Annotated in this window: 55 protein-coding genes and 2 pseudogenes; 18 read left to right on the top strand and 39 right to left on the bottom strand. The window is 70.6% G+C overall.

Going from position 1 to position 55716, the window contains the following annotated elements; translation table 11 throughout:
• Positions 1 to 14 precede the first annotated feature (14 nt).
• The 5 genes from P3G67_RS21110 to P3G67_RS21090 are packed head-to-tail and all read right to left on the bottom strand — an operon-like array spanning position 15 to position 4573.
• The gene (locus P3G67_RS21110; protein WP_276094848.1) at positions 15 to 671 is read right to left on the bottom strand and encodes an HAD family hydrolase; all 657 of its coding nucleotides are present in this window, start codon (positions 669 to 671) and stop codon (positions 15 to 17) included.
• Positions 668 to 1705 carry an ABC transporter ATP-binding protein gene (locus tag P3G67_RS21105; RefSeq protein WP_269857170.1) on the bottom strand — a complete coding sequence of 346 codons (1038 nt, stop codon included), beginning with the start codon at positions 1703 to 1705 and terminating at the stop codon, positions 668 to 670. The genes P3G67_RS21110 and P3G67_RS21105 overlap by 4 nt, the downstream gene beginning before the upstream one ends.
• On the bottom strand, positions 1702 to 2580 hold the full coding sequence (locus P3G67_RS21100) for an ABC transporter permease (protein WP_276094847.1): 879 nt from the start codon (positions 2578 to 2580) through the stop codon (positions 1702 to 1704). The genes P3G67_RS21105 and P3G67_RS21100 overlap by 4 nt, the downstream gene beginning before the upstream one ends.
• Positions 2568 to 3425 carry an ABC transporter permease gene (locus P3G67_RS21095; RefSeq protein WP_269857172.1) on the bottom strand — a complete coding sequence of 286 codons (858 nt, stop codon included), beginning with the start codon at positions 3423 to 3425 and terminating at the stop codon, positions 2568 to 2570. The genes P3G67_RS21100 and P3G67_RS21095 overlap by 13 nt, the downstream gene beginning before the upstream one ends.
• Complete coding sequence (locus tag P3G67_RS21090; protein ID WP_269857173.1) at positions 3425 to 4573, bottom strand: ABC transporter substrate-binding protein; 1149 nt, start codon at positions 4571 to 4573, stop codon at positions 3425 to 3427. The genes P3G67_RS21095 and P3G67_RS21090 overlap by 1 nt, the downstream gene beginning before the upstream one ends.
• Before the next feature lie 212 nt (positions 4574 to 4785).
• Here P3G67_RS21090 and P3G67_RS21085 point away from each other — a divergent pair, with 212 nt between their 5' ends.
• Positions 4786 to 5541 (top strand): GntR family transcriptional regulator, encoded by a 756-nt coding sequence (locus P3G67_RS21085; RefSeq protein ID WP_269857174.1) that lies wholly within the window; start codon positions 4786 to 4788, stop codon positions 5539 to 5541.
• Here P3G67_RS21085 and P3G67_RS21080 read toward each other — a convergent pair.
• Complete coding sequence (locus P3G67_RS21080) at positions 5463 to 6371, bottom strand: hypothetical protein (RefSeq protein WP_276094846.1); 909 nt, start codon at positions 6369 to 6371, stop codon at positions 5463 to 5465. The two genes, P3G67_RS21085 and P3G67_RS21080, sit on opposite strands and share 79 nt — an antisense overlap.
• Before the next feature lie 184 nt (positions 6372 to 6555).
• Here P3G67_RS21080 and P3G67_RS21075 point away from each other — a divergent pair, with 184 nt between their 5' ends.
• The 4 genes from P3G67_RS21075 (at position 6556) to P3G67_RS21060 (ending at position 10305) form a co-directional block, all read left to right on the top strand.
• A complete protein-coding gene (locus P3G67_RS21075) occupies positions 6556 to 7752 on the top strand; it encodes a thiolase family protein (RefSeq protein WP_269857176.1) in 1197 nt (398 codons plus the stop codon).
• Between the two features lie 25 nt (positions 7753 to 7777).
• Positions 7778 to 8431, top strand: coding sequence for a protocatechuate 3,4-dioxygenase subunit beta (pcaH, locus tag P3G67_RS21070; protein ID WP_276094845.1), 654 nt, complete (start codon positions 7778 to 7780; stop codon positions 8429 to 8431).
• Positions 8428 to 8988, top strand: coding sequence for a protocatechuate 3,4-dioxygenase subunit alpha (gene pcaG / locus P3G67_RS21065; RefSeq protein ID WP_276094844.1), 561 nt, complete (start codon positions 8428 to 8430; stop codon positions 8986 to 8988). Before pcaH ends, pcaG begins: the two co-directional genes overlap by 4 nt.
• 249 nt (positions 8989 to 9237) lie before the next feature.
• Positions 9238 to 10305 carry a chitinase gene (locus P3G67_RS21060; protein WP_276094843.1) on the top strand — a complete coding sequence of 356 codons (1068 nt, stop codon included), beginning with the start codon at positions 9238 to 9240 and terminating at the stop codon, positions 10303 to 10305.
• Between the two features lie 65 nt (positions 10306 to 10370).
• Here the strand turns inward: P3G67_RS21060 and P3G67_RS21055 are convergent, their stop codons facing one another.
• The 6 genes from P3G67_RS21055 to P3G67_RS21030 form a co-directional block, all read right to left on the bottom strand.
• Positions 10371 to 11156 (bottom strand): VOC family protein, encoded by a 786-nt coding sequence (locus P3G67_RS21055; RefSeq protein WP_276094842.1) that lies wholly within the window; start codon positions 11154 to 11156, stop codon positions 10371 to 10373.
• A gap of 104 nt (positions 11157 to 11260) precedes the next feature.
• Positions 11261 to 11791 carry a universal stress protein gene (locus tag P3G67_RS21050; RefSeq protein ID WP_276094841.1) on the bottom strand — a complete coding sequence of 177 codons (531 nt, stop codon included), beginning with the start codon at positions 11789 to 11791 and terminating at the stop codon, positions 11261 to 11263.
• Between the two features lie 169 nt (positions 11792 to 11960).
• Complete coding sequence (locus tag P3G67_RS21045; RefSeq protein ID WP_276094840.1) at positions 11961 to 13376, bottom strand: M1 family metallopeptidase; 1416 nt, start codon at positions 13374 to 13376, stop codon at positions 11961 to 11963.
• 78 nt (positions 13377 to 13454) lie between these two features.
• On the bottom strand, positions 13455 to 17384 hold the full coding sequence (locus P3G67_RS21040) for a Pls/PosA family non-ribosomal peptide synthetase (RefSeq protein ID WP_391858308.1): 3930 nt from the start codon (positions 17382 to 17384) through the stop codon (positions 13455 to 13457).
• Positions 17385 to 17882: 498 nt separating this feature from the next.
• A complete protein-coding gene (locus P3G67_RS21035) occupies positions 17883 to 18596 on the bottom strand; it encodes an HAD family hydrolase (RefSeq protein ID WP_276094839.1) in 714 nt (237 codons plus the stop codon).
• Entirely contained in the window at positions 18574 to 19860 is a 1287-nt protein-coding gene (locus P3G67_RS21030; RefSeq protein ID WP_276094838.1) for an MFS transporter, read from the bottom strand. Before P3G67_RS21030 ends, P3G67_RS21035 begins: the two co-directional genes overlap by 23 nt.
• A gap of 68 nt (positions 19861 to 19928) precedes the next feature.
• Here P3G67_RS21030 and P3G67_RS21025 point away from each other — a divergent pair, with 68 nt between their 5' ends.
• Positions 19929 to 20843, top strand: a complete 915-nt coding sequence (locus tag P3G67_RS21025) for a carbohydrate kinase family protein (RefSeq protein ID WP_276094837.1) — start codon at positions 19929 to 19931, stop codon at positions 20841 to 20843.
• Between the two features lie 6 nt (positions 20844 to 20849).
• Here the strand turns inward: P3G67_RS21025 and P3G67_RS21020 are convergent, their stop codons facing one another.
• From P3G67_RS21020 to P3G67_RS20975, 10 genes are all read right to left on the bottom strand, one after another.
• Positions 20850 to 21362, bottom strand: a complete 513-nt coding sequence (locus tag P3G67_RS21020; RefSeq protein ID WP_276094836.1) for an NUDIX domain-containing protein — start codon at positions 21360 to 21362, stop codon at positions 20850 to 20852.
• 40 nt (positions 21363 to 21402) lie between these two features.
• Positions 21403 to 22635 carry a UbiD family decarboxylase gene (locus P3G67_RS21015; protein WP_276094835.1) on the bottom strand — a complete coding sequence of 411 codons (1233 nt, stop codon included), beginning with the start codon at positions 22633 to 22635 and terminating at the stop codon, positions 21403 to 21405.
• Positions 22632 to 23156 (bottom strand): phosphoribosyltransferase, encoded by a 525-nt coding sequence (locus P3G67_RS21010; protein WP_276094834.1) that lies wholly within the window; start codon positions 23154 to 23156, stop codon positions 22632 to 22634. The genes P3G67_RS21015 and P3G67_RS21010 overlap by 4 nt, the downstream gene beginning before the upstream one ends.
• A gap of 53 nt (positions 23157 to 23209) precedes the next feature.
• Positions 23210 to 24367, bottom strand: coding sequence for an IMP dehydrogenase (guaB, locus tag P3G67_RS21005; protein WP_276094833.1), 1158 nt, complete (start codon positions 24365 to 24367; stop codon positions 23210 to 23212).
• A 52-nt stretch (positions 24368 to 24419) separates the two neighbouring features.
• Entirely contained in the window at positions 24420 to 25043 is a 624-nt protein-coding gene (folE, locus tag P3G67_RS21000; RefSeq protein WP_276094832.1) for a GTP cyclohydrolase I, read from the bottom strand.
• Positions 25043 to 25666, bottom strand: coding sequence for a 7-carboxy-7-deazaguanine synthase QueE (locus tag P3G67_RS20995; protein WP_276094885.1), 624 nt, complete (start codon positions 25664 to 25666; stop codon positions 25043 to 25045). Before P3G67_RS20995 ends, folE begins: the two co-directional genes overlap by 1 nt.
• A 143-nt stretch (positions 25667 to 25809) precedes the next feature.
• A complete protein-coding gene (locus P3G67_RS20990; RefSeq protein ID WP_276094831.1) occupies positions 25810 to 26187 on the bottom strand; it encodes a 6-pyruvoyl trahydropterin synthase family protein in 378 nt (125 codons plus the stop codon).
• 39 nt (positions 26188 to 26226) lie between these two features.
• Complete coding sequence (locus tag P3G67_RS20985; RefSeq protein ID WP_276094830.1) at positions 26227 to 27444, bottom strand: MFS transporter; 1218 nt, start codon at positions 27442 to 27444, stop codon at positions 26227 to 26229.
• 91 nt (positions 27445 to 27535) lie between these two features.
• Entirely contained in the window at positions 27536 to 28447 is a 912-nt protein-coding gene (locus P3G67_RS20980) for a formyltransferase family protein (RefSeq protein WP_276094829.1), read from the bottom strand.
• Between the two features lie 30 nt (positions 28448 to 28477).
• Positions 28478 to 30034, bottom strand: a complete 1557-nt coding sequence (locus P3G67_RS20975; protein ID WP_276094828.1) for an FAD/NAD(P)-binding protein — start codon at positions 30032 to 30034, stop codon at positions 28478 to 28480.
• 182 nt (positions 30035 to 30216) lie between these two features.
• Here P3G67_RS20975 and P3G67_RS20970 point away from each other — a divergent pair, with 182 nt between their 5' ends.
• Genes P3G67_RS20970 through P3G67_RS20955 form a run of 4 tightly spaced genes read left to right on the top strand, consistent with a single transcriptional unit; the run spans position 30217 to position 33401 of the window.
• Positions 30217 to 30729, top strand: coding sequence for a hypothetical protein (locus P3G67_RS20970; protein ID WP_276094827.1), 513 nt, complete (start codon positions 30217 to 30219; stop codon positions 30727 to 30729).
• A gap of 32 nt (positions 30730 to 30761) precedes the next feature.
• Positions 30762 to 31346 (top strand): hypothetical protein, encoded by a 585-nt coding sequence (locus P3G67_RS20965; protein WP_276094826.1) that lies wholly within the window; start codon positions 30762 to 30764, stop codon positions 31344 to 31346.
• A gap of 8 nt (positions 31347 to 31354) precedes the next feature.
• Entirely contained in the window at positions 31355 to 32578 is a 1224-nt protein-coding gene (locus tag P3G67_RS20960) for an MAB_1171c family putative transporter (RefSeq protein WP_276094825.1), read from the top strand.
• Positions 32568 to 33401 (top strand): isocitrate lyase/phosphoenolpyruvate mutase family protein, encoded by an 834-nt coding sequence (locus tag P3G67_RS20955; protein ID WP_276094824.1) that lies wholly within the window; start codon positions 32568 to 32570, stop codon positions 33399 to 33401. The genes P3G67_RS20960 and P3G67_RS20955 overlap by 11 nt, the downstream gene beginning before the upstream one ends.
• A gap of 10 nt (positions 33402 to 33411) precedes the next feature.
• Here P3G67_RS20955 and P3G67_RS20950 read toward each other — a convergent pair whose 3' ends face one another.
• The 4 genes from P3G67_RS20950 to P3G67_RS20935 all read right to left on the bottom strand — a co-directional run bounded on the left by P3G67_RS20950 (position 33412) and on the right by P3G67_RS20935 (position 36983).
• Positions 33412 to 34209, bottom strand: a complete 798-nt coding sequence (locus P3G67_RS20950; RefSeq protein WP_276094823.1) for a class I SAM-dependent methyltransferase — start codon at positions 34207 to 34209, stop codon at positions 33412 to 33414.
• Positions 34206 to 35459 carry an MAB_1171c family putative transporter gene (locus P3G67_RS20945; RefSeq protein ID WP_276094822.1) on the bottom strand — a complete coding sequence of 418 codons (1254 nt, stop codon included), beginning with the start codon at positions 35457 to 35459 and terminating at the stop codon, positions 34206 to 34208. The genes P3G67_RS20950 and P3G67_RS20945 overlap by 4 nt, the downstream gene beginning before the upstream one ends.
• A gap of 5 nt (positions 35460 to 35464) precedes the next feature.
• On the bottom strand, positions 35465 to 35965 hold the full coding sequence (locus P3G67_RS20940; protein WP_269857200.1) for a hypothetical protein: 501 nt from the start codon (positions 35963 to 35965) through the stop codon (positions 35465 to 35467).
• Between the two features lie 229 nt (positions 35966 to 36194).
• Complete coding sequence (locus P3G67_RS20935) at positions 36195 to 36983, bottom strand: methyltransferase domain-containing protein (protein ID WP_276094821.1); 789 nt, start codon at positions 36981 to 36983, stop codon at positions 36195 to 36197.
• Positions 36984 to 37088: 105 nt separating this feature from the next.
• On the opposite strand from P3G67_RS20935, the pseudogene P3G67_RS20930 reads away from it, so the two are divergent.
• Positions 37089 to 37586 (top strand): annotated as a pseudogene (locus P3G67_RS20930) (PAS domain-containing protein); the annotation flags it as partial.
• A gap of 192 nt (positions 37587 to 37778) precedes the next feature.
• Here the strand turns inward: P3G67_RS20930 and P3G67_RS20925 are convergent.
• A complete protein-coding gene (locus P3G67_RS20925; protein WP_269857203.1) occupies positions 37779 to 38345 on the bottom strand; it encodes a TetR/AcrR family transcriptional regulator in 567 nt (188 codons plus the stop codon).
• Between the two features lie 5 nt (positions 38346 to 38350).
• Positions 38351 to 39775, bottom strand: coding sequence for an amidase (locus P3G67_RS20920; RefSeq protein ID WP_276094820.1), 1425 nt, complete (start codon positions 39773 to 39775; stop codon positions 38351 to 38353).
• Positions 39776 to 39832: 57 nt separating this feature from the next.
• On the opposite strand from P3G67_RS20920, the gene P3G67_RS20915 reads away from it, so the two are divergent.
• Entirely contained in the window at positions 39833 to 40624 is a 792-nt protein-coding gene (locus P3G67_RS20915) for an SDR family NAD(P)-dependent oxidoreductase (RefSeq protein WP_276094819.1), read from the top strand.
• Positions 40625 to 40885: 261 nt separating this feature from the next.
• On the opposite strand, the gene P3G67_RS20910 is transcribed toward P3G67_RS20915, so the two are convergent.
• The 3 genes from P3G67_RS20910 to P3G67_RS20900 form a co-directional block, all read right to left on the bottom strand.
• Positions 40886 to 41869, bottom strand: a complete 984-nt coding sequence (locus P3G67_RS20910; protein ID WP_276094818.1) for an NAD-dependent epimerase/dehydratase family protein — start codon at positions 41867 to 41869, stop codon at positions 40886 to 40888.
• A 490-nt stretch (positions 41870 to 42359) separates the two neighbouring features.
• Positions 42360 to 42593 (bottom strand): hypothetical protein, encoded by a 234-nt coding sequence (locus tag P3G67_RS20905; RefSeq protein ID WP_276094817.1) that lies wholly within the window; start codon positions 42591 to 42593, stop codon positions 42360 to 42362.
• A 299-nt stretch (positions 42594 to 42892) separates the two neighbouring features.
• The gene (locus tag P3G67_RS20900) at positions 42893 to 43420 is read right to left on the bottom strand and encodes a TIGR00725 family protein (RefSeq protein ID WP_276094816.1); all 528 of its coding nucleotides are present in this window, start codon (positions 43418 to 43420) and stop codon (positions 42893 to 42895) included.
• Between the two features lie 302 nt (positions 43421 to 43722).
• Here P3G67_RS20900 and P3G67_RS20895 point away from each other — a divergent pair, with 302 nt between their 5' ends.
• On the top strand, positions 43723 to 45909 hold the full coding sequence (locus P3G67_RS20895) for a beta-glucosidase (protein WP_276094815.1): 2187 nt from the start codon (positions 43723 to 43725) through the stop codon (positions 45907 to 45909).
• Positions 45910 to 45943: 34 nt separating this feature from the next.
• Here P3G67_RS20895 and P3G67_RS20890 read toward each other — a convergent pair whose 3' ends face one another.
• Together P3G67_RS20890 and P3G67_RS20885 are read right to left on the bottom strand one after the other, a co-directional pair.
• Positions 45944 to 46717 (bottom strand): 2Fe-2S iron-sulfur cluster-binding protein, encoded by a 774-nt coding sequence (locus tag P3G67_RS20890; protein WP_276094814.1) that lies wholly within the window; start codon positions 46715 to 46717, stop codon positions 45944 to 45946.
• 26 nt (positions 46718 to 46743) lie between these two features.
• On the bottom strand, positions 46744 to 46887 hold the full coding sequence (locus P3G67_RS20885) for a hypothetical protein (protein ID WP_276094813.1): 144 nt from the start codon (positions 46885 to 46887) through the stop codon (positions 46744 to 46746).
• Between the two features lie 194 nt (positions 46888 to 47081).
• Between P3G67_RS20885 and P3G67_RS36345 the strand changes: the two genes are divergently transcribed.
• Positions 47082 to 47489, top strand: coding sequence for a hypothetical protein (locus P3G67_RS36345; RefSeq protein ID WP_449343256.1), 408 nt, complete (start codon positions 47082 to 47084; stop codon positions 47487 to 47489).
• Here the strand turns inward: P3G67_RS36345 and P3G67_RS20880 are convergent.
• On the bottom strand, positions 47385 to 48398 hold the full coding sequence (locus tag P3G67_RS20880) for a sialidase family protein (protein WP_276094812.1): 1014 nt from the start codon (positions 48396 to 48398) through the stop codon (positions 47385 to 47387). The two genes, P3G67_RS36345 and P3G67_RS20880, sit on opposite strands and share 105 nt — an antisense overlap.
• A 105-nt stretch (positions 48399 to 48503) precedes the next feature.
• Between P3G67_RS20880 and P3G67_RS20875 the strand changes: the two genes are divergently transcribed.
• The 3 genes from P3G67_RS20875 to P3G67_RS20865 all read left to right on the top strand — a co-directional run bounded on the left by P3G67_RS20875 (position 48504) and on the right by P3G67_RS20865 (position 50310).
• Positions 48504 to 48896 (top strand): hypothetical protein, encoded by a 393-nt coding sequence (locus P3G67_RS20875; RefSeq protein WP_276094811.1) that lies wholly within the window; start codon positions 48504 to 48506, stop codon positions 48894 to 48896.
• A gap of 183 nt (positions 48897 to 49079) precedes the next feature.
• A complete protein-coding gene (locus tag P3G67_RS20870) occupies positions 49080 to 49355 on the top strand; it encodes an isoamylase early set domain-containing protein (protein ID WP_269857215.1) in 276 nt (91 codons plus the stop codon).
• A 205-nt stretch (positions 49356 to 49560) separates the two neighbouring features.
• Positions 49561 to 50310, top strand: a complete 750-nt coding sequence (locus P3G67_RS20865; protein WP_276094810.1) for a PrsW family glutamic-type intramembrane protease — start codon at positions 49561 to 49563, stop codon at positions 50308 to 50310.
• Here P3G67_RS20865 and P3G67_RS20860 read toward each other — a convergent pair.
• The 5 genes from P3G67_RS20860 to P3G67_RS20840 all read right to left on the bottom strand — a co-directional run bounded on the left by P3G67_RS20860 (position 50229) and on the right by P3G67_RS20840 (position 54641).
• A complete protein-coding gene (locus P3G67_RS20860) occupies positions 50229 to 50588 on the bottom strand; it encodes a hypothetical protein (protein WP_276094809.1) in 360 nt (119 codons plus the stop codon). The two genes, P3G67_RS20865 and P3G67_RS20860, sit on opposite strands and share 82 nt — an antisense overlap.
• Positions 50589 to 50676: 88 nt before the next feature.
• On the bottom strand, positions 50677 to 51234 hold the full coding sequence (locus tag P3G67_RS20855) for a hypothetical protein (protein WP_276094808.1): 558 nt from the start codon (positions 51232 to 51234) through the stop codon (positions 50677 to 50679).
• A gap of 16 nt (positions 51235 to 51250) precedes the next feature.
• Positions 51251 to 52306: an RICIN domain-containing protein gene (locus tag P3G67_RS20850; RefSeq protein WP_276094807.1), complete on the bottom strand. Its 1056-nt coding sequence runs from the start codon at positions 52304 to 52306 to the stop codon at positions 51251 to 51253.
• A gap of 372 nt (positions 52307 to 52678) precedes the next feature.
• Positions 52679 to 53062, bottom strand: a complete 384-nt coding sequence (locus P3G67_RS20845; RefSeq protein ID WP_276094806.1) for an ArsR/SmtB family transcription factor — start codon at positions 53060 to 53062, stop codon at positions 52679 to 52681.
• A gap of 91 nt (positions 53063 to 53153) precedes the next feature.
• A complete protein-coding gene (locus P3G67_RS20840) occupies positions 53154 to 54641 on the bottom strand; it encodes an LCP family protein (protein WP_449343255.1) in 1488 nt (495 codons plus the stop codon).
• 596 nt (positions 54642 to 55237) lie between these two features.
• Here P3G67_RS20840 and P3G67_RS20835 point away from each other — a divergent pair.
• Positions 55238 to 55646: pseudogene (locus P3G67_RS20835) on the top strand (ATP-binding cassette domain-containing protein); the annotation flags it as partial.
• Between the last annotated feature and the right edge of the window lie 70 nt (positions 55647 to 55716).

Below are 55716 nucleotides of genomic sequence, written 5' to 3'. Positions count from 1 at the left end.
CGCCTCCTACGCCCTTACCGCGGGCTCGGGATGAGCGAACGCAGCAGCTCCGGCCCCGCCCCTTCCAGGGACGGCAACACCGTGCGGCCCGGCGCCTCCGGAATCGGTACCGCCGACGGTACGGCCAGTACCTGGCAGCCCGCTGCCTCCGCTGAGGCCACGCCGGTCGGCGTGTCCTCCACGGCCACGCAGTGCGCCGGGTCCACGCCGAGTTGTCGGGCCGCGGCCAGGTAGGGGTCGGGCGCGGGCTTGGTGCGCGGGGTGTCGTCCGCCGAGACCGTCACCGCGAACCGGTCACGGCCCAGTACCCGCAGCACCATGTCCACCACCCGGCGCGGCGAGGCCGACACCAGGGCGGTGGTCAGCCGCTGCGCCCGTAGCGCGTCCAGCAGCGCCAGCGCGCCGGGGCGCGGCCGGATGTCGCTGCCGACCAGCTCGGCGAACCGGCCGTCCAACTCCGCGGCCAGCGCGGCGCGTTCGCGGTCGGTGCCGGTGACGCGCAGCAGGTGGTCCGCGGTGTGTTCCACCGGGCGGCCCAGCACATCCGGCAGGTCCCGCCCGGACAGCCGGTAGCCGAGGTCGGACGCGGTGTCGGCGACCGCCTGCCACCACACGTCCTCGGTGTCCACCAGCGTGCCGTCCATGTCGAAGAGAACCGCTGCCAGGGTCATGCGGCGCGCGCCTCCACCAGTACCGGCCGCTCGGGCAGCGTCACGGTCGCCGAGGCGCCCGCCGCCAGGCCGGACGCGCGGTGGCTGGGGATGTCGGCCTTGACCGTGGTGCCGTCGGCCAGCGCCACCGTCAGCCGGGTGACCGCGCCGTGGAAGGCGGTGGCGGTAACCCGCGCGGAACCGTCCTCGTCGGCGGTGGCGTCCACCGCCTCGGGGCGTACCAGCACATCGACCGCGCCCGCCGTGCCCGCGTCGCCGCGCACCGGCAGCCGCTGGCCGAGCACCTCCACGCTGCCGTCGCCCGAGGCGCGCCCCGGCAGCCGGTTCATGGTGCCGACGAACTCCGCGACGAACGGCGTCGACGGGGTGTCGTACAACTCGGCAGGGCCGGCGCACTGTTCGAGGCGGCCGTCCCGCATCACCGCGACGCGGTCGGCGGTGGACAGCGCCTCCTCCTGGTCGTGGGTGACGAACACCGTGGTGATCGCCAGCTCCTGCTGCAACCGCCTGATCTCCTCGCGCAGTTGCACCCGGACCTTGGCGTCCAGCGCGGACAGCGGCTCGTCCAGCAGCAGCACCTTCGGGCGCAGCGCCAGCGCCCTGGCCAGCGCCACCCGCTGCTGCTGGCCGCCGGACATCTGGTGCGGATAGCGGTCGGCGTGCTGCGGCAGTCCGACCAGTTCCAGCAACTCGGCGGCCCTGGAGCGGCGTTCGGCCGCGCCGACCTTGCGCATCCGCAGCCCGAAGGCCACGTTGTCGGCGGCGGTCAGATGCGGGAAGAGGCTGTACGCCTGGAACACCATCCCGGCGTCGCGGCGGTGCGCCGGAACGTCGCTGATGTCCTCACCGTCCACCAGCACCTGCCCGGAGTCCGGCTTCTCGAAGCCCGCCAGCATCCGCAGCGCGGTGGTCTTGCCGCACCCGGACGGGCCGAGCAGCGCCAGCAACTCCCCCTGGTGGGCGGTGAGATCGAGCCCATCAAGGGCCTTGGTGGCACCGAACGACTTGTGCAGCGCCCGGAATTCGACGGTCATGATGCCGACTCCTGTGGAACGAGCGCCGGGGCGGCCTTGGTATGCGCCCGGCGGGGGATACGGGTACGGGGGCGGCCCGCGGCGGCGAACACCAGCAGCAGCGCCCAGGTCAGCAGCAGGCTCAACACCGAGACCGCGACCGACAGTTGGGCCTGGCTGCCGCCGATGCCCACGATCCACACCGCGAACGGCCGGAAGCCCAGCAGGGCGCCGACGGTGTACTCGCCGAGCACCAGCGCCAGGGTGAGGAAGCCGGCGTTCATCAGCGCACCGCGCAGATTCGGCAGTACCGCCTGGAACACCGCCCGCACCGGGCTCGCGCCACAGCTGCGGGCCGCCTCCATCAGCGTACGCACGTCCACCGCGCGCATCCCGGCGTCCAGCGCCCGATAGGCCAGCGGCAGCGACATCACGGTGTAGGCCAGCACCAGCACCACCGGGAAGTCGGCGTTCTGTACCGCAACGAAGGTCTGGAACAGCGGTGTGCGGGACAGGTACTGCGGACCCCAGCGCAGCACACCGCTGTATCCGGCGACCAGCGCCACCGAAGGCACCACCAGCGGCAGCGAGCAGACCACCTCCAGCAGCGGCCGCAGCCGGGGCGCGCCGAGTCGCGCCGCGAGCAGCGCCGGGACCAGCAGACCGAGCACGAGCACGATGGTCGCGGCGGCCAACTCCAGGGTGAGCAGCAGGCTGCCGGTGAAACCGCTGGCGCCGAGGATGCCGGTGTAGGCGCTCAGGGTGAAGCCCTGACCGGGCACGTCCACGGTGAACAGCACGGAACAGGCCAGCGGCACAAGGAAGTACAGCCCGGCGACGGCCGCGACCGCGCCGCGCCACCAGCGGATCCTTCGGCGGTTCGTCAGGCGAGCCATCGGGCACTCCTTCGCTGTAGGGGTACGTAGACCGCCATCACCGCGCCCGCGACCACCACCATGTCGATGCTGAGCGCGAGCGCCACATTGCCCTGGCCCACCAGGACGTTGCCGGACAGCGCGTCGGCGATCTGCGAGGTCAGCAGCGGCACCGAACTGCCCACCATCGCGGCAGCGGTGGCGTAGGCGGCGAAGGCGCTGCCGAACAGCAGCACATAGCCGCCGAGCAGCGACGGCGCGAGCACCGGCAGTGCCACGTGCCGCCAGTACTGCCAGGCGGTGGCTCCGTTGTTGCGGGCCGCCTCCCGCCAGCCGGCGCGCAGTCCCTCCAGCGCCGGGGCGATGGTCAGCACCATCAGCGGCAGCAGGAAGTACAGGTAGACCACCACCAGGCCCCAGAAGCTATAGAGGCTCCAGCCCTTGGCGGCCAGCCCCAGGTGCGTGGTGAGTACGCCCGCGTTGCCCAGGGTGGCGACGAACGCGAACGCCAGTGGCACACCACCGAAGTTGGCCAGCACACCGGAGGCCGACATCACGGCGTCGCGCAGCGCCCGGCTGCTGGAGGTCGTCACGGCCTGTGCCAGCGGCACTCCGAGCAGCGTCGCCAGCAGGGCGGACAGCGCGGAGAGCTTGACGCTGCCCCACAGCGCGGTCAGATACGCGCCGTGCACGGAGGTGGTCAGGTTGGACAGCGTCCAGTGCACCCCGCCGGGGGCGTCGGCGCTGGTGGTGAACGCCCCGGTGGCGATGGCGACGGCGGGCAGCCCGAAGGCTACGCCCATGAACAACAGCAGCGGGGCGACGGCGAGCCCGCCGCCCAGCCGCGACTTGACTGCGGAGATCATCAGGAGACCGCCGCAGCCCACTTCTCGGTGACGACCTGCTTCGCCTTGTCGGTCTGGTCCGGGGTCGGGAAGCTCGGGGTGCCGCTGACCGCGGCGAGCTTGGCGGCGGCCGCGGTGTCCAGCGTTCCGGCCTGCTTCATGGCGTCCATCAGGGCCGGGCGGGCGTACCCCTTGAGGAACAGGTTCTGGCCCTCGGCGCTGTACAGGTACTCCTCCCACAGCCGGGCCGCCGCCGGGTGCGGCGCGGAGGCGTTGACGGCCTGCGAGTAGTACTGCGAGTAGCGCCCGTCGGACGGGACGGTGACCTGCCAGTCCACTCCCTTGCCGCGGAACTCGTCCGCGTAACCGGAGTTGAGGTAGTCCCAGTCGACGCTGATCGGGGTCTCACCCTTCTCGATCGTCGCCGGGGTGGCCTGCACCGGGTCGAAGTTGCCAGCCTTCTTCAGCTTGCCGAAGAAGTCGATGCCGGGCTGGATGTTGTCGAACGAGCCGCCGTTGGCCAGTGCCGCCGCGTACACCGCGCCGAACGCGGCACCGGCCTTGGTCGGGTTGCCGTTGAGCGCCACCTGGCCCTTGTACTCGGGCTTGAGCAGGTCGGCGAAGGTCTTCGGGCACTCCTTGACACGCTTGGCGTCGCAGCCGATGGAGATGTAGCCGCCGTAGTCGTTGTACCAGCGGGCCTGGGCGTCCTTCTGCGCGCCGGGGATCTTGTCGAATCCGGCCACCTTGTAGGCGGCGAACAGGCCCTGCTGGGCGCCGCTGAGCGCGAACGACGAGCCGAGGTCCACCACGTCGGGGGCGCGGTCCTGGCCCTTGCGGGAGGTGATCGCGTTCAGCTCGTCCTGGCTGGCGCCCTCGGGGTTCTCGTCCTGGACCTTGATCCCGTACTTCTTGGTGAAGCCGTCGATGACCGCGCCGTAGTTGGCCCAGTCGCGGGGGAGCGCGATGGCGTTGAGCGTGCCCTCCTTCTTCGCGGCGGCGACCAGCGCGTCCATTCCGCCGAAGTCGGCGGCCGAGGTGGCGCTCGCGACGCTCTTGCCGCTCGCCGTGGTGCCGGTGGCGGGAGCGGCGCCGCAGGCGCTGAGGGTGAGTGCCGTCGCGGCCAGGACGCCCGCGGCGCCTATGGCTCGGGTTCTGGGCACGTTCACTTCGGTCTCCTTGCGAGGTTCTGAGAGGCGGCCAGGTTGGCTGTACAACTTGACGCGCCAAGTACGTACGAGCTGGATGGCCGGAAAGTGAACGAGTGGCCGAGATTCGACGAAGGCGACAGGAACGGCCCGGATGCGGCCACAGGTTGCGGTTAGGCTCCCGATCACATACGTGGCACACGCACGGATCGCGTGCAGGGATGTGGACGGGGATGATCGTGGCGGACGGGCGCCAGGCGATGTACCGGAAGGTCGCCGCCGAACTGCGGCAGGGCATATCCGATGGTGCCTACGGCTCCGGCGGCAGACTGCCCGCCGAGGCCGCGCTGGCGGAGGCCTACGGCGTCTCCCGCGGCACCATCCGGCAGGCCCTCGCCCTGCTGCGCGCCGACGGGCTGGTCACCTCCCGGCGCGGCACCCGCCGGGTGGTGCTGGGCACCGCCAGGGTGCAGACGTTCAGCGAGACCGTCAGCTTCACCCGCTGGGCGCGCTCGCTCGGCGAGGAGCCCGGCGGCCGGGTGGTGGACGTGGTACGGCGCCCCGCCGACCCGGTGGAGCGCGAGAAGCTGCGGTTGGCAGAGGGCGAGGAGGTGTGCCTGGTGCTGCGGGTGCGCACCCTGTCCGCCGTGCCGGTGATGGTCGAACGCTCGGTGTATCCACGGCACATCGGGGAGATCGTCGCCGGGCTCGATCCGGCCGCCGTCTCGCACACCGTGCCGCTGGAGGAGCACGGCGTGCGCTTCACCGATGTGCACCACACCATCGATGTGACCTATGCCGACGCGGACGACGCCGCACTGCTCGGCTGCCGCGCCGGTGCGGCGCTGCTGCGCGAACGACGGTGCAGCACCGATCCCACCGGATCTCCCGTGGAGTGGTCCGAGGACCGCTATCTGCCGGGGACGGTGGCGTTCACCGTGCACAACTCCTCGGCGGCCACGGCGCTTTCGCGTCGCACCACGACCTGACGCGACGTCAACCGTACGGTCGCAGCCATCCGCGAGCCACCTCGGCCAGCGCGTCCGCGATCCGGGCGCGGGCCGCCGGATCGTGCCGCACCGTGAAGCTGCTCTCCACGTGCACGAACGGCACCCCGTGCGCGGCCGCCCGCCTGGCCTGCACGTTCGTCGTGCCCTCCAGGCCGTCGCAGCGCTCCTTCCACACCCGGCACACCCGGAACCCCCTGGCCGTCCAGCAGCCGCGCCGCCTTGCGCACCGCGTCCCCCGGCGGTGCCGGGCCCGGTGAGACCACGACGTCATGCCCGGGAGCGCTGGCGTCGGCGAAGCCGTGCACCTGGATCGCGGGCAGCCCGCGCGCCACCAGGGCCTCGCACACCGCGTCGAAGGCCGAGTCCGCCCGGTGCGCCACATCGGCGCAGTCCCCCTCGCCCGCGGTACGTAGCGCACCGGCCAGCACCAGCACCCCGCCCGGCGCCCGGTCGAACACCTCGGCCGCCAGCCGCCCGGTGCGCAGATCCGAGCGCGGATGCGGGGCCTGCACGCTCCAGCGGGCGGGCCGGGTCACATCGACGTAGACCCGGCCCCAGCCCCGCCCGGTCCACGACGGTTCGCACAGCTCCGCCAGGTCCCCGCCGGCGCGACGCAGCGTGCGCACCGTGTAGCCGATCGTCGCGAGCCGCCCGCGCGCCGCGTCCGGCCGCCCGTCCAGCACCTCCAGCACCCCGGCCGCCAGTGCCTCGCGCTCCGCCCTGTCCGGGACCCGATAGCCGCCCGTCACCGGAAATCCCGTGATGAACGCCCCGATGCGCTGCGCCAGATCGACAGGCTGCGCCGACACGGACTTGCCCTCCTCGCCTCTGCCGCGACCGCCGGAAGACCAACGCCACCGCCACCGGACCGGTTACGCCCGTGGCGGGGAAGGAGGCGTTGACAGCGCCGACGGCCGGGCACAGACTCGGGCGCGAGCCGCCGCGATCTTCGGTTCGCCGGGTGGACAGGGCAGGGCGCAGGGAAGGACACCGATGAGTACTGGCGTGGCAGCCCGTGATGTGTACATCGCCGACGCGGTGCGCACCCCCATCGGCAAGTACGGCGGCGCTCTCGCCGGAGTACGGCCGGACGACCTCGCCGCGCATGTCGTACGGGCCCTGGTGGACCGCAGCCCCGAACTGGACCCGGCCAGGATCGACGACGTGGTGCTCGGCAACGCCAACGGCGCCGGCGAGGAGAACCGCGACGTGGCCAGGATGGCCGTGCTGCTCGCCGGGCTGCCGGTCACAGTGCCCGGCTCGACCGTCAACCGGCTGTGCGGATCCGGGCTTGAGGCGGTCATCCAGGCATACCGCGCGGTGGCGCTCGGTGACGCGTCGATCGCCGTCGCGGGCGGTGTGGAGTCGATGAGCCGCGCGCCGTGGGTGGTGCCCAAGCCGGAGCGGGCCTTCCCCACCGGGCACCAGGAGATGTACTCCACCACGCTCGGCTGGCGGATGACCAACCCGCGGATGCCCAAGGAGTGGACGGTCTCCCTCGGCGAGGGCGCCGAACTCGTCGCGGACCGCCACCACATCACCCGCGAGGCACAGGACGCCTTCGCCCTCGCCAGTCATGAGAAGGCCAGCCGGGCCTGGAAGGACGGACTGTACGCACCGGAGGTGGTACCGCTCGACGGCAGCGACCTGCTGCGCGACGAGACCATCCGCGACGCCACCTCGCTGGAGGCGCTGGCCAGGCTGAAGCCGGTGTTCCGTGAGCACGGCACGGTCACCGCGGGCAACGCCTCACCGCTCAACGACGGCGCCGCCGCGCTGCTCATCGTGGACGAGGCGGGGCTGAAGGCGACCGGCCGCGAACCGCTGGCCCGGATCAGCGCCACCGCCGTCACCGGTATCGAGCCGCACCTGTTCGGGCTGGGCCCGGTGGAGGCGGTCAACCGCGCCCTTGAGCGCTCCGGGCGCCGCTTCGCGGACCTGCGGACCTTCGAGCTGAACGAGGCGTTCGCCGCCCAGGCGTTGGGCTGTCTCGCCGAGTGGCCGGAGCTGGACCCGGCCGTGGTCAATCCGCGCGGCGGTGCCATCGCCATCGGCCACCCGCTCGGCGCCTCGGGCGCCCGGCTCGCCGGAGCCGTCGCCCACCAACTCGCCGCCGCGGGCTCGGGTACGGGCCTCGCCGCCCTGTGCATCGGGGTCGGCCAGGGCCTCGCCCTCGTTCTGGAACGCTAGGAGCCCGAACACCAGGAGGTCGCGCATGACAGCGACGGACGGACCAGAACCGTACACCGGCGCCTTATCCCGCCAACCTAGGAACGCCCTGGTCGTGGTGGACGACCCGGACGCCGTGGAGCTGACCGGACCGGTGTTCGGCACCGCCGACGTCACCGAATCCGATGCCGACCTCACCCGGCAGCACCCCGGCCAGCCGCTGGGCGAGCGCATCACCGTCACCGGCCGGGTACAGGACCGCGCCGGCCGCCCGGTGCGCGGCCAACTGGTCGAGATCTGGCAGGCCAACGCCGCTGGACGCTACGCGCACCGCCGTGACCAGCACGACGCCCCGCTGGATCCCAACTTCACCGGCGCCGGACGCTGCCTCACCGACGAGCAGGGCCGCTACCGGTTCACCACGATCCGGCCCGGCGCCTACCCCTGGGGCGGGAACTCCCGCTCCTGGCGGCCCGCGCACATCCACTTCTCCCTGTTCGGCACCGCCTTCACCCAGCGGCTGGTCACCCAGATGTACTTCCCCGGCGACCCACTGCTGCCGCTGGACCCCATCTGGCACGCCGTACGCGACGCGGCCGACCGCCAGCGGCTGGTCGCCGCCTACGACCCCGAACTGTCCGTACCCGGCCGGTCGTTGGGCTACCGCTGGGACGTCGTCCTGGACGCGGGCCCGCGATGACCGGGCGACGCACACCGCCCCAGACCATCGGCCCCTACTTCGGCTACGCGCTGCCGCGTCCGGACGGCGGCCGGATCGCGCCCACCGGGCACCCGGAGACCATCACCGTGCACGGCCGGGTGCTCGACGGCCAGGGCGAACCGGTGGACGACGCCCTGCTGGAGTTCTGGCAGCCGGCCCCCGACGGCTCGCGCACCGGAGCGCCCGGCTCGCTGCGCCGGGAGGCGGTGGGCGGTGCGGCCGTCGGCCGGGACGGTGTGGCCTTCACCGGGTTCGGCCGGGTCGCCACCGGCGCGGACGGCGGCTACGTACTGCGCACCCTGCGGCCCGGCGGGGTGCCGTATCTGTCGGTGTGCGTTCTCGCCCGGGGACTGCTGCAACACCTGTTCACCCGGGCGTACTTGACGCAGGCCGTCGATCCGCTGCTGTCCTCGCTGGACGCGGGGCGGCGCGCCACACTGATCGCGGTGCCGGAGCGCACCGGGGTCTACCGCTTCGACATACGGCTGCGCGGCGACGGGGGGTACGAGGAGACGGTCTTCCTCTCCTTCGGGTAACCGGCCGAAGGGACGGGGGCGTTGGCGATTTTCTCGGTGTCGGCGTCTTGACGCGGGATATTGGTCCAGGCCAATTTATTGAGCATGCGGTGACCGCGGAGTCCCACGGGGCACCCGCGCCGTATGCGCCCCCACGCACGCCAGGACGCCGCCCTCCCCATGGCCGCGGCGCCGCCATCACCCGCGCCGGGACGGTGTGCCCGACCACGCCGCCCGGCGCGGGCTCCACCCCCACATCCGGAGTCCGCCATGCCGCAACGCTCCTCCGCCCTGCCCATCAGGCCCCCAAGAGACAAGGGCAGGCGCCGCACCGCGGTGCTCGCCGCGGCCACCGCGCTCCTCGCGGGGTCCATGGCGCTCACCGCCAACACCGGCAGCGCCGCGGCGGCCACCACGCACCCGCGCCCGGCGGCCAGCGGTTTCGGCGGCTTCTCCCCGTACGCGGACCTGTCGCTCTACCCCCAGTACGACCTGGCGAACGGCGCCTCGACCGAGGGCACCAAGTACTTCAACCTCGCCTTCGTCACCGACGGCGGAAGCTGCGACCCCAAGTGGGGCGGCGTCACCGACCTGTCCGACCAGACCACCACCGCCAACATCGCCGCCCTGCGGTCCGCCGGAGGCGACGTACGGGTGTCCTTCGGCGGCGCCAACGGCACCGAGCTGGCGACCAGTTGTTCCTCGGCCACCGACCTGGCCGCCGCGTACCAGAAGGTCATCGACCAGTACTCGCTCACCGACATCGACTTCGACGTCGAGGGCGCCTCGGTGGCTGACGCCACGTCAGTGGACCGGCGCAACCAGGCGATCGCCATCCTGGAGCAGAACAACCCCGTCCTCCAGGTCTCCTACACCCTGCCGGTGCTGCCGAACGGACTGACCTCGGACGGTGTCAACATCCTCAACAGCGCCAAGAACAACGGCGCGGCCATCGCCGCGGTGAACGTGATGGCCATGGACTACGGCTCGTCGTTCCCGACGGACATGGGGCAGAACGCCATCGACGCGGCAACCGCGACCCAGGCGCAGATCAAGTCCGTCTGGCCGGACCTCAGCGACGACCAGGCGTGGAACAAGGTGGCGGTCACCCCGATGATCGGACTCAACGACCTCACCAGCGAGACGTTCACCCTCGACAACGCCGCCAGCCTGGTCTCGTTCGCCCAGAGCAAGCACCTGGCCTGGTTGTCGTTCTGGTCCGCCACCCGCGACCAGCCCTGCCCGGGTGGCTCCACCGGCTACGCCCAGCCGACCTGCTCCTCCGTCGACCAGAGCCCCGGCGCGTACGGCCAGGCCATGAGCGGCTACACCGGCTGACCGCCCGGCACCGGCGCGAGGGGGCCGCGGCCCCCTCGCGCCGTAGACCGTGAAGCCGTGCGGCGTCAGGCCGAGGGCGGCATGGCGATCACACCGAACACCCCGCCCTGCGGATCGCGCACCACGGCCATCCGGCCCGCGGGGATCTCGTAGGGCTTCTGCAGCACCGCTCCACCGGCTTTGGTCAGCTGCTCGACCGTGGCATCGGTGTCGTTCACCGAGAAGTACGAAAGCCAGTGCGAGGGCGTGCCTTCAGGGAACTGGTCAAGTCCCTGCGCCCCGGCGACGGTTCGTCCTCCGGCGTGCATCGTGAAGTAGCCGGGCATCTCCTTGTACGGGGTGAACCTGACGCCGAGCATCCGCGCGTAGAAGTCCGAAGCGGCCTGCGGATCCTGCGAGTTGAGTTCGTTCCAGCACAGTGTGTTCGGCTCGTTGACCAGTTGGGCACCGAAGAAGTCCAGGGGCTGCCACAACCCGAACACACCACCGGTCGGGTCGACGCCGACCGCCAGTCGGCCGATGTTCGGCGGCACGTCCATCGGCCCCATGAAGACCTGCCCGCCGTTGGCGCCGGCCGCCGCTGCCGCCGCGTCGATGTCGTCCACCGACAGGTACGTGGTCCAGGCGGTCGGCGGTGCGGGCTGACCCTCCATCGCCATCGCCTTGCCGATCCCCGCCACGGCCCTGCCGCGCAACGTACAGACCGTGTAGCCGCCCACCTCCTCCGGGCCGACCTCCCCTGACCAGCCGAAAAGCTCGCCGTAGAAGTCCAGCGCGGCCTGCTGGTCGCCCACCATCAGATCCACCCAGCACGGGCTCCCCACCGGGTACGGAGCTGTGACCTCGGACATGCCCTCGCCTCCACGTCTCGGCGGTCCGCCGTTCGGCACGGCGGACGATGTCCATCCCCTCGGCTCCACCCTTGCCGAGCCCCGCGTCGGCCGCCACTCGGGGGTCAACGCGCGGGGGTGGCCTGCCCGGCGCGGGCCAGCATGGTCATCGGGTCGCCGACGCGCAGCGCCCGCTCCAGGGTGTCGAGCAGTTCCGACGGCGGCACGGCCAGCACGGTGCACTTGGCGTGCGCCAGGCAGTAGCGGCTCACCGCACCGTGGAACAGCCGGCGCAGCCGACCGCGCCTACCGGTCCCCACCACCAGCAGGTCATCCGGCCGGTCGGCGAAGTGCACCAGTGCCTGACCGGCGTCGCCGCGCACCACCCGGCCGTGGATCCGCATCCCCTCCGGGTAGCCACCGAAGGCCTGCGCGAAGGCGGTGTCCAGCCGCTTGCACGCCGCGTTCTCCCACTCCCTCAGCAGCGGCGGGCAGGGGCTGCGGCGGTACGCGACCTCACCGCCCACCGGGGCCCAGGCGAGCACCGGCACCAGGAGGGCGTCCCTGCGGCGCGCCTCGTCCACCGCGCGGTGCAGCGCCGCCAGACTGCTCAGCGTTCCACTCACCCCGACGATGACCCGCATGCCCTCGGCCATGACCGTTCGCTTCCCTTTTCCCGCTCCGTCCCAGGGGTCCCTGCTGCCCCGGGCGATCCGCCCCTCCAGTGGACGTCCGGCGCAACTGCGGCAATGACCGCCTTGACGAGCTCCGTACGGCCGCCGCGCACTCCTTGACGAGCCCTTGACGTCATAGAACCTGACCTGGTCAGACGCGCTGCGGCAGGGGCGGCAGCCGCTTCTCGTACAGCCATGGCCGGAACAGGTCGTCCAGCTTCCGGTGACCGTGCCGCTCCGCCAGGGCGATGAACTCGCCGGTCGCGGCGTTGCCGTGGCGGTACTCGGCCGCCCAGGCCCGCAGTGTGGCGAAGAACGCCTCGTCGCCGATCGTGGTGCGCAGCGCGTGCAGGGTACAGGCGCCGCGGGAGTACACCCGGTCGTCGAAGATCCGGTCGGGCCCCGGGTCGCCGATCCGCAGCCGCTGGCCGTCGTCGGCGAGGTCGGCCCAGTTGCGCGCCGCGAGCCGGTCGGCGCTGGCGCCCCCCGAGTGCTCGGACCACAACCACTCGCAGTACGTGGCGAATCCCTCGTTGAGCCAGATGTGCCGCCACTCGGCGAGGCTGACGCTGTTGCCGAACCAGTGGTGGGCCAGCTCGTGCGCGACCAGGTGTTCACTGCCGCGCCTGCCGTCCACGTGGTTCACGCCGAACAGCGAGAACGTCTGGTTCTCCACCGGCTCGTCGAGTTCGGCGTCGACCACCACCGACCCGTACACCTCGAACGGATACGGCCCGAACAGCTCCTGGAACAGCCGCATCATCTGCGGCTGCCGCCCGAAGTCATGGTCGAAGGCGGCGGCCAGCCGCATGGGGTACGCGTTGCGGATCGGTACCGGGCCGCCCTCCTGCGTGGTGAAGACGAAGCGGCCGATGTTGAGCGTGGCCAGGTAGCTGGCCATCGGCCCGGCGTGCTGGTACGTCCAGGTCGTCCCGGCCCCCGGCACCGCCGTACGGTCGGTCAACACCCCGTTGGCGACGACCTGGTAGCCCTCGGGCACCGTCACCGCGATGCGGTACGCGGCCTTGTCGCCCGGCTGGTCGTTGCACGGGAACCACGAGGGCGCGCCCAGCGGCTGGCTGGCCACCAGCACACCGGTGGGCGAGCCGGTGGTGTAGTCCCAGCCGATCTCACCGAACGGGGTGCGCAGCGGCTTGGGCCTGCCCGAGTAGCGCACCTCGCAGACGAAGCGCCGCCCCGCGGACAGCGCGCTGACCGGAGTGACGCGCAACTTGCCGCGGCGGTGCCGGAACTGGGCGGTGGCCCCGTCCACGCTCACCGCGGACACGGTGAGCGTGGACGACAGGTCGAGGCCGAAACCCTCGCCCGCCGCGTCCGCGGTCGCGGTCACCCGTGCGACGCCGTCCAACGTGCGGGTCGCCGGGCGGTAGGTCAACCGCAGGTCGTACTCGGCGACATGGAAGCCCGGGTCGCCGTGGTTGGGGAAGTAGCGGCCCGGGGCCGCCGCACGCGCGTCATCCGGCCCCTCGTAGGCGTCCGCCGCGGCGCACGACACGGGAAGCGAGAGCGCACCGGCCACGAACGCCCGGCGAGTCCACGGACACACGGTTCAATCTCCTTGGGAATCCGGGGGGTTCCGGGGCCCGCCGTCACGTGGACACGGCGGGCCCCGGAACGAGGCGGTTCACGCCGAGGCGACCGGCTCGGCGTCCGACGTCCACGAGGACACCGGGTTGCCCAGCCAGCGGGTGCCCGAGGGCACCTGCTCGCCGCGCATCACCAGGGACGACGGGCCGATCACGGTACCGTCGCCGACCGCGGAACCGGGCAGCACGATGGAGTGCGGACCCAGTGTCGCGCCTCGACCGAGCCGCACGCCGTCGACACGCATCAGCCGGTCGTGGAACAGGTGCGTCTGCAGCACACAGCCGCGGTTCACGCTCGCCCCGTCACCCAGCCGCACCAGGTCCGTCTCCGGCAGCCAGTGGCTCTCGCACCACACTCCGCGCCCGATCCGCGCGCCCAGCGAACGCAGCCACATGTTCAGCAGCGGCGTGCCGACCAGCGAACCGGCCAGCCACGGCATCGCCAACTCCTCGACGAACACGTCGTACAGCTCGTTGCGCCACACGAACGAGGACCACAGCGGGTGCTCACCCTGCCGGAACCGGCCCACCAGCAGCCACTTGGCCGCCGTGGTGGTCACACACGCCACCGCGCCCGCCGCCAGCAGCAGCATCCCGGCCAGCGCCAGTGCCGCCGCCCAGCCGTCGAGGTTGACCAACTCCTGCAACGCGACGAACGACACGTCGCCCAGCACCGCGGTGCACAACAGCGGGATGAACCGGCACAGTTCCACCGCCGCCCGGGCCACCACCAGCCGCGTGGGCGGCGCGAAGGTGCGGCTGGGATCGGCGCCGTCCGCGTTGCGGGCGACGGTGAACCCGGGCCTGCCCAGCCAGGACGAGCCGGGCTCGGCGTGTGCGGGCGCGTCGGAGAGCACCCCGACCAGCGACTCGTCGGGCAGTGACCGACCCGGACCCACGATGCCCGAGTTGCCGACGAACGAGCGCCGGCCCACGCTGGACGGCCCCAACCGCAGCCAGCCACCGCGCACTTCGTACGGCGCCACCAGCGTGTCGTCCGCCAGGAACGCGCCGTCCTCGACCGTCATCAGCCCCGGCAGCGCCAGCACCGTGGACAGCTCGGCCCGGCGGCCCACCCGGGCGCCCAGCAGCCGCATCCACACCGGAGTGAACAAGCTGGCGTAGAGCGGGAAGAGGGAGCCGCGCGCCTGGTCCATCAGCCCCGAGGTGATCCAGGCGCACCAGGCAGCCTTGCCGTGCGCCGGATGGAAGCCGGGCTTCAGCGCCCGGCTCGCCAGCCGGACCAGCACGACTATCAGCCCCGCGTAGAAGGTCATCGTCATCGCGGTCAACACCGGTGCGGTCCACAGCAGATGGCCCAGCAGGGTGCCCAGCGACGCATCGCGCCCGGCGATCCAGTACAGCACCGCGAGCGCGGGAATCGTGGACACCAACGGCAGCACGTTGAAGCCCAACAACGCCGCGGCGTAAGCCGGGTACCACCGCTTGGAGTGCCCACCGCGCGGCTCGGGCCACTCGGCGCCCACCGGATCCGCGTCCCGCGCGGGCCTGGCCGGGCTGCCGACCCAGCGCTGCCGCGCCGGCACCACACCGTTCACCAGCGAACCGGGTGCGATCTCCGCGCCCTCGCCGACCGACGCCCCGGGCAGCAGCGTCGAGCGGACCGCCACCCGGGCGCCCGCGCCGACCTTCACCCCGCCGAGGTGCAGCACATCGCCGTCCAGCCACCAACCGGCCAGGTCGACCTCGGGCTCCACGGCGCAGCCGTCGCCGAGTTCGGCCATGCCGGTCACCGGCGGCATGGTGTGCAGATACACATCACGGCCGACCGTGCAGCCCAGCGCACGTGCGTACCGTGCGGCCCACGGCGTACCGATCAGCCCCGGCACACCGAACGTGGCCACCACGCGCTCGGCCGCCCACAGCCGCAGGTGCACGGCGCCGCCGCGCGGATGCGCGCCGGGCTCCAGACCACGGGTGAGCAGCCGGGCCATCCCGGCGCCGATCGCCAGCCGGGCGGGCGCGCTGTACAACACCAGCCAGCCGCCGAGCACCACCCACCACGAGGTGTGCGGCGCCCACGGCAGCGGCCCCACCAGGTTGTCCAGCGTGGCCAACGCCAGCAGCCAGCGCATTCCGGTGATGGTGTACAGCACGGCCAGCACCAGGCACTGCACCACCCCGGCGCGCTTCGGCGTCGGCCGCACCTCGCGCTGGGCCCCGGACGACTCGCCGAACGAGTCCAGCCGCTCGGCCAGCGCCAGCAGCCCGGAGCAGTGGTAGACGTCCGCCACCGACACGTCCGGGTACCGCTCGCGGAGCGTGGAGACCAGCTTCGCGGCGGCCAGGCTGGTGCCGCCGAGCGCGAAGAAGTCCGACTCCGCCGTGACCGGCAGGCCCAGCAGGTCCTGCCAGCGCGCCGCCAGCCAGCCCGCGGTGCCGTCGAGTTCCTCGTCCGCCCGCGGCTGCGCGTTCGGCAGCGGCCAGGGCAGCGCGTTGCGGTCCACCTTGCCCGAGGTACGGGTGGGCAGATCGTCCACCACGGCGAGCACCGGAACGAGTGACTGCGGTAGCTGGTCGAGGAGTTGACGCCGGGCGGCCGTGGTGTCAAGACCGTCCCCGGCCGGCACCAGATAGCCCACCAGCACCTGGCCGCCGCCCGAGGTGCTCCGCACCGCCGCGGCGGCGGCCCTTACCCCCGGCAGCGACTGCAACGCGGCGTCGATCTCGCCGAGTTCGACCCGGCGTCCGGCGAGCTTGACCTGTTCGTCGGCGCGTCCGACGAACACCAGTCCTTCCGGCTCCGCCCGCACCAGGTCACCGCTTCGGTAGACGCGGCGGCCGGGCAGCGCGGGGTGGGCGCTGAACTTCTCGGCGTCCTTGGCCGCGTCGAGGTAGCGGGCGGTGCCGACGCCGGCGATCACCAACTCACCGGGCTCGCCCCAGGACACCGGTCGGCCCTCGGCGTCCACCACGGCGACCTCCCAGCCGTCCAGCGGCTTGCCGATGCGCACCGGCTCGCCCGGCACCATCCGGGTGGCGCAGGCGACGACCGTGGTCTCGGTCGGGCCGTAGGTGTTCCACATCTCGCGCTCGCCGCCGAGCCGGTCCACCAGTTCGGCAGGGCATGCCTCGCCGCCCACGATCAACAACCGCACCCGGTCCAGTGATTCGACCGGCCACAGGGCGACCAGGGTCGGCACCGTCGACACCACGGTGATCGCCCGGTCCACCAGCCACGGCCCCAGATCGGTGCCCGCCCGGACCAGTGAACGCGGGGCGGGCACCAGGCAGGCGCCGTGCCGCCAGGCCAGCCACATCTCCTCGCAGGAGGCGTCGAACGCCACCGACAGTCCGGCCAGTACGCGGTCGCCGGGTCCCAGCGGCGCCCGCTGGAGGAACAGTCGGGCCTCGGCGTCCACGAAGGCCGCCGCCGACCGGTGGGTGACGGCAACTCCCTTGGGTTTTCCGGTGGTGCCGGAGGTGAAGATGATCCAGGCGTCATCCTCCGGCGACGGTCTGCGCCGCCTGCCGTACGGCGGCGCCTCGGGGCGGGCGAGCACGGAGAGTCCGGCACCGATGACGGCGGACACCGCCGCCTCGGACCAGATCATCTCGGCCCGCTCGTCGGGGTCGTCGGCGTCCACCGGTACGTAGGCCGCGCCCGCGTACAGCACGCCCAGCACGGCCACGTACAGGTCGGCGGTGCCCGAGGGCACGCGTATGCCGACCCGGTCGCCCGCGCCGATGCCCTGCGCGCCCAACTTGTCGGCGAACGCGGTGACTTCGGCCAGCAGGGTGCCGTAGTCGAGGACAACGCCCCCGGCGTCCAGGGCCGGAGCCGTGGGATAGGTCCGCGCGGACGACTCCAGGACGTCGATGAGCGTACGGGCCGGTGCGGGCGGTACCGCTGGCCAGAGCGCCCCCGAGGCGGGGGAGTTGGTCAGTAAGTCCGGTGGGGACGGAATCCGGCGCGCCGGGGTGGCGTACTGCGGTTGCAGTGTCAAGGAGAGTCCTTCTGGATCACGCCCTGAGCGGGCGAGCTTGTTTGCACATATACAGACGCGCGACGGGATGCCGTAGTTGGCGACAAAGGCGCAAACAGTGGACCAAGAGTCAGTAGCCCTCCATAAAATCTGTTCGAAAAAACGTCAAGGAGCGCCGGGCGCTCCGATGAGACGTTGGTAAGCCAAGCATGAGAAGAACATAAGAGAAAACTGAGCGGGCGTCGGGGTCGCGCAACGATGCGCATTTCGAACGGCTTTACCAGCCGCTTGCGGGGGCGTAACCGGCGATTCCGAAACCCCACCCGGTGAACAGCCGGCCGAGCGCGGCCGGTCGCGGGCGTACTCGGGCATTCCACGGGCGTGCTAGAATCTTTGGCCCGGTTGCGCTGCCGCTGCGACGGCAATCACATTCCGCCGCAACGGCCGGCAACCGCAATGGTGCGGCAGGGCGGTCAGGAACTCACCGCGCCCCGCGACGTCCCGGAGCCGCCAGAACGCCTACGCGTTGTTCCACGCGTCGATCAGCTCCGGCAGCTCCTGGAGGGAAACCACCGTCGCGTCCGGTTCCGCCGTGCCGGAGCCGAGTTCCTCCTCGGGGATGACGCTGTGCGGCACCCAGATCGCCGGCATCCCGGCCTCCCGCGCGCCGTAGATGTCCTCGAACAGACGGTCCCCGACGAACGCGCACAGCGCGGGGTCGGTGATGCCCATCGCGGACGTCATGTTCGCGAAGATCCGCGGATGCGGCTTGGTCCACGGCACCTCGCTGGAGTACACGGCGGCGTCGATGAGTTCGAGCACACCGTCCCGTTCGAAGATCTCCCGGTGCCAGTCCGCGGGCCACAGCGTGTTGGACAGTACGCCGATGGTCAACCCGCGCTCCCGCAGCGCCCGCAACACCCGTACCCCCGCCGGGTCGAGAAAGGTGTGCTCCTCCCACGCCAGCCGGTAGGCGTCGAGCACCTCGGGGCCGCTGGCGACTCCAGCCGCCTGGAAGACCTGGTCGAGCGTGGCCGAGACATGCTCCTCGCGGCAACGCGTCAGCAACTCCCGCTCGGCGCACAGCAGCCGGTCCGCGATCGCCGGTGCGTCGTCGCCGTCGATGGCCCGTGCCACCTGGAGCCAGGTGTCGGGTACGTCGATGGTGTGCCAGGGGGTCAGTGTGCCCGCCCAGTCAAAGGCGATGCCTTCAATTCGCTTGCTGTTCCTCATGGTTGCCATCCTCGCCAGAACCGCCGCGCACCGCGTAGCGAATTAGACCGACGCCGCTCGCGCAGCCCACGAGCAGCACCGCGCCCACCGCCCACCAGCCTCCCGCCGCCCCGACCGCCAGCCCGACCAGCGGCGGTCCGGCGAGCGAACCGGCGCTGCCCAGCTGTGCGACCAGCCCGTTGGCGGTGCCGATGTCCGAGGCGGCGTCCACCACCAGCGGCAGGGCCGCGAACACCGCGGCGACCACCAGCTCGTTGCTCACCGCGATCACGGCGGCCCCCACGGCGGCGGTCCCGACACCGCCCACTCCGGCGAACGCCACGAACGCGCCGAGCGGCATCAGCAGGCCCGCGAAGAACACCGTGGCGATGTTCGCGCCCCGGCGCAGCAGCCAACCCGACGCGAACCCGCCCGCCACGCCGACGAACGACACGGCACCCGTCAAGGTCCCCGCCTGGGCCACCGGCAACCCGAGGCGCTCGTGCAGATAGGTGGGGAACATCGCGACGAAGGAGACGATCGCCCCGCTGATCGTCGCGAACCCGAGCGCCAACGCGGTGGGCCGCAGCAACCTGCGCAACCCGCCGCCGGTTCGCCCTTCCGGGCCGGCTCCGGCCACGCCCGATCCCGCGTCGCGCAGCAGCACCGCGCCCGCCACGGCCACGGCGAGGGTGGCGCCCGCCGCGATGGTCAGCCAGGCCCGCCAGCCGTACCACGAGGACAGCGCTCCGCCCGCGAACGAGCCCAGTGCCAGCCCGACCGGCATGAAGGTGCCCCAGACCGCCAGCGCCGTGGTCGTCCGGCGCGCCGAACCGCCGAGGCCCATCAGCAGAACCGGCGCGGCGATGACCACCACGACATATCCCAGGCTCTCCGCCAACCGCGCCGCGATAAGCACCGGAAAACCCTGTGAGCGCGCTCCGAGAACCCCGCAGACCGCCATTCCCAGCAGTCCGCACACCAGCACCCGCCGCGGTTTCAACGGCCGTAGCAGAAAGCTGACCAACAACCCCAGAACCGCTGCCACGGAGGTCACCGACGAGGCCACCAGGCCGATCTGCCCCAGGGAAAGCCGTAGATCCGATCGCAACGCCACGGAAATTGGCGCGATCTTTCCGATGCCTATGGCAGCCATCACCCCGGAGAGGTAGATTGGGGTGAACTTCCGCCAATAGGCTCGCCCGGAGCCGTCCAGCGGTTCCGCATTGTCGCTGTGCTGGACGCCGTCGCCCTGGATGGCCGTACTCTCGCCTTCTCTTCGCACGGTGGCCAATTCCTCCTGATGCGTGGTCCGTTGGAGCGTGCGGTGTGGATTCTGGGGGATTTACCGGCATGGTGACAACGCACCCAGCCATTGTGGTCATCGGTTCTCTGGCCGTTGACCGAAAGTCCTTCGCCAGCGGTACGTACCGCTGCGGCAGCGGTTCCGGCGGCAGCGGAACGGTGTGGGGCAGGGAACGGCACCACGGCGGAGTGGGCCGTAATGCGGCGGTCAATCTGGCCCGGCTCGGCTGCCGGGTCAGCTTTTGCGGACTGACCGGACCCGGTGCCGACGCGGCGGCGCTGGAAGCGGAACTCACCGAACTCGGGGTGTTATTGCTGCTGCGGCGGATCGCCAACGGTGTGGGACGGTTCGAGGTGTTCCTTGGGCCGGGGGGTGCTCTGCTGTCCTCCGGTATTCGGCTGCCCGACCCCGCCGAGACCCGGCACCTGTGCGACCCGGCGCTGGCCGAGCGGATCGCCGGGGCCGACGCGGTGGTGGTGGAGGGCGGACTCGATCCGAGGCTGCTGCGCTGGGTGTCCGGGCAGGCCCGGCGGCACGGGACCACGGTGTGCTGCCTGCCCACCCGGTTGCGGGACCTGGGTGCGCGCAGGGAGTTGCTGCCCGCCTTCGACGTGCTGGTGCTCAACGAGGCGGAGGCGACCGCCATCCTGGGCGCACCGCGCCCTGACGCGACGGAACTCGCCGCCGCGCTGACGGATTTGGGCCCCGGCACCGTGGTGGTCACTCGCGGGGCGCGCGGCGCCGTACTGGCCGGGCCCGAGGTGGTACGGCTGCCCGCCCAGCCGGGGCCGTGCGTCGACGACACCGGTGCCGGGGACGCGCTCGCCTCCGCGTTCATCGCCGCCGCGGTGCGCGGCCAGAACCCCGTCGACGCGCTGCGCGAGGGGCTGCGCGCGGCTCGGGTGACCATCAACTGCCGCAACACAACGTGCCGTTCCCTCTCCCCGGCCGCCGTGCGGTAGCCACGCTCAGCCGCGGTCGGCGGCGCACCGTACGGTGCCGTGCACCCGGTGCGCCGCCATGGTGATGCCGTCCGCCGCGAGCGCCTTGGCGATCACCTTGTCGTCGAAGCCTGCCAGCCCGGCATCGGTGAGGATCTGCAGATCCGTGGAATGCAGCGGTAGTTCACCGATGCGGGCCTGGCGGATACCGCCCACGTTGTGTCCGGTGAAACCGCCGGGCAGTGCGTAGGCCCGATCGGCGAGAAACCCGAACATCAGCAGATGGTAGGAACCCTGCGCCCACCGTCCCGTGAACTCGTACACCGCGAACAGGGAACATGAGTCCACCACGCATCCGGTTTCCTCTGCCGCCTCCCGGCGCGCCGCCGCCTCCGCAGCCTCACCCGGCTCGATTCCCCCACCGGGTAGCAGCCAGTTCCCCGCATACGGCCCCTTGATCTGCCGGACGAAGGTCACCGTGCCCTCCGGTCCCGGCAGTACCAGCAATGCGGCGGGCAGCACTCGGTCAAAACGGTTCATGGCAGCGTGAGTTCCTCACTCGTGGCATGACGGGGACGGATCAGTATTCGACCGGCCGTCCCACCGGAGGGATGACAAGAGCGAGTCCGACGCGCTCTCCCTCCACTTTTCCCTTGCGGTAGTACGGTTCGGTCAGCGTGTCGAAGCCGTATGTCGCCAGTGCCTGGCCGACGTTCGACAGATCGGGGCCGCAGATGATGACTTTCGACCGCACATCGAACTTCATTGCCTCCCGCACCAACTCCCGGCTCGGCTCGTCCGATTCGATCAGCGCCACGAACTCGCCGCGGGCCCTGAGCGAATAGCGTACTGACCGCACCGAGTACCCGTGGCCGGTCAGGTACGCGTACATCAGGTACTCGTTCTGGAAGCTCATCAGCGTGAGCCCGGATTCGCCGCCCGCCACGATCGACGGGAACGGCGCGCCCGGCACCGCGCTGACCCCGGTGACCCTCAGCACCGAACTGCGCCGCGCCTCCGCGTAGTACCCCTTGAACTCGCCGAACGGCCCCTCCACCTCGTCCCGGTCCAGCACCAGACCGCTGATGACATGCGTGGCGTCATCCGGAACCGGCGGTGAACCGCCCACTCCCAGCGGCCGGTCGGCCAGCCGGGAGGCGATCTGGTAGTCGTCCCCGTCGGCGGGCAGCCGCGACGCGGCCACCACCGTGAAGCACGGGTCCGCGCCGAGGAAGACGGAGATCGGCATGGGCTGCCCGGTGGCGTGCCACGCCTGGAGGTTGCGATGGCCGTCGGTGCGCGGATCGAGGAAGATCCGCGCCTCGTCGGAGCCGACCACCTGGATGCGGTAGAAGCCCAGGTTGGCCCCGCTGCCGTCGGGACGGGTGGTCACCCCGACCCCCGCGGTGATGTACGGGCCGGCGTCACCCGGCCGGTGCTGCAGCACCGGCAAGGCGTCCAGCCCGTCCACCTCCTGGCGGCGCACCGCACCCGGCCTTACCGGGTGCGGTGCGGCGGCTAGCCTTGCCGCCATCAGCGGCAGCCGGGCCTGCTCGGTGGTGCCCAGCGCGGCGAGCAGCACCGCCCGCGGATAGGGGTGCCCCAGCACCCGGGTGCCCGGCCGCTCGGTGATCCTGGTGAACACCGTCGTCGGCCGGCTGCCGCGTTCCCGCTCCAACTCGGCGAGGGTACGGGCCACTTCGATCCGGCTGCTGAGCGGCTGGTCGTACACGTACAGCGGTACCGCGTCGTAGCACGCGGGCAGTCCGACCGCGGCCGCGCCGGCCACCGGCACCAGTCGCCCCACCGTCATGACGGCCCCTGGGCGGCGAACGGGCGGCAGTCGGCCGTGTCCTGCCAACCGGCCTCCCAGGGGAAGACGATCCAGTCGTCGATCACCGCCGGGCAGTAGTCGGGCAGGTACTGCGACTGGTGGTTGCGCACCACGGCGGCCAGCCGCACCCCGTCGTCCGCCACTCCGGCGGACCGCAGATGCTCCCGTACCGCCTCCGCGGTGGCCCCGGTGCCGACGATGTCGTCCACGACCAGCACCCTGTCACCGGGACCGACGCGCAGCGGGCCGTCGGTGTCGATGACCGGCCGCTGCTTGGCCGCGTACCGCTCGTCACCCCGGGTCCTGCGCACCCGGATGGTGTGCATCACCGGCACGTCCAGCGCGCAGCACAGATACCCCGCGGCGGTGAGCCCGCCGCGGGCCACCGCGAGCACCGCGTCCGGCCGGAAGTCGTCCGCCCGCACCTGCTCGGCGATCTCGCCGAGCAGCGCGCCGAACGATGCCCAGTCCAGCAGGTACGGCCCCTGCCGGGTCCACATTCCGGAGCCCTCCCCTGGCGCGGCGGGTGCGCCGTCAGTCTGGCCGGGCCGGCTCATTCGCCCACCGCCCGCGCCACATGGTCGATGGCGATCTGCTCGGTACGGCCCTGCGCGTGCGGGCCGTTCTCCGCCCGACCCGCCGCGGTGACCCGGACGAACTCGGCGCGGTCCCGGAACTCCGGTACGGTCCGGGCTCCCGAGTAGCTCATCGCGGACTGCACACCGCCGACGAGCTGCCGAAGCGTGCGACTGAGCGGACCCGAAGCGGCGAAGGTGGCCTCCACGCCCTCCGGCACGTAGTCGTCCACCTCCTCACGGGTCACCGTGCCGCCCTCCGCCCTGCGCAGCGTCAGCTGCATGCCGAGGGAGACGAAGCCGTTGCTGGCCTTGTACCTCTGCCCGTCGCGCTCCACCGCGCTGGCCGCGCTCTCGTCGGCGCCCGCGAGCAGGGTGCCGAGCATGACCGCGTCGGCGCCCGCGGCAAGGGACTTGGCGATGTCACCGGCCTGCCGGATGCCGCCGTCGGCGATGGTCCGCACACCCTGCCGGGCCGCCTCCGCCGCGCAGTCCAGCACCGCGGTCAGCTGCGGCACCCCGGTACCGGCGACCAACCGCGTGGTGCACACCCCGCCGGGGCCGATGCCGACCTTCACCACATCGGCACCGGCGCGGGCCAGATCGCGCACCCCCTGAGCGGTGGCGACGTTCCCCGCCACCAACGGCACCCGGTAGGCGGCGCGCAGTTCGGCCACCGCCTCCATCACCTGGTCGCTGTGCCCGTGCGCCACATCCACCAGCAGCAGATCCACGCCGTGGTCCACCAACCGCGCGGCGCGCTCCCGCCAGTCGCCGGTGACCCCGACCGCGGCGCCCACCAGGAGCCGCCCGTCGGTGTCCACAGTGGCCTGTTCCTTCTCCTCCCCGGTGGCCGGCCGTGCCGCCTTGACCGCGTCAAGCTGTGCCACCTGCTGGTCCACCGTCTGCATCCGGTGCAGGAAGCCGAGGCCACCGGCGAGCGCCATGGCGATGGCCATCCGATCGCCGGTGCACCACTGGGTGTTGGCGGAGATGACCGGTACCCGCAGTGTCACTCCGGGCAGCAGCTCGCTGGACGTGTCGGCTTGCCGCCGACTGCGCAGCGTGGTGCGCTGCGGTACGAGCAGTACGTCGTCGAAGCTCAGACCGGTTCGCAGCGGTTCTGTGATGCGCATCTGTTCCCCTCCTTCGGCTCCGTCCGGTGGACTCGTCGGTCGTGGCGCCCGCTCATCGGGCGGGCCCGTGCAGCGGATCCCCGGTCAGGGTGATCAACTCCGTGCGCAGCGCGGGATCGCGCAGCGCGCCGCGCCACGTCGCGGTGGTCATCGTGGCGGGGGTACGGATGCCGCGCATCGCCATGCACAGATGCTCGCCGCGGCCGACCACGGCCACATCGGGTGAGCCGGCCAGCTTCTCGATGTCGTCGGCGATGTCCTGGGTCAGTCGCTCCTGCGACTGCAGCCGGTGGGCGTGCAGATGCGCGATCCGGGCGAACTTGCTGAGCCCCAGCACCCTTTCGCGCGGTAGGTATCCGATCGTCATCCGGCAGGAGAACGGCAGCAGATGGTGCTCGCACAGTGACCAGACCTGTATTCCGGACACCGCCACCAGTTCACCGCTGACGCTGGACTCGAACAGCGTGTCCACCGTTCCCGGCGCGTACTGGGTGAACTCCCGCCACCAGCGGGCGTATCGGGCGGGAGTCTCGCGTAACCCCTCGCGCTCGGGGTCCTCTCCGATCTCCACCAGCAGCGCACGGGCCAGCGCCTCCAACGGATCGCCGTGCGCCGGGTCGGCCGGGTCCGCGTTGAAGGCCTCTTCCTCCAGCAGGTCTTCGATTCCGTTGCTCATCAAACCCCCCGCTTGCTTCCCCATAGAGTCACGTGCAGCCTTCCCGAGATGTTCCACTTCCGCGCGACGACGGCGTCGGTCAGTTTGCGCAACCCCTCGTTGATCTCCTCGGGGTGCTGTCCGCGTGGCATGATCCAGATGTTGCGCAGTGCGAACCGTTCGACGAGCGCGTCGACCTCGTCCAGGTCGGACACCTCACCGCAGACGAACTTGAAGGCCGTGCCCGGAACTTGGGCCAGCGAGCGCAGCGCGTCGGGCACGACCCGGCGGCGTTCGCTCACCCCCGAGTGCCCGAGCTTCGGCGACACGTTGAACCGCACTCCCGCCGCGACCAGATCGCGGCTCGGAGCCAGGGTGCCGTTGGTCTCGACCTCCACGTCGATGCCGCGCCGCCGCAACTCCCTCACCACCGGCAGCAGCCGCACCTGCTGGCTGAGCGGCTCGCCGCCGGAGACCACCACCATGCCGGTACCGAACGCGAGCAGTCGCGCGGTGACCGTGTCGGTGGCCAGGGTGTGCAGCTCATCGGCCGGGCGGTAGGCGACGCCGGTGTCCGACGTCCCCTTCCAGTCCCAGGTGTAGGGCGTGTCGCACCAGCGACAGGTCAGATTGCAGCCGCCCAGCCGCAGGAAGCAGCACGACCTTCCGGTGGACGGCCCTTCGCCCTGAACGGCCCTAGGTAGGGCCGAAGATCTCGTTCACCACGAGTTGCTCCGGTCCCGCCATAACGCACCACCCCCTTCAGTGATCTCGCTCGACGGCAGTGTCATCGGGCAACGGCAGGCGCCCGGAATTCCGCCCAGGTCTTGGGGGTCTCCGAGACCCGGACCGCGGTGAGTTCCGGGAACTCCGTCGACCATTTCTCGTGGATCCACATGGCGATGTTCTCCGCCGACGGATTGCGCCCGTCCATCACCTCGTTGAGATGCCGGTGGTCCAGCACCTCGTCGACCCACTTCTTGAACGAACCGAGTTCGCCGTAGTCCCTGACGAAGCCGGGACGGGTGAGCTCCTCGGGCCTCGCGGAGAGTTCGAGGACCACGATGTAGTTGTGACCGTGCATCCGTCCGCACGGATGGTCCGGGGCGAGATGGTCCAGCCGGTGGCTCGCGGAGAAGTGGAACTCCTTGCTGATCGATAACATGGTGCACTCCCGTCTGCTGTGGAATGAGGCTCGGAGTGGCTAGTTACGGGCCGCCGTCTTCCGTGCGGCCCCGCGTGACGCCTCCGGTACGGGACGGTTGTCGCGGGTGGTGAACAGGATTGGTGCGGCCAGCAGCAGCGCGGCGACCCCCGCGGTGCCGACGGCGTACCATCCGCCCGCGTCCCACAGTTGGGAACCCAGCAGTGAACCGCTGGCGATTCCCAGGAACCGGAAGGTGAAGTACAGAGTGTTCAGGCGGCTGTGTTTCTCGTCCGCCAGCGTGAAGAGCATGGCCTGGTTCACGACCTGGTTTCCCCAGACCCCTACGTCGAGGAGAATAACGCCAAGTACCAGTAGGGCCAGCCAGTTCTTGCCACCCAGCAGGGCGACCCAGCCGAGCAGCGAAACCGCCAGCAGAATCGTCTGGGTGCGCCTGCCACCGACCCGGTCCGCCATCCTTCCGGCTCGTGGCGAGGCCAGCGCGCTGGCCGCCGCGACCAGCCCGAACAGCCCGGCGATCCCGGGACCGTAACCGTAGGAGTCCTGCAGGACGAAGGCCAGCGTCGTCCAGAACGCACCGAAGGACACGCCCACCAGCGCCCCCGACACGCACACCCGGCGCACCAGCGTCGACTGGGCGAACGTGTGTGGCAGCGACCGCAGCAACTCGCGGTAGCCGAGCGGGGCGCCGCCCGTCACCCCCCTGGGCAGCGTCAGGAAGAGGATCACCTCCAGGGCGATCATCAACCCCACCGAGCACCCGTAGACCCAGCGCCATCCGACCAGATCGGCCAGCGCCCCCGCATAGGCCCGGGAGGCCAGCAGTCCGACCAGCAGTCCGCCCTGGAGGATGCCGACGATCCGCCCCCTGCCCTCGCCCGGGGCGAGGGCGACGGCCAGCGGGATCACGATCTGCGGCACCGGGGTGAGCACGCCCAGCAGCAGGCTGCAGACGGTCAGTACGGCCAGGTTGGGCGCGAGCGCGGTGGCGGCGAGCGCGACGGTGGCCGCCGCCGAAAGGCCAAGGATGAGCTTCCTGCGGTCCCGGGTGTCGCCGAGCGGCACCAGCAGCAGGATGCCCAGCGCGTAGCCGAACTGGGTGGCGGTGGGCACCGCGCCCATGGCTCCGTCGGACACCCCCAGCGATCTCGCCATCTCGGTGAGCACCGGCTGGTTTATGTAGATGTTCGAGGAGGTGATCGCGCAGGCGAGCGCGAGGGTGACCGTCAGGGCACGGCCGAGACCGCTGCCTTTCATGAAGCTCCCGGTACTTGTCGACTGCTGGACGGGCCTTTCCCCGGCGAGTTGCCGCCGGGGCGATGCCTTGTACGGAAAGGGGTTCGGGGAATCAGACCGCTAGGCGGTCCGCGTCGGTCGCGGCGGCGGTGAGAACTTTGCGGATGTCATCGGCGTGCACCCCCTCGGAGCCGCCGAAGGACCGGCTCAGAATGTCGACGACGGCGTCCGCGCGGTACAGCTCTATGCCTTTCTGCCGGGTCTGCCGCAGTTCCTCCGGCGTCAGATGCGTGTAGTAGCGGGCCGCGTTCTCGTTCTGCGGTACGGAGGGCACGGGCATACCGGATTTCACCTGGCTGACCGCCTCATGTACGAGGGCCGCGCCGAGCCGGTGGTGACCCAGCATGTTCTCCAGTACCGAACGGTCGTACAACAGCGGTTGTACCGCGCCGGAGACGATGTCACCCGCGTCCCACGCGGTGTTGATGTGGTGCAGGGTGAATCCGGAGTACTCCTCGTTGTTCGCCATCGCCCTGGCGTAGGTGAGGACCCCTCGATAACCCGGCAGCACACCCGGATGAAGATTCAGCAGGCACGAGGTGTCCGAGGCCGTCGCGAAGTGTCCGATGATCCCCTCGCCGAACTTCTGGTAGCAGCGCACCGAGAACCCCACGGTGATCCCCCGTCGACGCAACTCGGCAACGGTCTCAGCGGAGTTGACGCTCCCCAGCCGGTCCACCCGTACCACGTCCGGATAACGCCGGGCCAGCCCCTCGGGTGAAAGGTATTCGCCCCCGGTGCCGTCCGCGGCGTCGAGGAGAGGATAGAGCACCGAATTGGACAGTTCGTGCTCGACGAAGAACAGTCTGCGGCGGTCCGGTGGGGCTTCGCTGTTGGCCTTCTGGTAGGTGTAGAAGAGGTGGATCCGCACGTCCGCCTCCCGGGAGAGCGAGCGCACGGCCGCGTTGACGACCATGTGGGAGGTGATGTCGCTTCCCACGAAGAAGGCTGTCTCCAGCGCCATCCGTCCGGGACCTTTCTCTGGTACGTGTGATCACAGGTCGCGCAGCAGTGAGGCCGCGGTGGCCGACGCGTTCGCCAGCAGGGTCTCTATCGAGTTGGTGTAGAAGTGCACTCCCCGGGTGAGCGGACCGACGAAGTACAGTGGCGCCCGCGCCACGCCGTCGGCGGCGATCGCCCGGCCGGTGCCGAACTGCACGTCGACACCGCCGTGCCGGTGCGGTCGCAGATGCCCGGCGCGCACCAGGTTGCGCAGCAGCGGATCGTCCAGCTGTGTGATGTCGGGCGACGCTCCGGTGGCGTTGATGACGTACTCGGCGGACAGTTCGCCGTGGCGTTCGTCCGTGCCGCAGCTGACGCGGAAGCCGCCGCGCCCACCATCCGGCGGGGAGACGGAACGGAAGCCGGTGTGCACCTGGAGCCGTCCGTCCGCGGCCAGCCGGTGGATTCTGCGGGCGTTGGGCAGCGGCATGCTGTGCCGGTACATCGCCCACAGCGATGCGTACCGGGCGAGGAAGGTGTCCTTGGCGGTGGTATCGAGCCGGTGCCACAGGTAGGGCGCCAGGTGGCCGGTGGCGTCGAGCGCCGGATACCAGCGGTTGCGCCCCTCGGCGGCCTGCGCGATGTCCGCCGAGAGCGCGTCGGCCAGCGGGAGTTGGGGAGCGGCCAGCAGTCCCGGAACGTTCAGCGGGGTTCCCGTGGCGTGTTCGATCTCGCGCCGGTAGAGGTCGAACACCTCGGCCAGGGCCAGCGGGCGGGCGCCGCCCTTGGCCATCCGGTCGATGGCTTCCCGGGTGACGAAGCGCGACGGCGCCGGGGTGGTAGGGCCGCCCTGCACCTTCGGCAGGGAGCGGACCCGGGAGACGCAGTGCACCCGGCCCCGATGGCCCAGGGCGTCCAGCAGCAGAACGGCGTCCACCGCCGTCAGGCTGGACCCCAGCACGACGACAGGGGCGTGCTCCGGTATTCGCTCGAAGGCGTCGTAGTGCCACGCCGAAGGTAAGTAGCCGAGGTGCCCGGTCAGTTGGGGGAAGCGGTTTCCGGGGATGTCACCGGAGCACAGCACCGCCGCGTCACAGGCGAGGGCGCGGTCTCCGCACTGCAGCAGTGCCTTGCCGTCGCCCGGCAGGCAGTCGGTGACCTCCAACGGCAGGAACTCCACGGCCACCCCGTGCCGTTCGGCCCGGTCCGCGGCGTGGGCCAGCCGCTCCGTGAGGTACCGCCCGTACAAGCGGCGCGGGACGTAGGCGTCCCGCTGGGTTCGCCGGCCGCCGCCCTCGTCCCGGGCGGCCAGCCAGTCGCAGAAGTCGTCGGGGCGGCCGTCGATGACGCTCATCGTAGCGGCGCGCATGTTGAGGATGTGGCAGTCGTACGGGGTGCCGTACGCGGGGCCACTGGTGAACCTGCCGCTCTTGTCGAAGAGTTGGATGCGTAAGCCATCCCTCAGATCCTGGGCCAGAGCCTGCTCGATGAGCTGGACTGCGGTGAGGATGCCGCTGGCTCCGGCGCCGACCACCGCGACCGTTCTGGTCCGCCGATGGCTGTCAGGGATGGCGCCGTCTAACTCGGGTCGTATCCGATCGGAATTCACGCGAGCCGTACTCCCTCCATGACGACGGCATCCGCTATAGCGGATGCCGTCGTCATGGAGCATACGCTGATGATGGGACGGCCTGTCAACGTGGGCTGATGAACTTCCCTGCCCACGGGTAGGATTGACCCACCACAGCGGATGGCGGGACCGGTACTGGGCCTGCGGTGAGGACGGCCCCCATGACCCACGACGAGCCACCGGCGAGATCCGGCGGCACACCGGACAAGGCCGTACGCCCGCTACTGCGCAAGTTCGACCAGCGGCTCAACGAACTGATCGCCGCCCTCTACCCCGACGAACGCAAGCGCCCCGGATACGCCCGGCTCGCCGCCGAGATACGGCGGACCACCGGCGGCGCCATATCCGGTACGTATCTGTGGGAACTGGCCACCGGCAAGAAGCGCAACGTCACGCTCGAACAGCTCGATGTGCTGGCCGAGTTCTTCGGCGTACCACCCGAGTACTTCCTGAACGAGGAAGTGGCCGCCCGCGTCAACTCCCAGCTGAAACTGGCCACCGCGCTGCGCGACGCCCGGGTGCGCAACCTCGCGCTGCGCGCCGACGGGCTGTCCATGGAGAGCCTGGACGCGCTGCTCGCCATGGTGAACGAAGCCCGCAAGCTGCAACGGCTCGCCCCGATCGAAGACACCGGAAACGACGCCGGAAACACGGCCCCGGCCACCGACGTCTGACCGGCCGGACAGCTACGACCGGGAGAGGCGACATGCCGTACACGGGGAAGTCCACCGACCGCACGCCTTTGGAAAGGCACCGGGAGCGCGAGCGCGAACGGGAGTTATGCCGCAGGTGCCGGACCGTACTGGACGGGATCCGGCTGCCCAGGCCGTTCTCCGTGGCGGCGCTGTGCCGCCAACTGTCCGAGCGGCGCGGCCGTCCACTGCATCTGCACATGCTGCCCGCCGAGGTGGCCACGGCCGGTGCCTGCGGGCTGTGGCTGGCCACCGAGACCGACGACCACATCTTCTTCGAGCGCCGCACCACACGCCCGCACCAGGACCACATCATCCTGCACGAGATAGCGCATCTGCTCTTCGACCACCACTCGGCGGGCGCGCGGGACGGCGGAGCGCTGGGCGGCCTGCTGCCCGACCTGGACCTGCGACTGGTACGTCGGCTGCTCGCCCGCACCAGCTACACCACCGACCAGGAGCGGGAGGCCGAGATGCTGGCCAGCCTCATCCGCACCGAGGCCGACCGGCCGGCCGCGCCCGCGGCCAGCGGAGTGCTCGGCGGGCTGGAGGCCGCGCTCGGTGTGGACGGCACCGGCGAGATCCCGGCAGCGGGTTGACTGCGCGCATGTCAGCCGTCCTGACCCGGCTCACCGACGCCGGAACGCTGCTGGAGAACGTCGGCGTGGTTTGCATGGTGGCGGCCGTGCTGCTGCGCGCCCCGGCCGCCCTCCGGTCGCCTCCGCAGCGCGGCATCTGGCTGGCGGTGGCGGCCGCCGCCGCGGCCATGGCGCTCAACCGAGGCATCGTCTGCCGCTTCGTCAACCACGCCTTCGGCCAGCCGCACCTCACCGCGGCGGTGACCAGTCTGTGCGGGGTGCTGTCCTCCGCGGCGGTACTGGACTTCGTCATCGCGACCACCGGCAACCGCCAACGCAGAGCCGGAGGACGCCTCGCCGCCGCGGCGGTGATGGCCGCGATGGTGCTGCTCGACCTCACGGCGCCGTCGAACGCCCAGCACACCGTGGTCGACGTGTCCTCCCCGCAACCCTCACTGGCCTACTGGCTGATCGTCATCGGTGCCCACCTCACCGCCAACGCCGCCTGCGTCCAGGTGTGCTGGCGCTACGGCCGCTACGGGCCCAACCGGGCGTTACGGACCGGACTGGCCCTCTTCGGGCTCGGCACCGCGTTCGCCGGGACGTACTGGCTGCTCTACCTGCTGTACATACCGCTGCGGGCGAACTGGATCCCGGCGCTGCTGCCGCTGCTGATGGGGCTGCACAGCCTGCTGCGCACGGCCGCCCTCACCCTGCCCCTGCTGGCCAACCTCCGGCGCACCGCCGCCGAGTTGCGCACCCTGCACCAACTGTGGCCCCTGTGGCGGGACCTGGTGGACGCGGTGCCGCAGGTGGCGCTGGCCGATCCACGGCCCCGACTGCTGGAGATGCTCCAGCCGCGCGGCGCTTGGAACTACCTGGTCTACCGCAAGGTGATGGAGATCCGCGACGCCATCCTCGTGCTTCGTGACTACGCACCACCGGAGCCCGCCACGTCGCGAACCGCTGATCCGGTGGCCCTGGCCGCGCTGCTGCGGCAGGCCCGTGGCGCGAAGCTCGACGGGTGCCCACCGCGTGCCTCGGCCGGCACCGTCGCCGAGATGGGCGGCCACGACCTGGCCACCGAGACCCGGTTCCTGGTCGAGGTGGCACGCGCCTACGCCGCCACGGCCGCGAATGGCGCAGTTCCCCGGCCGCCGATTGGATCTTCTCCCCGCACCGCCCCCGGCGTACCGTCGCGACTGAACACCACCCCGCACGGACCCGACGACGAGGAGAATCATGGCTGTTGACGCCCGCACCACGGAAAAGGCCCGGCGGTTCCGGGCGTTGGCGCAGGAGTCGGTGCTGGTGCTGCCCAACGCCTGGGATGCCGGAAGCGCCGCGGTGATCGCCGCCGCGGGCGCCCGGGCGATCGCCACCACCAGCGCCGGGATGGCCTGGTCGCTGGGGCGCGGCGACGGCCAGGCGATGAGCCGGGAGCAGATGGCCGAGGCCGCCGCCAGGATCGTGGCGGCTGTCGACCTGCCGGTGACCGTGGACGCCGAGGCGGGCTACGGCCCGACGGAGGAGGACGCCGCCGACACCGCCGCGGCGGTGATCGCGGCCGGTGCCATCGGCCTCAACCTGGAGGACTCCACGGCGGTGCGCGGACCGCTGTTCACCGTGGAGCGGCAGGCCGCCCGCATCCGTGCGGTCCGGGCGGCGGCGGCCGAGGCCGGACTGCCCGAGCTGGTGATCAATGCCCGTACGGATGTGTACCTTTCCCAGGTCGGTGAGGCCGAGGGGCGGCTGGGGGAGACGCTGGACCGGGCGGCCGCCTACGCGGAGGCGGGCGCCGACAGCCTCTTCGTGCCCGCCCTGCTCGACCTGGAGACGCTGGGCAAGCTGGCCGACGCCTCCCCGCTGCCGCTCAACGTGCTGGCCATGCCCGGCGGCCCCGGCGTCGCCGAGCTGACGCGGGCGGGGGTGCGCAGGATCAGCCTTGGCGCGGGGGTGGCCCGGGCCGCGTACTCGGCGGCCCGTGAGGCCGCTCTTGAGCTGCTGAACGAAGGGACGTACCAGGCGGTTGAGGGCGCGGTCGAGTCCTCCTACCTCAACGGTCTGTTCGGGTAGCAGGGGTTGGTCACGGCAGTCGGCGGCCCCATGCCGAGATCGTGAACTGTGGGATGTCGACGAAGGCCGGGTCATCGAGCAGTTCGAAGAACCCCTTCAGATCCGCCTCGGTGATCAGGCCGTCGGCGACCAGGGCCGGGCCCGCCTGGTTGATCAGCGGACGCCAGCGGTCCTTGTCGAGCAGACCCATGCAGCCAAGGTTCCCGGTGAAGCCGACGTCCCGCAGTCCGTTGCGGGCGAGGACCGCGGGCAGGCCGCGCGCCCACGTCAGATCGGCGCCGTGCTCGCCGTACTTGCGCTCGTACGCCGCCATCAGCCGCTGGACCAGCGGGAACGGCGAGGTGTGCGCGGGGAGTTGGTAGGGGTCCTCGACCACCAGCCACCCGCCGGGCGCCAGCCAGCGCGTGGCCCGCGCGATGACCTCGTCGCGCTCCGGCAGATGGCAGAGCAGATAGCGGGCGTGGATCAGGTCGAAGCCGCCCGGCGGATGCTCCTCGCGCAGTACGTCGGCCCGCCGGATCACGAGGTTGTCCGCCCGGTCGGCGTCGAGGTACCCGGTGTCGATGTCGACCGCGACCACCTGTCCGTCCGGGCAGCGCTCGGCCAGCCAGTAGGCGATGGAACCGGCGCCCGCGCCCAGTTCGAGGCAGCGCCAGGAGGGCGCGACCTCAAGGTTCTCGATGACCGCGATCGTCCGGGCGTCCACGCTGCTTTGAATGGACTCCAGCCGGTTGCGTTCGTGGGGGGAGTTCCTGCCCAACATGCTGTTGCTGTAACGGTCGTTGGCGGCGGGATTGTCGGCGTTCATGGCTCTCGCTGGATTCCTGACTGCGGCTGGGGTTCGGGCTGGAGGGTTTGCGTCATCTCCTCGCCGTATCCGTCCGGAACGGGCGTGGAGTACTCGGGGCGCGCGGAACCCAGCGGAATCGACGGCAGGATTCGGCGGGCCCGGTGCACTTCCAGGAGGAAGTCGATCTCGTCGCGCAGGTCGTGTCCCCGGAAACCCGCGGAGGCCGCGGGATTGGGCAGCGGCGGGGACCCGTTCGCCTTCGCCCGGCGCGCCTCCGCCAACCAGCAGGCGACGACGGCGGGTTCGATCCGGTTCTCCGGCAGATCGCGCGTGCGGACGTACTCGCGGGCGCGTTCCACGGTCTGCGGGGTCACATGGTCACGCAGGATCAAGATGGCGTCGCGGATCTCGATGACCTCACGGTACAGCCGGAGGTACACCGACCGCGGTCCGCCGAGGGTCTCCCGGAACCTGCCGCGCGGAGAGTCCAGGGCGACGTGGGGCACGGCCCCGACGAGTTCCCGCCACAGCGGCCGCAGCCGCCACAGCGCGAGCGCGTTGCGGCCCAGCCGGTGGGCGGCGAGCAGCAGCGGAAGCGCGGTCCCGGCGGTCATCAGCCACGCGGTGACGCCGATGTTGAGCGGGAACAGCGCACCCAGCCAGACCGGACGGGCGAGCAGGAACGCCAGTACCACGGTCCAGAAGACCGAGGACGAGATGAATCCACCGGCGAGCAGCACCAGCCCGACGCGGAACGCCCGGTCCCGCTTCGCCTGGCGGCTGTAGCGCACGCACATCACCGCGCAGGGAATGGTTCCGGTCAGATGCGCGGCGACCAGGATCCACCAGAACAGGCTGTACCACGGCACGTACTCCGAGGTGACACAGCCCGAGTTGGGCGCGATGGTGGCGTTGAGCGCCACCAGGGCGACGGTGGTGACGGCCATCGCGCTGTACACCAGCCAGGGGCGGCGGCGGGACATGGCAGCCAGCACGAAGTCGAGGATGAGCGCGGAGCTGAAGACACCCCAGACGTTCATGAACAGCCCGCAGCTCTGGGCGAACACGAAGGTCCGGTTGAGCACCGCGGTGACCGGGTCCAGATAGACGGTGATCGACCCGGCCAGACCCGCCACGGCGAGCAGCAGCATCCGCTGCTGGTGCGAGCGCCGGGCCGTCGGCACCCGCAGGAACACCGCCAACCACAAGGCCAGCGCGCCGGAAAGCTCAACGGCGGAACCCATGTTGTACACCGAGGCGTCGTCCATGACTCCTACTCGCGTATTCCGAGGGATACTTCGAGCTTGCCGCGCACCCCGGTGGACGGCAGCGGCGCGAGTGTTCCGGCTTTGGCCCGGATCAGGCTCGCCACGAGTTCCGCCTCCTGCTCCTGCTCCGTGGTGTAACTGGTGCGGGCCAGTATGCGGCTGATCGCCTCGGGGCTGAGGTTCGGCAGCAGCGCGGACAGCGCACCGGGATCCTCCCGGCCGCCGTTGTCATGGTGCATCAGGATGTGGCCGATTTCGTGGAGGGCGATGTGGTCCCGGTGGAACCGGGTCGTCTTCTCCTCGACGTAGATCTCGTCGGCCGTGTCGGTGGAGATCACCAGTCCGCACGCATGGGCTCCGAAGCCAGTGGGCAGGCTGCGCAGCCGGATGGCACGGCCGCGCTGTAAGGAGAGGTCGTGGATGAGGCTCTCCACGGAGAACGGTCGGGGGAGGGCGAGCGTACTGACCAACGCCTGGCACTTCTTCCTGACGCGCCGTGTGGTCATGGTGCGACTATCCCCTCCAATCACCCTTTCGCCCACGGTCGGTCCGGGCCGTGGGGCACCCTCCTCTAGCCAATCAACGCCGTACTGAGGTCGTCAACAACGCTTGTCGTCGACATGCGGTCGGGCGGCGAAGCGGAACGGCGGCGCGGCGCTGTCCGAAATCCATTGGACAGCGCGCGCCCTGATGCCCGTTCCGGTGCGGTCGATCGGTGAGTCAGGGGACGGCGGCCTACGCGTGCCGTGTCGCGACCGCGAAGAGGCGGCGGAAGGGGAAGACCGTGCCGTGCGGCCCCGCGGGGTAGGCCTCGCGCAGCAGCGCGCCGTACTCGGCGAGGAAGGCGGCCTGGTCGCCCGGGTCGGTGAGCTTGCTGAGTACGGGGCGCAGCGCGGTGCCCTTGGTCCAGTCGAGGACCGGGTCGGGGCCGGTCAGCACCGTGTAGTAGGTGGTCTCCCACACATCCGCGGCGCAGCCCTCGGCCAGCAGGACCTCCAGGTATTCGGCCGGGTCGTGGACACCGGCGCGCTTGGGGTTCAGATCCAGTCTCGCGCTCCACCGAGGGCCGCTGATCAGTTCGCTGAGCAGGGTGTGGCTGGGGGCGTCGAAGTTGCCGGGGGCCTGGAAGGCGAGTACTCCGCCGGGGCGCAGCGCCCGCGCCCAGCGGGGGAGCAGCTTGAGGTGGCCGGGCAGCCACTGGATCAGCGCGTTGCTGACGATCAGGTCGGGGCGAGCGGGGGCCGGATCGTACGCGGCGGCGTCGGCGAGCACGTACTGGGCGGTCGGTTCGCCGGTGGTGCGGGCGGTGTGCAGCATCTCGGCGGAGCTGTCGACGCCGGTGATAGTGGCCTGCGGCCAGTGCTCGCGCACCACTGCGGTGGAGTTGCCGGGGCCGCAGCCGAGGTCCAGGACGACGGGTTGGGAGGGCAGTTCAGGCACCCGGGCCAGCAGTTCGTGTAGCGGCCTGGTGCGCTCCTCCGCGAAGCGCAGGTACTGCTGCGGGTCCCAGTGGGGCGTGGTCATGGGCACCTCGGCTAAGTGTCTTGACGTGAAGGTATCTCCCGTAAAAGCCTCCTCGGAATTTCTCTCGAAGTCAAGATACTTGATGTCGTGGTACCTGGCTGCCTGATGGGCGGTTGGCGGACGCCCTACGGCGCGCAGGCGCTGTTCGGATACACCGCGCAGGAGGCGCTCGGACAGTACGCGGCCCCGCTGCTCGTCCACCAACAGCACCAGGACCTGGTGATCAAGCTGTTCGCCGACGTCATGGAGACCGGCGAGAGCTGGGCCGGAGCCTTTCCGGTACGGCACAGCGACGGCAGCACCCGCCTGTTGGAGTTCCGCAACATGCGGCTGCTGGACGACCTCGGCGACTTCTACGCCCTCGGGCTGGTGATCCTCAACACCGATCTGCGGTACGTGGCCGTAAACCCGGCACTGGAGCGGATACACGACCTTCCCGAGAAGGACCACCTCGGTCGGCACTACCGCGAGATCCTGCTGTACACCGACGGGTTGGTGGAAACCCGGCACGACCCCATCGACCAACGCCTCGACGCCCTGCGCCACTTGCTGGACGCGGCGGACCGTCCCCTGGACGCACTGCGCTCTCCCGACGACCCCGACGACGTCGCCCTGCTCATCGCCCGTGTTCGCCGCCCACTTGCCGAACCACTCACACGACCCCCGGGCCGACAGCGCTCAGAACGTGCCGATTCCCGCCGCACACGCGGTGCGGCGGGGCCTCGTCCATGCCCACTGACACCTTTCGAAAGGGCACTTCGGGTCGCTTCGCTGGACCAGCCGTGTCCCGGGGGATCAGCTGTGCTGCGCCCCGCGCGCCAGCAGCAGTAGTGCGTCGACGAGTTCCTCCGCGGGCGATCCCGTGGCCAGGCTGCGCAGTTGCAGCCCGAAGACCAGGGCGACGGTACTGCTCGCCAACCGTTCGGCGTCGGGCACGCCGAGGCCGGTCAGGATCCGGGTGGCCAACCGGTCGTACGCGGCGAAGCACTGCGCAGCCGCGGCGCGCAGCCGCTCGTCGCGCCCTGCCTGGACGTAGAGCTCGAACGGTGCGATGTGCCTGCTGTCGAACTCCGTGCCCCGCGCGACCTGGCCGACCGCCGCGGCGGCCCTATCGAGGTCCATCACGTCGGTCTGGCACTGGTCGGCGAGTTCGGTGAAGCGCCGGGTCTCCTCCGCGACGAAGTGCAGCAGGCTCTCGCGCAGCAACTCGTGCTGGGTGGCGAAGTGGTAGGTGACCGAACCGAGGGAGACCCCCGCCTCCTTCGCGATGCGGCGGTTGGTGACCCCGGCGACGCCGTCCTCACCGATGATGCGCAGGACCGCATCAATGATGGACTGCCGGGTTCCGGGGGGCTTGGACATGGCGATCATTGTTCCACCGGCGTCCTGCTGGTGCTGCCGAGGGCCGGGTGCAGCCGCGGCCAGCGCAGTTCGGCCTCGAGTTGGGCGGCGAGGGAGATCAGCAGTTCCTCGCCGGAGTCCGGGCCGAGCAACTGGGCGCCGACCGGTAACCCGTCCGGTGTGAGGCCCGCCGGTACGTTCACCGCGGGCCAGCCGAGTGCGTTCCAAGGCCAGGCGTAGGGGCAGGCCGCCACCATCGCAGTGTCGGTCCGCCATGCGCTCAGCCCGTCGAAGTCGCCCACGCGCGGCGGCGGAACGGCTGTGGTCGGGGTGAGCACCACGTCGTACGTGTCGTAGATGCCGCCGATCCTGCGGTGCTGGCGCGGCTCACGGCCCCTGGCGATGCCCAGCACGCGCCCGCCGAGCCTTCTACCGGTGCGCACGGTGCTGCGGGTGCGCGGGTCGAGCAGGTGGGGTACGGCGTGCCGGGCGGCGGCATCCGTCACGCCCGCCGCGGCACGGGGCACGAAGCTCAGTCCGATCAGCCCGTAGCGCGGCCTCGCCTCCTCGACGTGGTGGCCGAGGCGGGCGAGCGTCTCCGCGATGCCGGCGACGGCGCGGCGCACATCGCGGTGGACGCGCGTGCCGGTGAGGGTGAGCGGGGGCCGCCAGGCCACGGCGATGCGTAGTCGGCCCGGCTCTCGACGGCATGCCGCCGAGGCGTCGATCGGCGCGGGCCGGCCCACGTCGGTGGGGTGCGCTCCCGCCAGCACGTCCAGCAGCAGGGCCGCGTCCGCCACGGTGCGGGCCAGCGGGCCGTTGACCGTGAGGCCCTGGAAGGCGTCGGTGTAGGGGTGCAGGGAGACCCGGCCGCGCTGCGGCTTGATGCCCACCAGATGCGTCCAGGCCGCGGGGATTCGGATGGAACCGCCGCCGTCGGAGCCGACCGCGGCCGGGACGAGTCCGGCGGCGACCGCCGCGGCCGAGCCGCCGGAGGAACCGCCGGGGGAGTGGGCGGTGTTCCAGGGGTTGCGGGTGGCACCGAAGGCGCCCTCGGTGAAGGGCCACTGGCCGAGTTCGCAGGCGTTGGTCTTGCCGACGATCACCGCTCCGGCCGCACGCAGCCGTCGCACCAACTCGCCGTCCGCGGACTTCGGTTGGTCCTCGCCGTCGCAGCCGAACCGTGTCGGCAGACCGGCCACGTCGGTGTCGTCCTTGACCGCGATCGGCACACCGAGCAGCGGTAACCGCTCGCCCGCGGCGAGTCTGCGGTCCGCCTCCTCCGCCTCCCGCAGCGCCGCCTCCGCGCGTACGCAGCGGAACGCGTTGATGGTGTCCTGGGTCGCCGCGATGCGTTCGAGCGAGGCCCGCACGAGGGACACGGAGGTGTCCCGGCCATCCGTCAGGGATCGGGTGCATTCGACGAGCCCGGCGAAATCGGCTGTGGACATTGCCGTTCCCCTTCCCTAACGTTCGTTCGAACGAACAGCTCTCGGGAGGCTACTCGTATGCGCATCGCAGGATCAACCGTTCTGCTGACCGGGGCCACGGGCGGCCTCGGCCAGACCATCGCCCGCGAACTCGCCGCGAGAGGTGCCAAGTTGGTGCTGACCGGACGCCGCGCGGACGCCCTGGAACCGATCGCCGCCGAGTTCGGCGCCCGCACCGTCACCGCCGATCTCGCCGACCCGGACCAGGTCGACGACCTCGCCAAGGCCTGTGCCGACACGGACATCCTGATCGCCAACGCCGCCCTCCCCTCCAGCGGCGACCTCCTTGAGTACACGCCCGAGCAGATCGACCGGGCGCTCGCCGTGAACCTCCGCACCCCCGTCATGCTGGCCCGCGCGCTCGCTCCCCGCATGGTCGACGCGGGACGCGGGCACATCGCCATCGTCGGCTCGATCTCCGGCAAGACCGCCACCAAGTCCTCTTCGCTCTACAACGCGACCAAGTTCGGCCTGCGCGGCTTCACGCTCGGCTTCCGCCAGGACCTGCACGGTACGGGGGTCGGCGTCTCCCTCATCCAACCCGGCTTCGTCCGCGACGCGGGCATGTTCGCGGTGACGGGCGCCACGCCACCCGCCGGCATACGCACGGTTTCCCCGAGCCAGGTGGCGACGGCGGTCGTCCGAGCCGTCGAACGTGACCTGTGCGAAGTCAACGTGGCACCGGTGGAGTTGCGGTTGCTGAGCGCGTTCGCCGGGCAGTTCCCCGCAATCGCGGAGCGGTTCCAGCGCGGTTCCGCCGCCGAACGGACGGTCAGCCAGATAGCGGCGGCGCAGCGGGATCGGCGCTGACTGCCGGGCGTCGCCCGGAGGCTCGTGGGCGCCGCGGACGGGCGTTCCACGGCGCTGACTTGTCGCGTCTGCGGCATCGACTCGGTGTCGCCCGGTACGCCCCACCCGCGGCCGACCAGCTCTGCATCTAGACGGGCTGGACGGCCTCCTGGCAGTGGTCCTCGACGAGACTCGGCCACCTGCCTTGTCACTACGCGAGCCGCGAACCGCCGTACCTCACAGAAGCGTTCGAGCGCGGTCCTCGTCCCAGCGCCGTACGCGTCATCCCTTCAGGACCCTCGCTTCAGTTTCCGGGTCCAGTCCAACCGCTGGGCGGTCGGGGCGCTGCGGTGGTTCGCCGCCGATGCTCTGGAGCCACGCCCAGGTGTCGGCGACGGTCTCCCCGATGGGGCGGCACCGCAGGCCCGCGGCAACGGCCTTGGACACGTCGCCCTGGTGCAGGTGGTCGTGCAGTTCGCCCGGCGGCAGCCAGATCGGAAGCTGGGTCCACGGCTCGATGCCCGCCGCCGCGATGCGTTCGGGCTCCACCCACCGGAGGTCGGCATCGGCGCCGGTGACCCGGACGCAGGCCTCCAGCAGTTCACCCATCGTCGTGTGCCCGGCCGGGCTGACGAGGTTGTACGGGCCACCGAGGCCGCGTTCGACGGCGTCGAGCGTCCACGCCGCGAGATCGCGGGCGTCGACGTACTGGAGGGCCAACTCACGTGGCCCGGGCGCCAGTACGGGGCCGCCACGCGCCACCCGCCGCAGCCACCAGGGCAGTCGGCCGATGTTCTCCCATGGGCCGAGGATGAGACCGGCCCGTACCAGCAGCGCCCGGCCACCGAAGACGGCGGTCGCGGCCAACTCGCCGCCGCGCTTGGCCTGTGCGTACTCGACCTCACCGGCATCGGGCGAGCCGTCGACGAGCGGTCCGTCCTCGTCGAGCCGGGCGGCGGAGGGGTAGCGGTAGACGGAGCGGCTGGACACGTACACGTACCGCTGGGCCCGGGTTGCCAGCAGCCGCGCCGTATCCCGTACGGCGGACGGCGCGCCGGTCCAGGTGTCGACGACGACGTCCCACTCGCCCCGGCCGAGCGCCGCCAGCCCGTCGGCCGCCGTACGGTCACCGCGCAACACGGCAACGCCGGGCGGTGGCTCATGGTGCCCGCGGTGGAACACCGTCACCTGCCATCCGCGTGTCAGTGCCGCGTCCACGACGGCGCGACCGACGAATTCCGTTCCACCCAGCATCAGCAGTCTCATGCATCTGACTGTGCCCCTCGGCGGCCCCGGTGTTAACCGGCCACGCTGTCAGCGGAATCGCCAAGAGCTGAAGCGGAGCCTCGCCGTCCGTCCGCCCCAGCTGGCTCGCGGGCACCGACAAGGTGTGTCTGGGAGCATTGAACGTCTATGGGTGCCTCCTTCCTCTATCCCGTCCTGGAGCCAATGCCGGATGCCGCGTCCGCCTTGGCCCGCGCCCGCGAGCTGCTGGGTGACCATGGCTCCCGGGAGCCCGACGAGCCCTGGGTGGAACTCGGGGAAGTGGTCAGCGCCGAGCAACTCCGCTATGCCGTCCAGGGTTTCCGCACGGCCCGGATCGCCGGGTTCTCGACTTCGGAGGTCGCGGCGGTCCGGGCGGAGCTGAATCGCCATGGAATTCCCCATGCCGTGCCCTCCGAATTCGGCGACACGATCGATGTCGAACTGCGCCCGGGGCTGGTCGACTTGTGGCCGCTGCTCGCCTCGCGGAGGGTCATGCTCGGCGTGACGGGGGTGTACGCGGGTTCGCGGTCACCGCCTCGACCACCGCCCGCTGCACACTCTCAACTCCGGCCCTGCCCAGGCAGCCCCTCCGGTCGAGCGCCTCGTGCAGTCGCAGACGCACCTTGTGCGAGAAGACGGGTTCCAGCACCGCGCCCGGCCGCCAGCGCACCACAGTGAGCAGAGCGCTGTGGCACCCCACATCGAGCACCGCCGCTTGCGGCATTCCGCCACCTCCCCCGGTACAGCACGATTCCGCCAACCGGGCCGAGTCGACCGAGTCCCCGGAGCGTCCCGCCGCGAACGGCCAGAATGGGGACCTGAACAGTAAGGCCGTTCCATGACCATGGTGTCACCGTTCGTGCCTACGGTGGTGAGATCACCGCGCTTCCCTGACGGAAAACAGGCGCACGGACCGGCGCGTGGACCCGGTGGCGCCGGGGGAGGGCAGGGCTGGGCGACGGCCACCTCGGCGACGGTGGTGCGGTGCCGCTCGGCGACGGGGCGGAGGGCATCGGCCAGCCGTCAGCCGGCCGCGCCCTGCCCAGAGCCTCCATCGGCCATCCGCAGGGCCAGCTCCACCGCCTCCTCGGCCGAGTCGGCCGTCGTCGGCATGCCGACGGCGGCCGGTCGTGCGGGCCTGAGCTCCCAACTGTCCAACACCACTGTCGGTTTCCCCGTCCTCATCGCCAGCGAGATCTCGCTGAGCGTGCCCCAGCTTCCGCCCACCGCGATGACCGCGTCGCAGGCCGCCACCACCAGACCGTTGCGCAGTTCGCCCATTCCGGTCGGCAGTGCGACGGTCAGATAGGAGTTGCCGACGGCCCGGTCCCGGCCCGGCAGTAGTCCGACGGCGGTTCCGCCACGGCTCTGGGCGCCCCGGCACGCGGCCTCCATGACCCCGCCGAGACCGCCGCAGACCACCACCACGCCGCGTTCCCCCAGCAGGGCGCCGATGTGCTCGGCCGCCTCCTTCTCGGCGGCCGACGCGTTCCCCGCGCCGATGACGGCCACGTAGGTTCTCTCTCGTCCCGCCGGTGGGTCTTCGGCCATCGTCGCTCCACTTGTGCGCTGCGGGATCAACCGCCTTCCAGGCCGAGTGTGACACAGCGTCAGGAGCCGCCCCGGGTCGCATCGCGTTGCCCCCGGCCCACTGACCGCCAAGGCGGCTCCCGCGGACGGCCGATGGGGTCGTGGCGGGATGGTCGATGAGTGGCGCTCTTGACGTCCTCGCAGTGTCGTCTTAGGTTCCCGAAACCGAAAGGTCGGATGTCCGGGTACCGCGTGGAGAACGCCTCGCACCCGGACGACACCGAAACGACTGATCATGCGTCGCATGAGGAGAAGTAGGTGACATGTCCAGACCGAAATCCGGTGCGAGCGTCCTCGGACGCCTGGGGATGGTCGTAGCGGCGGCGCTCCCGCTGGCCATGGCGATGGTGGTGACACCGGCGGTCCCCGTATCGGCATCGTCGGGTCAGCCCTGGCGGAACGCGGGCCAGCCCCCGCAACGGCGTGCGGACGAACTGCTGGCGGCGATGACCCTGGCCGACAAGGTGAACATGCTGCACGGCGTCGCCCAGAGCCTCTCTCCGGTGCCGACCGTTGGATACATCCCGCCGATCCCCCGACTTGGCGTGCCCGGGGTCACGATGACCGACGGCCCGGCCGGCGTACGCAACGGGCAGAAGGCGACCGAGATGCCGGCACCGATCTCCGAGGCCGCGAGTTTCGACCCCTCGGTGGCGCGGGACTACGGCGGCGTCGTCGGCACGGAGGCGCGCGACCTCGGGCAGGACCAACTCTTCGGACCGGGCATGAACATCGCGCGGGTACCCACCAACGGGCGCAACTTCGAGTACTTCAGCGAGGATCCACTGCTCTCCGGCACGACTGCCGGCTCATACGTCCGAGGTGTGCAGAGCAAGGGCGTCATCGCCACGGTCAAGCACTACGTCGCCAACAACCAGGAAACCAGCCGCCAGACGATCTCCGCGAACATCGACGACCGCACCCTGCACGAGATCTACGAGAAGAACTTCGGTATCGCCATCGCAGACGGCCACCCCGGTTCGGTGATGTGCTCCTACAACCGGGTCAACTCCGTCTACTCGTGCTCGAACTCCGCGACGCTGACCACCGCGCTGCGCGGTGCGCTCGGCTTCGACGGTTACGTGGTCTCCGACTACCCGGCCACCCACGACACCACCGACGTGGCCGCCGGACTCAACGTCGAGTTGCCCACGGGCTTCCACGAGACACTGCCCGCCGTACAGGCCGCACTCGCGGCAGGGAAGATCACGCGCGCCCAGATCGACGACCGGGTACGTGAGACGCTCACCGTGCTCTTCCGCTTCGGGCTCTTCGACCGCGACACCACGGCGACCTCACCCATCGACCAGAACGCGGACAACGCCGTCGCCCAACGCGTCGAGGAGCGCAGCGCGGTCCTGCTCAAGAACGACGACGTCCTACCGCTGTCCGGCGGGGCGGGCAGCATCGCCGTCATCGGAGCCACGGCGAAGAACTCCGCGCAGGGCGGCGGCAGCAGTCAGGTCAACCCGCTCTCCGTCGACAACGCCTACGACGCCATCACCACTCGCGCCGGCAGCGGTGCGAAGGTGACCTACGCCGACGGATCCGACCTGAGCCAGGCCGCGAACACGGCGAAGGCGGCGAAAACCGCGCTTGTCTTCGTACGCGACCGCTCCTCCGAAGGCTCCGATCGCACCAGCCTCACGCTGCCCGACAACCAGGACGCGCTCATCTCCGCTGTCGCCGCCGCCAACGCACGCACCGTGGTGGTCCTGGAGACCGGAGCACCGGCGCTGATGCCGTGGCTGCCGAAGGTCGCGGGCGTGCTGGAGGCGTGGTATCCCGGCGCCCGCGGCGGCGCCGCCATCGCCCGCCTGCTGTTCGGCGACGTCAGTCCCTCGGGCAGACTGCCGCAGACCTGGCCCGCCAGCGACCGCGATGTCCCGGCCAACACCGCGCGGCAGTACCCCGGTGTCAACGGCGAGGAGAGTTACTCCGAAGGCGTCGACGTCGGGTACCGCTGGTACGACGCGCGGGGCGTCACACCGCTGTTCCCCTTCGGATACGGCCTGTCGTACACCTCGTTCGCCTACTCCCACCTCGCCCTCGGCCACCGCAGCGGCACCTCCGGCGACCCGGTGACGGTCTCGTTCGACATCACCAACACCGGCACCCGCACCGGCGCCGAGGCGCCGCAGGTCTACGTGAGCAAGCCGCACACCGTCGTCTCCTCGCCGCCGAGAGAACTCGGCGCCTTCGGCAAGGTCACCCTGCGGCCCGGCGAGACCCGGCGCGTCACCTTGAAGGTGAGCCCGCGCGAACTGTCGTACTGGGACTCCGGCGCGCAGGCGTTCACCGTGCAGGACGGAACCTACGGCCTCGCCGTTGGCGGCTCGTCCCGCTCCCTGCCGCTCATCGCGCACTACACCGTCAACCGCACGGCCGAAGGGCTGGACGGTCACCCCGACGTGGACCACACGGTTCGCCCCGAGTACCGGGCGCCCTGAGCCTCGTTCGTTGCCGCGGCCGACACTGTCGGCCTCACCGACAACACCAGTCCCGCACCTGCTGACGCTCCTTCCACGCCCAGGCGCTCGCCGCCGAGGGTTCCAAGCCGGTGGCGGCGCAGCAGGCCGTCACCTGCGGGTGAGTTCGGCCATTTCGGACCACCCGGTGCCGGTCGTCTCGACGTGGATGATCTCCGGCTTCTCCGCGATCACATCGGGCATCCACGCCCCCGCCGACGAACACCAGACGCCGGTCGGAGCTGACCCGCAGACCGGACCTGATCATGTCCTCGTCGTAGTTGACGAGTTCGATCTCCACGTCGCTGTAGGCGTGTGACCGGCACAGCAGGACGTACCCCTCGTCCTTTTCGAAGTCCGGCAGGACGAAGGTGGAGTACCGGCCCATCTGGAGGTCGCCGTCAAGCAGGAGGGACTTGCATGCCGAGCACTGGCCCTCCTTGCAGCCGTGGATCAGCATGACGCCCTGCCGGAACGCGGCATCCCCACGCCCGCCAGGTCCTCTCCGCCCCGGATCAGACAGCGCTGCTCGCCGCCGCCGCCGCCGAGGCGATGATGGGCAGCAAACGCGCCGCCATCGACGTGGACCTGCCCAGCGGGGCCAAAGCCCGGATGTTCTGCGCCCCGGTACACACCGGGTCCGGCCCTGCCGGAGGCGTGGTTCGGGTGCGCCTGACCGACGTGGCCCCCGAACCCCCGTCAGAGACCCGGGCCTTCCACCCCCTGCCTTCCCGGCCTGGCCGGTTCGTCCGCCGTGGGGCAGCGGGTATGCGACCAGGTGTGCGCGCACTACCAGTCAGGTGAATGGATCACTGTTCAGGCGAGCCCGGCACGGGCAAGATCGAGTTGCTGCGCGCCGCCAACCGCCACCACCACCCCGCCGGACGCTTCCAGGTGGTCGACGCCGCCGATACCGCCGACTGCTCCGCGCTCCTCGAACGCGTGGAGCGGGAGCTCCACGAGAACAGCGGTTGCCTCGTCCTGCGGCACATCGACCGCCTGCCTCCAGGCAGCAGCCGACCTCTCGCCGCACTCCTGCACCGGCAGCGCGGAGCCGACGCCGTTCGGGACAGCGCCGTTGGATCGCCGCGACGCACCACCCCCTCGCGGACAGCGGTGACATCGCCGACCTGCTGGGTGCCTTCCCCGCGTCGGTGGAGGTCCCGCCGTTGCGCCATCACATCGAGGACGTCCAGGAACTCATACCGTTCCTGCTCGTGAAGTTGACCTCGCAGGCGGCGCTGACCTGCTCCACCGCCGCGGTGCGGCTGCTGATGCGCCACACCTGGCCCGGAAACATCGCCCAGCTACGCCACGTGCTGCGTACGGTGGCACAGCGCCGCAGGTCAGGCGTGATCCGACCGGGCGACTTGCCGCCGGAATGCCAGACCTTGAGCCGTCGGGTGCTCAGCCCACTGGAGTCCCTCGAACGCGACGCGATCGTGCGCAGCCTCCTTCTATTGGCTGGATGCCCCTGTGCCGTAGTAGGCCCTGCAAATCCCGGCCTCATCACGCGTGGTGATCTCCAGGACCTGATTCCCGTTGTTGCCGACCGGGAGTAGCGCAGGGCTGTAGTTGGTGCACGGGCCCACCTTCCGGTTGTTTTCGGGAGCCGAAACGGGGGCTGGGATCACCGACCAGGAGCCCGCACCGGCCGAGCCGTTGACCAGCAGTACCGCACCGTTGCCGGGGGCCGGCGAACCGTCGGGGTTGTCATAGGCCAGGCTGGCCAGCAGGATCCGTCCGTCCGGGGTGACCGTGAATTTCGGCGTGTGCTCCGGAATTCGGCCATTCGGTCCGACGACCTCGGCGCCGGGCGTGGCCGGGTTTCCCCAGTCGCTACCGTCGGCGGAGGCCCGGTAGTGCACGGGACAGTCTGGGCCCGTGGTGCTGCACAGTTCGTAGGTCATGAAGTACTGGCCGCTGGGAAGCCGGTGAACCACCGCCATTCCAGGGCGGGCAGAGTGATCAGGAAGTGCCACCACCTGCTGTTTCGGTCCCCAGTGGACACCGTCCGTGGAAACGGTCCGTGCCAGCAACTGGCTGTGGGCGGGGTCGGATTCGTCTGAGAAGTAGCAGATGAGCTGTCCGGAGGCGTCGACGGAGAACGACGGTTCCCACACGCCCCCCTGGTTCGGCGACGTGTAGGCAGTGGACAGCAAGGTCCAGCTGTGGCCGTGGTCCTCGCTACGCCAAACCGGAAGCGACATGGGACGTGCGTTGGCGTTCTTGGCGCCCGCCCACAGCAGGGTGCCGGCGGGCAACGCCCCGATTTGGCGGGGCAGTTCGAACAGACTGGTGCAGCACAGGTTCTTCGACGTCGCGCCGGGGGCGAGCGTCGCGATGCGGGTGAAGGTCCTGCCTTCGTTGGTGCTCGCGAAGACGGGGTCCTCGGCGCGGTGGTCGACATAGCTGGTGTAGGTGGCGATGATCGTTCCGTTGGCGTTTCCGGAATGCTGCAGCCGGATCATCCACGGGTACTGTGCGCCCTGTTTTCCCAACGGCTCGACGGACTGCTGTGATTGGGCGACCGCCGCTTTGTCGGAAGCCAGTGGCCCCGAGGACCTGCCCGCGCCGTGCACGGCACCGTGAATTCCTGTGAACACCCCGGCGACAACAGCTACCAGTACCGTCACTCCGGCGGCCAGGAGAAGCGATCTCCGCATTGGTTCCCCTTACAGGTGGTCAAACGCCAGGCTACTGATCACAGCGGTCGCCTCGCAGCGGACCGCACGAACGGGTACAGCTTCCGCGCAGAACCTCCATTTACTCTGCGGTCCCGCGCCGCCGTGGTCGCACTGGGCACAGCGAACATGGCCATCGGGCTGACGGTGCTGGGCAAGCGCCGCAAGCTGGTCCGGGCGATGCTGAGGAACTCCCGTACCCGCCGCCTGATCGCGCTGGCGCTATCCGGGGCCCGCCTCGGTGCGCATCACGGTGCCGGCTCCGCCGCAGTCGTGGGGCGGTGAGCGATGGGCTGAGACGGCTGATCGAGGTAGGGCTCGCCGCGTAGTGGCGGCGACCCGCAGGGGAGTGATGCGGCCGGACGGTTGACAGCGGGACCCGTGTGGTCGAGTGCCACGCGCGTTGGACCCCCGCGCGGGCGAGGATCGGCTGGCATGCCACCCCCGAACGCCCAAGGAGTGATCCCGATGTTGGAGCGCACCCGGAACAAGAAGCACACCGAGGTCACCTTCGTCCTTCCCGCCGACCATCCGGCGGGAGAGGTCAGTGTGGTCGGTGACTTCAACGACTGGCGGCCCGGCACCCACGCGCTGATGCCGCGACCGGACGGCAGCCGCGCGGTCAAGGTCACCTTGCCGGTCGGCCAGCAGGTGGGCTTCCGCTACCTCGCGCACGGCGACTACTGGTTCGACGAGGACGACGCCGACAGCCACGACGGCCGCAACAGCATCCTGCACACCTGACGCCCGGTGCGCCGCGCATGGTGACCGGAGTGTCCAAGCGCCACGAGCCAGACACTCTTGTTCCCCCGGACCAGCCCGGTCGGCCGGTGCCGCATGTCCCGCGGCCGCCGCCGCACACCCGCTACGACGCGTCGCACCCCCGCTTCGGGGTAGAAACGCTGAGTGGCGGGCCCGGCCGGGCGGTGGCGGACGGGAGGTGGCGCGGATGACTGTTGCACGCCTGGGTTGGCTGGGCGCCCTGGTGATGGGGACGGTGCTGTTCATCGCGGACGAACGGGCCATGGTGGACACGGCGAACCCCAACTTCGTGCCCTCGGTGATCCTGCTCGGCGCCGCAGTGGTGCCGACGGCGTTCGTGCTCTTCGTGGCGGAGCGGCGGTTGCCCTACGACGTGCCGCCGACCGTGGTGTTCGTTACCGCCCTGCTGGGCGGGGTGGTCGGCACGGTGGTGGCAGGCTTCTTGGAGTACCACACTCTGCTGCGGCTGGGCGTGCTGCCGATGCTTGCGGTCGCGGTGATCGAGGAGGCCGCGAAGCTCCTGGTGCCGCTCGCCGTGCTGCTGCTCACCCGCTACCGCCAGCCCGCGGACGGGGTGCTGATCGGCGTCGCCTCGGGAGCCGGCTTCGCGGCGCTGGAGACCATGGGCTACGCCTTCGTCGCGCTGGTGCGCAGCCACGGCAGCGTCACGGCGCTGGAGGACATCTTGGTGCTGCGAGGGCTGCTGGCGCCAGCCGGGCATATGGCCTGGACGGGGGCGACTGCCGCCGCTTTGTGGGCGGCCCGGCTCACCGGCCGCTGGCTGCGCTTCCTGCTGGTCTTCGTGGTTGCCGTGCTTTTGCACACGGCCTGGGACAGTATCGGCACGCTGACCGGCTATGTGGTGATCGCTGCGGTGAGCTTGGTGATGCTGGGCATCCTCACCCACCGCACGGCCGCCGCCTCACGAGTGCCGTAGTGGGGGCGGATCGCACGGGCGGTCGGCCTCGGTCTCAGGTCGTGGCCGGGTCCACCCTCCGCGGTGCCGGACAGTGCCTTCAGGTAGCGGTGGCAGGTCGCCGCTCGCTGAGAGTTCTCCCGCATCACCTGGCGGAAGAAGTCCGCGATCTCCTTCTTGCCGGCGTTCTCCGCATCCCGCACGTACTGTCCGTAGTCGCGCCCCGCTTTCAGAGAGTGGTACTGCACGGACACCAGGTCGTAGAAGACGTCACCGAAACCCGTCTCACCAGTCGCCATGGCGGACGCCAAAAGGCAAAGCCAAGGGTCGGCCCTTCCCTGTCTCCCACCGCGAGCACGCTGCTGGGGAAAGGACATCACCTGGTGGCTAGGGGTGTAGCCCGCACTTGCCGAAACCGAGCATCAGTCCGCCGAACGCGCCCAACGCCGCGCCTTCCCCTCCCGTCTCAATGGTGGCGACACCTCCCAGAAGCGCTCCCTCGATCACCTGCTGATTCATGCATTTGCGCCACTTCGCCTTCGGATCGTCATCGTTGGCAGCGCGCGGCAGCAGCGACGCCGGATCGGCGAGGGAGGTGGTCCCCGGGCTCATCGTCCCCTCGATACTGCCCCCTGGCGGCGCACCCTGAATCGTCTGCACGACCGTGTTGCCGGTGACCGACCAGGTGATGAGGTGGATGTTGCCGCTGGTGTCCTCCACCTCTCCCGGCACTACTGTGCCAAGGGTGCGTCCCGCGTCATCGGTGACCTTCGCCCCGTAGCCGTAGGGCGCGACGTGAGTACCGGGCGGCGGGGCGAACGTACGGGTGACAGTGACCGCCCATTTGTCGGCGCCCTGGGAGTCCGCGTGGGCGGTCGTGGTGAGGGACGCGGATGCGGCGAGGGCGCAGACGACAGCGGACAGAGCACGCAGACGCGGCGTCATCAGAGTCCTCCCTCTTTCATGCGCTGGGCGGGGTCGGGCCGGTGTGGGCGATGTACATCGTCGACCCGGCCGGGGAGTTGACGACCGGAACCGTCACGGTGCCGTCCGCCTTCCACGGGAAGTTGCCGAGGTCGAAGGTCCACGTTCCGGTCACCTTCTTCGCCACCGTCGCGAAGTCAACCCAGCCGTACTGCTTGGGCGGAACCGTGACCATCACGCCGTTGATCGTGGTGTCGTCGGACTGGTAGACGGTGGTCGCCTGCAACTGCGAGGAGATCATGGCCTGCACCGGAGCGGAGACGCCCACGGAGGTGGAGACGCCAGCGGAAATGCTCTGCGACCATCCGCTGTGGTAGATCGTGGTGAAGACCTGGTGCACGGTGTCGGAGGTGTCGTTGTACCACACCGATGACGCCTTCTCCCTCGGCAGCGCCTCCGGGGCGCCTTCCGACGTCTCCGTCCAGGTGCAGGTGGAGGTGTTGGTGGAGCACAGGTTCTGGTAGTACTCGATGGCGAGTTTCATCGCTTCCGGCGTCTTCGACGCCGGGACGGACCACTCCTGCGCCGAGGTGCCGTTACAGCCGTATGGCTGCGTCCAGGCGTCCGAGTAGGAGGCACCGAGGATGATGTCGAGGCAGTAGTTGTTGTCGGTGCGCACCAGCGTGAACGTGTTCGCCTTGCCTGTCACCGGGCGGAAGTGCCACTCCTCGCCCGGCTTCCCGCATGCCTGCTGGCGCAGGGGAACGGTGGAGTACAAGCACTTGCCGGTGGTGTTGTTGGCGACCTGGAACTCGCCGTGCCCCAGGGAGATGAGGCGCCAACTCTGGGCGTAGCCGGGCGTGTTGTTCGCCACGATGATGGCGCCGTCGTCCCGGGTCCCGTTCTGCACGTCCAGCATCCGGCCGTTGGCGGTGGCGAACGTCCAGGCGTCATCGTCGGCCGCGGGCGCCGCGTGAGCAGTCGCACCGCCCGCTTGGGCCGCGTAGCTTGCGCCAGCGCCGGTGACGAGCATTAACAGGGCGATGAACAGTGCCGCTATGAGGTGGCGGGCACGTCTGTGATGTCTTGGCATCTCGACCTTCTGTGATTGGTCTGTGAACGTCCTGTCGCGGGCAGCGATCCTTCGTGGATCCGGGGTACGCCTCCCGCTTCCTGACGAGCCTTGACGTGGAAATGGCCGCGGGATGGTTGCAGTCCTCGTTCCACGAGCCTAGGAGGTTCCATGAAATCGCCATGAAACCAAGGCTGTTCATGGGAAATCGCCGCATCACCTCGCCTGTGCGGTTGCCTGCCGCACCGTCGGCCACGGCTGAGTCTGTCTGCCCTGGCCGCCCACGTAAACAGGGTCGCCGCGCATCCTGATGGTCCCCTGTCCAAGGGAAGGGACAGACAACGGCTCTGGCGCGTGGTGTTTTGGGCACTTGTCGGACGGGTCGTTAGGGGGTCAACCCGTGCGCCGGCCCGGGGATTTCACGAGCGGGGCTGTCCAAGGCGGCCCGGCCGGTTCCGCCGCCGGGTGGGGGGAGAACCGTTCGATCATCAGGACCGCCATCGCGTCGATGGAGCGATCGCTGAGTGCGTAGACGTGGTTGCGGCCTTCGCGGCGCACGCGCACGATCCCGGCGAGCTTGAGTTTCGCCAGGTGCTGGCTGACCGCCTGTGGGGTGCAGCCCACTCGGCGGGTCAGCTCGGACACACCGCACTCTTGCTGGGTGAGCGCCCACACGATGTGCAGCCGCACGGCGGAGCTCAGCATGGCGAAGGCGGCAGCGGCCATCTCCAAGGCCTGAGTCGGCGGATCCTCGTCTCTCCCGCCGGCTGCTGCCATCTGTCCCGGTTCCTTCCACCGTGGTCTTGTGCGCTGTACGTGCGCTCAGCCCTGCCGGACGGCACCTGCCGGGCGTTGTTGTCAGGGCTGGTCAGGGTGCCGAGTCACGGACGTTGGGGCTGTCGGCGTAGGCCTGGGTCGGTGTCATGGCGACGCCGTTGACTTCCACCGTGGCGTAGGTGCTGACCTGTGCGCACTCCTTCTGATCGCCGGTCTGGGCGTTGGCTCCGGCGACGGCGGCCTTGGTGTCGGCCGGGGCCGGTTTCGACGAGCCGCCTCCTCCGGCTGCGAAGGTGGTGCCGCTGCTCCAGTCGCTGCCGACGACGACGGTGACGTTGCTGACGCTGCTGTCCTCCCGCAGGCGGCTGCTGGGTATCCGCAGCGCGCGGGCGACGGCCTGGGCCTCGGCCTGCTGGCCGGAGGCGTAGTGGATCGAGGTGGTCGCGGCCGGGACGGGGGCGTTGCGGGATCCGCTGTCGGGACTGAAGCCCTGGGTGATGAGGTACTGCGCGATGTCGGATGCCCGGCCGGTGATGCCGCTGGCGTTGTTCACCCGGACGGTGATCTGGGAGTCGGGGATGGCGGCCTGCGTGGGGCTGGGAGTGGCGGTGGCCGTCGAGGTCGCCTGGGCGTCCGCGGCCGACTTGCCGCCGCTGCTCGTCGTCAGGGACTGGTCGTTGCTGATCGCGTTCAGCAGGTTGTGCGCGGCAGGGGACATCACCACCCGGTTCTTGTCGGTCGGGTCCTGCATGGTCTGCATGGTGGCGAAGGTGATCCGGTTGGACGGCACCTTGTTCAAGTCGTTGGCCAGACCGAGGAGTTTGGTGATGCTGTTCAATCCGTCGTCTACGGTCAGCGCCTTGGTCGCCGCGTCCGCCAGTCCGTACAGGGCCGAGGGGTCGGTCAGCGTGCCCGCGCTCTTGAGCGTACGGACCATGGATGACAGGTACATGTGCTGGGCGACGGTGCGCCCGAGGTCGCTGCCGTCGCCGAAGCCGTGCCGGGAGCGCAGGAACTCCAGCGCGGAGACGCCCTTGAGCGTGTGCGTGCCCTTGGCCAGCTTCAGGTGCGAGTAGGTGTCGTAGACGTTGTTGTCGACGCAGATCGGAACGCCACCGATGGCGTCCGACATGCTCACCACACCCCCGAAGTCGATCATCATGAAGTGGTCGATCGGGATCCCGGTGAGCTGGTGGACGGCCGCGACCTGGCAGGCAGGTCCGTACGCGAGCGCGCTGTTGACCATGCCGGTCTGGGCGGGCACCGTCTTGCCGGTGCTCGGGTCCTTGCATGCCGGCAGCTGGGTCACTGTGTCGCGGGGCACGCTCATCACCGTGGCGTTGGAGCGGTCGGCGGAGACGTGCATGACCATCTCGACGTCCGCATTGCTGGGACCGCCGCCACAATCGCCACCGAGCTGGCAGTCCTGCGCCGAGGAACGCGTGTCGGAACCGATCACCAGGACATTGATCGGCGTGCGCCCGAACGCATCCGCCTTCTCGGTCCCGGCGCCGGATATCGCCACGCTCTTGATGTTGCCGTTCAGGTGCTCGTAGAGCACCGCGCCCGTCGCGGCCACGATCAGCACGAGTGCGGACGCGGTGATCCCGATGGTCTTGCCTACGCTGCGCTTCCTGCGCCGCGACCGGTCGCGGCCACGGCCGGCCGCCCTGCGACCGGATGCCCGGCGTCCGGCTCGCGACGCATCCTGTGCTCGTGCGGCCCGTCGGCCCGGCCGTGTGCCGGCCGGGACGGCGTCGTCCACTTCCGAAGCCCCCCGGCTGTGCGATGCGGTCATCCCTCACCCTTATGCGGTTCGCGCCGGGCCGTTCCGGCGGGTGTCCGTGCGGACCGGGGCGCACGGACGGCGTGCGGCCCCGTGCAACCTCGGTCAACCAGACGAGCAGCCTTGCCCAAAGGTTGCAGGATTGCGCAAGCTAACAACTGTCTATGAGAAAAGCATGAATAGGGCCTGCTCCGTCTGGCACAGCGCTCGGCCTCACGCCCGGGGCGCGGCGAGGCGTCGTGGCGGCTCTGCGTGATCTCGGGCCGACACGGCCGGAGAATACGCCCAGAACATCGGCGATCCGGCCTCAGGGCCCGGTAAGTAGGCTCACGTGCCCCGCACTTCTCGCGGTATGGGCGCGCTCGCGCGGACCGATCGCGATACGGTCGCTGGCGCGGTCCGCCGGTCTCGCAGGCCTCGACGGCGTGGTGGCCGAGCTGCCGGACGGCTGGGACACCCGTGTCGGCGAAGGCGGGGCCGCGCTCTCCGGCGGCCAGCGGCAACGTGTCTCCGTGGCCCGCGCGATCCTGAAGGACGCACCGATCCTCGTACTCGACGAGGCCACTGCCGCGCCGGATCCGGAGAACGAGAGCGTCGTGGACGCGACCGTGCCCCGCCCTGGCCGGGCGGAAAACGCTGCTGGTGATCGCGCACAGACCGCGTACCGTCCAGGCCGCCGATCAGATCCTCGTCCTGGAAGACGGCCGGATCACCGAGCGCGGCACGCATCCTGAACTGCTGGCGGCGGGTACGCCGAATTCTGACGGCAGCGCACCCAGGCGGAAGGCTGCCGCCTGACAACTGCGAACCGGGCGAGCTGGTGCACCTGTTCGTGCCGAGCGTGGACGTGGTCCTGCGTGAGGGGAGA

The organism is Streptomyces silvisoli (genome assembly GCF_029269905.1).
In the GTDB taxonomy this organism is placed as follows: Bacteria; Actinomycetota; Actinomycetes; order Streptomycetales; family Streptomycetaceae; genus Streptantibioticus_A; species Streptantibioticus_A silvisoli_A.
Note: the sequence above shows the minus strand (reverse complement) of the source record. Positions and strands in the feature narration are given on the sequence as shown.

Bases quoted from the DNA above. Each gene is read 5' to 3' on its own strand.
- P3G67_RS21110 (WP_276094848.1), bottom strand. From the start codon at position 671: ATGACCCTGGCAGCGGTTCTCTTCGACATGGACGGCACGCTGGTGGAC.
- P3G67_RS21105 (WP_269857170.1), bottom strand. From the start codon at position 1,705: ATGACCGTCGAATTCCGGGCGCTGCACAAGTCGTTCGGTGCCACCAAG.
- P3G67_RS21100 (WP_276094847.1), bottom strand. From the start codon at position 2,580: ATGGCTCGCCTGACGAACCGCCGAAGGATCCGCTGGTGGCGCGGCGCG.
- P3G67_RS21095 (WP_269857172.1), bottom strand. From the start codon at position 3,425: ATGATCTCCGCAGTCAAGTCGCGGCTGGGCGGCGGGCTCGCCGTCGCC.
- P3G67_RS21085 (WP_269857174.1), top strand. From the start codon at position 4,786: ATGATCGTGGCGGACGGGCGCCAGGCGATGTACCGGAAGGTCGCCGCC.
- P3G67_RS21075 (WP_269857176.1), top strand. From the start codon at position 6,556: ATGAGTACTGGCGTGGCAGCCCGTGATGTGTACATCGCCGACGCGGTG.
- pcaH (WP_276094845.1), top strand. From the start codon at position 7,778: ATGACAGCGACGGACGGACCAGAACCGTACACCGGCGCCTTATCCCGC.
- pcaG (WP_276094844.1), top strand. From the start codon at position 8,428: ATGACCGGGCGACGCACACCGCCCCAGACCATCGGCCCCTACTTCGGC.
- P3G67_RS21060 (WP_276094843.1), top strand. From the start codon at position 9,238: ATGCCGCAACGCTCCTCCGCCCTGCCCATCAGGCCCCCAAGAGACAAG.
- P3G67_RS21055 (WP_276094842.1), bottom strand. From the start codon at position 11,156: ATGTCCGAGGTCACAGCTCCGTACCCGGTGGGGAGCCCGTGCTGGGTG.
- P3G67_RS21050 (WP_276094841.1), bottom strand. From the start codon at position 11,791: ATGGCCGAGGGCATGCGGGTCATCGTCGGGGTGAGTGGAACGCTGAGC.
- P3G67_RS21035 (WP_276094839.1), bottom strand. From the start codon at position 18,596: ATGAGGAACAGCAAGCGAATTGAAGGCATCGCCTTTGACTGGGCGGGC.
- P3G67_RS21025 (WP_276094837.1), top strand. From the start codon at position 19,929: ATGGTGACAACGCACCCAGCCATTGTGGTCATCGGTTCTCTGGCCGTT.
- P3G67_RS21020 (WP_276094836.1), bottom strand. From the start codon at position 21,362: ATGAACCGTTTTGACCGAGTGCTGCCCGCCGCATTGCTGGTACTGCCG.
- P3G67_RS21015 (WP_276094835.1), bottom strand. From the start codon at position 22,635: ATGACGGTGGGGCGACTGGTGCCGGTGGCCGGCGCGGCCGCGGTCGGA.
- P3G67_RS21010 (WP_276094834.1), bottom strand. From the start codon at position 23,156: ATGTGGACCCGGCAGGGGCCGTACCTGCTGGACTGGGCATCGTTCGGC.
- guaB (WP_276094833.1), bottom strand. From the start codon at position 24,367: ATGCGCATCACAGAACCGCTGCGAACCGGTCTGAGCTTCGACGACGTA.
- folE (WP_276094832.1), bottom strand. From the start codon at position 25,043: ATGAGCAACGGAATCGAAGACCTGCTGGAGGAAGAGGCCTTCAACGCG.
- P3G67_RS20990 (WP_276094831.1), bottom strand. From the start codon at position 26,187: ATGTTATCGATCAGCAAGGAGTTCCACTTCTCCGCGAGCCACCGGCTG.
- P3G67_RS20985 (WP_276094830.1), bottom strand. From the start codon at position 27,444: ATGAAAGGCAGCGGTCTCGGCCGTGCCCTGACGGTCACCCTCGCGCTC.
- P3G67_RS20980 (WP_276094829.1), bottom strand. From the start codon at position 28,447: ATGGCGCTGGAGACAGCCTTCTTCGTGGGAAGCGACATCACCTCCCAC.
- P3G67_RS20970 (WP_276094827.1), top strand. From the start codon at position 30,217: ATGACCCACGACGAGCCACCGGCGAGATCCGGCGGCACACCGGACAAG.
- P3G67_RS20965 (WP_276094826.1), top strand. From the start codon at position 30,762: ATGCCGTACACGGGGAAGTCCACCGACCGCACGCCTTTGGAAAGGCAC.
- P3G67_RS20960 (WP_276094825.1), top strand. From the start codon at position 31,355: ATGTCAGCCGTCCTGACCCGGCTCACCGACGCCGGAACGCTGCTGGAG.
- P3G67_RS20955 (WP_276094824.1), top strand. From the start codon at position 32,568: ATGGCTGTTGACGCCCGCACCACGGAAAAGGCCCGGCGGTTCCGGGCG.
- P3G67_RS20950 (WP_276094823.1), bottom strand. From the start codon at position 34,209: ATGAACGCCGACAATCCCGCCGCCAACGACCGTTACAGCAACAGCATG.
- P3G67_RS20945 (WP_276094822.1), bottom strand. From the start codon at position 35,459: ATGGACGACGCCTCGGTGTACAACATGGGTTCCGCCGTTGAGCTTTCC.
- P3G67_RS20940 (WP_269857200.1), bottom strand. From the start codon at position 35,965: ATGACCACACGGCGCGTCAGGAAGAAGTGCCAGGCGTTGGTCAGTACG.
- P3G67_RS20935 (WP_276094821.1), bottom strand. From the start codon at position 36,983: ATGACCACGCCCCACTGGGACCCGCAGCAGTACCTGCGCTTCGCGGAG.
- P3G67_RS20925 (WP_269857203.1), bottom strand. From the start codon at position 38,345: ATGTCCAAGCCCCCCGGAACCCGGCAGTCCATCATTGATGCGGTCCTG.
- P3G67_RS20920 (WP_276094820.1), bottom strand. From the start codon at position 39,775: ATGTCCACAGCCGATTTCGCCGGGCTCGTCGAATGCACCCGATCCCTG.
- P3G67_RS20915 (WP_276094819.1), top strand. From the start codon at position 39,833: ATGCGCATCGCAGGATCAACCGTTCTGCTGACCGGGGCCACGGGCGGC.
- P3G67_RS20910 (WP_276094818.1), bottom strand. From the start codon at position 41,869: ATGAGACTGCTGATGCTGGGTGGAACGGAATTCGTCGGTCGCGCCGTC.
- P3G67_RS20905 (WP_276094817.1), bottom strand. From the start codon at position 42,593: ATGCCGCAAGCGGCGGTGCTCGATGTGGGGTGCCACAGCGCTCTGCTC.
- P3G67_RS20900 (WP_276094816.1), bottom strand. From the start codon at position 43,420: ATGGCCGAAGACCCACCGGCGGGACGAGAGAGAACCTACGTGGCCGTC.
- P3G67_RS20895 (WP_276094815.1), top strand. From the start codon at position 43,723: ATGTCCAGACCGAAATCCGGTGCGAGCGTCCTCGGACGCCTGGGGATG.
- P3G67_RS20880 (WP_276094812.1), bottom strand. From the start codon at position 48,398: ATGATCCGGCTGCAGCATTCCGGAAACGCCAACGGAACGATCATCGCC.
- P3G67_RS20870 (WP_269857215.1), top strand. From the start codon at position 49,080: ATGTTGGAGCGCACCCGGAACAAGAAGCACACCGAGGTCACCTTCGTC.
- P3G67_RS20865 (WP_276094810.1), top strand. From the start codon at position 49,561: ATGACTGTTGCACGCCTGGGTTGGCTGGGCGCCCTGGTGATGGGGACG.
- P3G67_RS20860 (WP_276094809.1), bottom strand. From the start codon at position 50,588: ATGGCGACTGGTGAGACGGGTTTCGGTGACGTCTTCTACGACCTGGTG.
- P3G67_RS20855 (WP_276094808.1), bottom strand. From the start codon at position 51,234: ATGACGCCGCGTCTGCGTGCTCTGTCCGCTGTCGTCTGCGCCCTCGCC.
- P3G67_RS20850 (WP_276094807.1), bottom strand. From the start codon at position 52,306: ATGCCAAGACATCACAGACGTGCCCGCCACCTCATAGCGGCACTGTTC.
- P3G67_RS20845 (WP_276094806.1), bottom strand. From the start codon at position 53,062: ATGGCAGCAGCCGGCGGGAGAGACGAGGATCCGCCGACTCAGGCCTTG.